The sequence below is a fragment of the Psychrobacter sp. GW64-MNA-CIBAN-0177 genome, assembly GCF_040309585.1.
Lineage (GTDB): Bacteria > Pseudomonadota > Gammaproteobacteria > Pseudomonadales > Moraxellaceae > Psychrobacter > Psychrobacter okhotskensis.
Genome location: NZ_JBEOOY010000001.1, coordinates 1 through 57,671, shown reverse-complemented (window position 1 = coordinate 57,671; position 57,671 = coordinate 1). Strand labels below are relative to the sequence as shown.

Here is a 57,671-nt window from a genome sequence, read left to right as displayed (position 1 = left end):
CCGAGCAGTGGTAACTTGCGCCGAGTTGGTACGTTAGTGACAGGCCTGCTGTTTGGAACAATAGCAATGTCCGCTAATGCGGACAATCTCATTAGCAGTACCGATTATCTTGATTATGAGCTGCCCAAAAGTGTGCAAGAGATATGTGCCGAACGACAGCATTGTCCAGAGATTGAGGTTAGGTATCTCAAAACCAATCAGGATTGGATAAACGATATCACCAACGCCCGTATCAATCATCTTGTCGTCAATAGTAAACAGACTGAATCCGCACCTATCAATACTAAGGCGACGCCGACTATGGTTAAGGCGGCTATTGATGACTTCGCAAGCTCACAATTTATAGATATGCCAGACGACAGTTCATGGTCGTATAATCTGACAGTGAAGCCTGAATATTTGGGTCATGTGAATGATTTTGAATTGTTTGAAATAAGCTCCTATGTGTTTACGGGCGGCGCGCATGGCATGCCTTATAGTGAATATTTAATATTCGATACAAGCAGTAAAAAACAACTGCAACTGACAGACATATTACAGACGGGCAAAAAACCCCGTTTTGAGGCGTTGGCTTATGAGGCATATAAACAGTGGGTAAAAACGGTCGATAACGACTTAAGCAGCTATGAGAAAAACTGGCCATTTACCCTCAGCGATAACGTCACATTGACTGGTAAAGGCGTTGATATTCGCTACCAGCACTATTCTATTGGCCCTTATGCTTATGGTATGCCTGTCCTAAGCATCCCTTATAGTAAGCTTGGCGGTGTGATCAAGCCGCGTTTTATTCCCAAATAATCGTTTTATCCTAAGAGAATAGTTGTAATAAATTTCAGAGAATGATTGAACATTTAATAATAAATTAAGGAGTGATGTTATGACGAGCAATATAGACAACACAGCAGCGACAACCCAAGCAACAGTCGCAGATACTTGGCGTCTCAATGCCTTAACCGCGGCGCTGGGTGATCTGACTTTGACTGTCAGCGACAGCCTATCTGTGGGACGTGGCAGTGATAATGACGTGGTACTTGGCAGTAAGGAGGTATCACGCAATCACGCGGTACTGAGCGTACTGAATGGCAAGCTGTACGTGAAAGATTTGGACTCCTCTAACGGTACGTTTATTAATGAGCAACGTATTGACGGTAATAAGTCTAAGCATCTTGAAGCCAATGATACGCTTGGCTTTGCCAGTTTTGCCTTCACTGTAACGCCGGTGACTGTTGCAGTGGATGAAGCTGTAGTGGATGAAGCTGTAGAGCAGCCAGTCGTCGCTGAAGAGCCGATGGTTGAGCGCGAATCTACGGTTGATACGGATGCTGACAAACCCGAAATGGTGATTGATGCACCAGACGTAAATTCTGAGCCAGCTGCAGAGGTTAAGCCAGTTGTCAAAGAAACGATGGTTACAGACGTGTTGCCGTCAGCTAATGACTCAGATACCACTCCTGTTCAACAAGCTGATATTACTGAAAGCAAGATTGATAAGACTAATGAGGCTGATGCTCCAGTTGTTAAAGAAACGATCATCGAAGAGGTATTGGCGGCCAAAGATACCGTGGATACCACATCTGTGCAAGCGGCTCCAGTTGCCGCAGCTGCCTTAGACGAGCAGACACCGACTACTGAACAGGAAAATGTCGTGCATAAAGAGGTCGTGCCTAAAGAAACAATAACTGAGACGCCTGTTACTGAAGAGCCAGTAGCTACTGAAAATGAAAAAGCATTAGTTGAACAGCCCGCTGTCGAGCAACAGTCCTTAGACAATGCAGACCACGACAAAACCACTAAAACCGAACTACAGGAAGAAGCTGATCCAGATGTGTTGCGTGCCAAACAAGCAGCAACTGCTCAGTTTTCGGGTACGGCCAATTTAGGGCAGGCTCACGACCTTGGTACCGAAGGCAACAATGCCATGGACCAAGCTGTCGATAACCCCGCAAATGCTGGATACGTAGAGAAAAAGCCTAGTGGTGGTTGGTTCATATGGGTATTTGCCGTCATCCTTATCATTGGCCTTGCGCTATGGCTGTTCAATATGGGCGGTATATAAAAGGTGTACGACCCTAGCTTTGTTATATCGATAAGATAAATTAATGAGTTAAGGTTAGTTCCATTATTCTTAAAAATAGCGTCAGCGTTCGTTGGAGTGTTGACGCTATCTTTGTATTGTATTTTTATCATTGTTTTGAGATTGCTTCTAAGTTTAAGGCGCTTTGCCAACCCTGTGTTAAGAGAAAGCTACTATGATGACCTTTGAAGAGTATGACGCCTTTAAAAATCGTGGCTTTAGTCATGCGCCACTGGTAAAGAAACGCTTGATGGATGCGCAGACTCCAGTCTCGGTATTCTCTAAAGTACGTGACTTAAATGGCTCAGCGTATTTGTTTGAGTCCGTCGTAGGCGGCGAGCGTTGGGCGCGCTATTCGATGATTGGTCTAGGTAGTGATCTGATTTTGCAATATGTAGACGGTAATATGACGGTCAAAAAAAATGATCAGACCACCGTGGATGCAGTTGATGATCCCTTTGACTATATTCGTCAGTTGATGGCGCAGTATAAGATGCCAACTGCCGAAGATATTATTACCTTGCCGAGCTTTAGCGGTGGTCTCGTCGGTTATTTTGGTTATGATATGGTGCGAGTTATTGAACCCAGTGTGGGACTGTCTGACGCCCCCGATCCGATGTCACTGCCGGATATGTGGCTGATGCTGTCGATGAGTGTCATTGTTTTTGATAATTTAGAGAATACGTTGTCCATTATTGTTTATGCGGACTGCACCGCTGAAGACGGTTATGGTCATGCCATTCGTGAGCTAGAGCAAATTGAGGGTAAGTTGGCAGAAATGGCAGATTTAAGCGCGCCGATTATGCCAACCCCAAAGTTTGAATCACAAACAGGGATGGAGAAATACTGTCGCGACGTTAAGAACATTAAAGACTATATCTCAGCAGGAGAGGTGATGCAGGTGGTGCCTGCCCAGCGTTTGACCGCTGACTATACTGGCGACTCGCTTGCTGTCTATCGCGCCTTACGGTTTTTAAACCCATCGCCTTATTTATTCTTGGTTCATGGTTACACGCTTGATGATCATAAGCGTTTCGACATTATCGGTGCTTCTCCAGAAACCTTATCACGTATCGAAAATGGCAGAGTCACCGTGCGTCCACTGGCGGGCACCCGTAAACGTGGTCAAAACGCAGCGGAAGATTTGGTGCTTGAGCAGGAGCTGCTGAGTGACGAAAAAGAGATTGCTAAGCATTTAATGCTGATTGAGTCGGGTCGCAACGACATTGGCCGTGTTTGTGAATGTGATAGTGTCAATGTCACCGAAAAGATGTTTATCGAGCGCTATTCGCAAGTCATGCATATTGCCTCTAACGTTGAGGGCGATATATTGCCTGATAAAGATGCGCTTGATGTCTTTTGTGCGACTTTCCCCGCAGGCACGTTAACAGGCGCGCCTAAGATTCGTGCGATGCAAATTATTGATGAGCTGGAGCCGTTACGCCGCACTGTATTTGGTGGCGCCATTGGGTATCTGGGTTGGCACGGTAATATGGATAGCGCCATTGCTATTCGTACCGCTGTGATGCGGCGCGGCAAAATCCATATCCAAGCCGGTGCTGGGGTAATCGCTGATTCTATTCCAGAAGCAGAGTGGGACGAGACCAATAAAAAAGCGTTGGCGCTCATTAAAGCGGTCAAAATGGCCTGTAATGGCTTGCGTATTCGCTAGATGTTTGATGGAAGTGCTTGGCAAAAGTGTCATTAAAGTTGCTAGTCCTCACCATGCAAGTTGTCGTTTTCATAAGCATGTTAATAACTATTCGAACAATCCGGATAAAAAGCGCTATTTTGTCTGATAAAAAATATCAATATAATCAGTTGCTTGACGTTTATTATTAAAATAAGTGTAAAAAAACTCAAAAAGAGCTTGCGTCTGTCTAAATATTTGATAGAATAGCCACCACTTTGAGAGAACAAGCCGACTTAGCTCAGTTGGTAGAGCAACTGACTTGTAATCAGTAGGTCGCCAGTTCGATCCCGGCAGTCGGCACCATCTCTTTCAAAGTCGCTTTTTATGAATTTGTCTTAGATTAAGTCATCTTTGTTCAAAGCAAGCTAAGGTGGGATTGGGGAGCGGTCAAACCCAACAGACTGTAAATCTGTCGCGAAAGCTTCGAAGGTTCGAATCCTTCTCCCACCACCATATTTTCTAAGTTTGTTATAGCGCCAAGCATACTCAATATATAACCACTCTTTATAAGAGTGAGCTTACAGAAGAGTAAATGCGGGTGTGGTATAATGGTAACACCTTAGCCTTCCAAGCTAATGACGCGGGTTCGATTCCCGCCACCCGCTCCATATAGTCACAATCGCAAAGACTACCAATAATTCATCACGACAGTCAGTATATTATTGCTGTATCGTGATATTTTTTTTAGTGCAACCCACTGGTTGGCTACTGTAGTTGTTAAAAGCATGCTCATATAGCTCAGCGGTAGAGCACTCCCTTGGTAAGGGAGAGGTCTCGAGTTCAATTCTCGATATGAGCTCCATTTATTATTCCAGCTTTTTGCGTTTGCTTTGCTATTTTAATACACAGCTTTATATCGATATCGAAACTATAGAATATTGAAAACGATAAAAAATCAGTATAGCAAATAAAAATTTAAGGGTGACACTGAGGTGTTGCCTTTTAGTGCTGTCAATTTCTCAATCAATTATATTGATGAAGCAATGCAGTACGAACACGCTCACATAATACAGTTTAATATTCGAGAGCTAAAAAAGTTAAAGATTGAAAAGCAAGTATAATGCCTACATATAAAAGTATGGCGTTTATATTGCACTAAAGCAGTTAAGAGTAAGACAATAAAGCAGTTTTTAGTAGATAAACCATAGCGTCAACGGTTTGATGGTTTTGTATGTATCATGAGCCGTCAAACAGCTATTTACCGATCTTTGATTATAAAGATTCACCAAAAAAAGAGGAAATACCCATGGCAAAGGCCAAGTTTGAACGCAGCAAGCCACACGTCAACGTCGGTACCATCGGACACGTTGACCACGGTAAAACCACACTAACCGCCGCTATCGCAACCGTAGCAGCAATCACCTCAGGTGGCGAAGCCAAAGACTACGCGTCTATTGACTCAGCCCCAGAAGAAAAAGCACGTGGCATCACCATCAACACCTCACACGTAGAATATGACACCCCATCACGTCACTACGCCCACGTCGATTGCCCAGGTCACGCCGATTATGTTAAAAACATGATCACCGGTGCAGCCCAAATGGACGGCGCAATCCTAGTCGTATCAGCCACTGACGGCCCTATGCCACAAACCCGTGAGCACATCCTGCTATCACGTCAGGTTGGCGTACCATACATTGTCGTATTCATGAACAAGTGCGACGTTGTTGACGACGAAGAACTGCTTGAACTCGTAGAAATGGAAGTTCGTGAATTACTAAGCGACTATGACTTCCCAGGTGATGACACCCCAATCATCCATGGTTCTGCTACTGAAGCCCTAAAAGGCTCACAAGAAAAATACGGCCAACCAGCCGTCGTAGAACTACTAAACGTACTAGACACCTACATCCCAGAGCCAGAGCGTGACATCGACAAAGCATTCCTAATGCCAATCGAAGACGTATTCTCAATCTCAGGTCGTGGTACCGTTGTGACCGGCCGTGTTGAATCTGGTATCGTTAAAGTTGGTGACGAAATTGAAATCGTTGGTATCCGTGACACTCAAAAAACCACCTGTACTGGTGTAGAGATGTTCCGTAAACTGCTTGACGAAGGTCGTGCAGGCGAAAACTGTGGCGTACTACTACGTGGTACTAAGCGTGAAGACGTCCAACGTGGCCAAGTACTTGCTAAGCCAGGTTCAATCACTCCTCACACCAAGTTTGACGCTGAAGTTTATGTATTGTCAAAAGAAGAGGGTGGTCGTCACACACCATTCCTAAACGGCTATCGTCCACAGTTCTACTTCCGTACCACTGACGTAACTGGCGCAATCCAATTACAAGACGGAACAGAGATGGTTATGCCTGGTGATAACGTTGAGATGGGCGTAGAGCTTATCCACCCAATCGCTATGGACAAAGGTCTTCGCTTCGCAATTCGTGAAGGCGGCCGTACGGTAGGCGCTGGTGTTGTTGCTAACGTATTGAACTAAGCGTTAACCTACTCAGAGTCATCTGAGAAAGTTGATCAGTTCGTGAAAAGCCATTCTCTTTATTGAGGGTGGCTTTTTTTATTGACGCCTAAATACTTATCCTAAAGTAATCGACTTTAAATTTCTGGTTTCCTTCTATATATTGTAGTATGAAAGTTAATAACTTTATATTGTCTAACTTATTAGTTAAGGAGTAATGAATGAGTGGTCTAAAAAAATTAAATAAAGAATGGAAAGAGTGGGTGAAAGTATGCATCCTCAAGGGCGTGCCAACAAATGAAATTGCTTCAGAATTATTTTCACGTGGATGGGATGATGCTGCTTATGAACTAATGAAAAAAAAGTGGAAGTATTAATAGACCATATATAGATTTAACTGACAATAAAATATCCCTAAGTGATAAAGAAGTTTCTATATCATATACCTGTCATAAACCGCATATTGTTGTAATTGATGATTTTTTGAGTTTAGAAGAATGCGCATCTCTAATTGAAGATTCTCATGACAAATTTAAGATCTCTAGAGTTGTAAACGATGAGGATGGTAGTCGCGTTCAGTCTACCTCGAGAATAAGTCAGAGTGTAAGTTATCGTCAAAGTTCGAATAAAGTTGTTAAAACCATTGAGGCACGTATAGCAGAGTTCTTAACTTGGCCTGCTAATCATGGTGAAGGTTTATTAGTGTTAAGATATGAAGACGGGGGAGAGTATAAACCGCATTATGACTATTTTAATCCCGATAAAGAGGGTAGTAGTAATATTATGGAAGAAAGTGGGCAGCGTGTGGGTACTTTTTTAATGTTCTTATCAGAAGTCGAGTCTGGAGGTGCTACCCGTTTTCCTAAATTAAATTTTGAGGTTCGTCCCAAAACTGGTAGAGCTATATACTTCTCTAACGTTGATCTAGCAGGTAAGGTTGACGAGTTGACCTTGCATGCTGGTATTCCTGTTACTAAGGGTGTCAAGTATCTTGCAACTATTTGGCTTCGCGAAAAACCCTATTTATAGAATAATCCTCAATGAATAATAAAAAATATTGAGGTTATGCTTTTGACTTACTCCAATATTTTCTTATTACCTAAATTCTTACAGGTAGTTAAAAAATCACTCTTTTAATAGAGGGTGACTTTTTTATTGGGATAAGATTCTAGAGTAAGGTTTATTTATATATAGAATCATATAACAAGTTATAAATCCTAAGCTATGCTGGCTGTAAGTCAGGCACAGCAAAGCTAAATAAAGAGAAAAAGGATGATTATTATAGAAGCACTGCCCACGGAATTAGCCAAACGCACCACAATAATCCAAGCCGTTGCCAATATCGAAACTATTATTCAACCGCAAGATGCTTGGGGTTATCAGACAATAATAGAATTACTTGAGCAAGATAGTATTGATTTATTGGTCGTTTATCAAAGCGATAAAGTCGTTGGTTACTGTCTCTATCAAGTTATCTTTGAGCAAGCAGAGATCCTGCGCATCGGCACGCATCCTGATTACCAACGCCAAGGTATCGCCTCGCAACTTTTTGCAAAATTGAATACTGAGTTGATGAACAATAAGGTGGAACATTTACTGTTAGAGGTACGCGCAGATAATGTAGCGGCTATTACTTTATATGAGCAGCAAGGGTTGGCAGTGATTCATCGGCGGAAAGGCTATTACCAGATTCCTCATCACCCAGCCATTGACGCCTTGATTATGCAGCGTGTGTATCTTTAATAGTCATTAGCAGCACACATACTATTGGATTAATAAGTATTATAAATGAGAACACGCCCTAGATTACTCGGGTATTGTCTTTTTGCACACTTCAATATCGAGCTCATAGTCACTATCTGCTTTCATTCGCTCAAGCACTTCAATACGTTCGCTTAACAGCTCTATCATGACATTGATATTGGCTTGTTGTTTTTTGACTTGTGCCAGTTTTTGCTGTGTGAGCGTCAGTTGTAAATCGATATCTAGCTGCCCATCATAATAGTCATTAAGACTGTCTCTGATTTCAGTAAGGGTAAAGCCAATGGCTTGTGCGCTTTTAATCAACTCAATACGCTCAATGCATTCGGGATGAAACTCAGTATATAAGCGTGAGCCGGCCTGACGTTTGCGAGACTTGAGTAGCCCTAGCTCATCATAATGACGTACGGTGTCTTTGGTTGTATTGGCTTTGATGGCCAGTTTTCCAATTAACAAAAATGATGTATCAGGAGCCATAATAACCTCGTAAGTAAGATGTTCGATTCGATTATTATCTACAATCCAGTTTGAGTCTGCACTTATAACTGTGGCTGCCAAGGCTCTGCGGTATCTAGTAACGATACGGCTAAAGGTTTATGAGAGTCTTTGTGCCATTTGACTGAACGGCTGGCTATCAGTGTGTCTAATTGGTTAAGAAATTCAGCACGTGGTAGGGTCGTTGCCCCCAAGCTCATCAAATGCTCATTGGGTAGTTGGCAGTCCACAAGCGCGACATTGCTTTGCGCGCATAAGCGCATCAAGCCCCAAAACGCCAATTTAGACGCATTAGAAGCACGGTGAAACATCGATTCACCAAAATAGATGTTGCCTATTTTTAGCCCATATAAGCCGCCGATTAGTTGGCTGTTATTGTCCCAAACTTCAATACTATGCGCAAAGCCTTGCGCATGTAGCTTAGTATAAGCTGCAATCATCTCATCATGAATCCACGTGTGCTCGCCCTCAGGCAAGCCATCGCTGCGCGGCATACTACAAGAGTGAATCACTGCATCAAAGTCTTGGTTGAGAGTGAGTTGCCAACGTTCGCGGTGGGCTTGTTTGCGTAGGGATTTACTCGGTTGATAGTCAGTTGGCAGCATCACACAGCGCGGCTCAGGACACCACCAAGCGATAGGTTCGTCTTCATTAAACCAAGGAAATAAGCCCTGCGCATAAGCAGAAATCAGCGTTTCAGATGCTAGATCTCCGCCCACAGCGACCAAGCCAACCCCTTCAGGATCGACGGAAATAGGATTGGGGAAATCATAAAGCCCAAGACTTTTTAGAGTCTCAGGCTTTATATGAGCGTCAGTATCGATATGATTATCGACACTGACGCTTGGGTTAGCAGTTTTAGCAGAGTGGCTCATTTAGACTTCTTTATCAGCAGTGAGCGTTGATGCATAAGTATGATCGGTCGCCACGGTTTCGCCTAGCGAGTCTAGATATTTTTCTGCATCGAGGGCTGCCATACAGCCAGTGCCCGCAGAAGTAATCGCTTGACGGTAGACATGATCTGCCACATCACCAGCGGCAAAAACCCCTTCAACACTGGTCTGTGTCGCATTACCATTGAGGCCACTGTTGACCACAATATAGCCGTCTTTCATATCCATCTGGCCTTTGAATAGCTCGGTATTTGGCTTGTGTCCAATAGCAATGAATACCCCAAACACGTCTAGTTGCTTGGTGCTGCCATCGATAGTAGACTCCAAAACCACGCCATTGACGCCCATATCGTCGCCTACCACTTCTTTGACGCTATGGTTCCACTCGATTTTGATATTACCGTTTTTGGCTTTTTCAAACAATTTGTCTTGTAATATTTTCTCAGAACGTAGACCATCACGGCGATGCACCAGCGTGACTTCAGCTGCGATATTTGATAAGTATAAGGCTTCTTCAACGGCGGTATTACCACCACCAATAACCGCTACTTTTTGGTCTTTATAAAAGAAACCATCGCAAGTTGCGCAAGCTGATACGCCCAAACCTTTGAATTTTTCTTCTGATGCCAAGCCCAAGTATTGCGCTGAGGCACCGGTTGAGATAATCAAGGCATCACAAGTGTAGTTGCCGTTATTGCCCGTTAATTTAAAGGGACGCTCTGTTAAATCGACATCATTGATATGGTCATAGACCAATTCTGTACCGAAGCGCTCAGCGTGCGCTTTCATACGATCCATCAATGCAGGACCTGTTAAGTCATGCGCATCGCCCGGCCAGTTGTCGACTTCGGTGGTGGTGGTGAGCTGTCCGCCCACTTCTAAACCAGTGACCATAACAGGTTTTAGGTTGGCACGCGCTGCATAAACAGCAGCAGAGTAACCAGCAGGGCCTGAGCCTAGAATAATGAGTTTTTCGTGGCGTGGAGTAGGGTTGTCAGTTGCCATGTTTTTTCCTTGCTAAATATAAGAATGAAAAGAGCTAATAATCAATATGATAAGAAATAATCACCAAAAATATGCGTTAGTATAGTTTTTTTAATTGCTGTGTGATAATAACATAAGGGCAGACGGCAAAAAGTGCAAGTTTGCTAAAACAAACATGGGTATCATTAGAATTAAAGCATCTATAGGAATGCTTAACATGCGCAAACACAGCCTAAGAACGGCTGGGTATTTTAAAGCGTTTAGGTAAGAAGTTTAAGCGTTTTCTGTGAGTCATATCGGTTAAATGTGGCAGATTTTTGCCCAAATTGTCTATTAAGAGGTTTTCTTGCACGCTTTCTTTATAACACTGTCGCCACCGTCCCTATCTATTTGTTATTATAGGAGGTTATGCCCAGTGTCATGACGCTTGTCCGCGTCAATTATTCGATGGACAAACGATAGCAAATGACAAATAAGGGCAAGTGATAAAGCACATGTTTTATCTTATCAATGAGGCTAAACTCCTTTTTACACAAGGTTTAGCCTGATGCGCTTCATCATAAACACTGCACTAGGTAAATGCATATCAGCACTTTATATTGGTGCGTTATATCAGAATTTTATGTCAGCATGGTTAGGCTTAGTCATGCATTGGCGACCAATTAGTATTAATAACAAGGCAGATCTTACGTGATATCAGCACCGCTTATTGAGTATTTGAAAAAAGGAATATTTACCCTCCTTGGGTTGATACTGGCAGTTTATCTGTTTGTTATTTTACTGACCTATACCGGTAATGATCCAAGCTGGTCGCATATCAGTAGTGATATGACGACCATCAATAATATGGGTGGTGAGACAGGTGCTTGGTTATCTGACCTGCTTTATAGCTTTTTTGGCTTTGGCGCATGGTGGTTGCTGGCGTTTGTGGTCTATGAATCTATTCTTATTTGGTGGGACAATAAGCCGACGTTTTGGTTGCTGCGCTTGGTTGCTTATGTGTTTTTAATCCTAAGTGCGAGTGCTTTATTCGCGCAACTGGTCGCTTTAGTGCAGCAAGTAGCCGATCCGGTCGCCACAGGCCTCAAAGGGGTAGCGGGTGGTATTATCGGGCTTGAGCTGCAAGCACGTTTGGCTCAATTATTATCGCAGTGGGGGAGTGTGATTTTTTTAACGGTGTTCGTGATTATCACCGCGACCTTTGCCTTTAATATTCATTGGCTGGTGATATATCAAAAAATCATGACCCTATCATGGCTTGGTTCTGGTGTAAGAAAGCAAGATAACGAGCGTGATAGTGTGCAGGCAACTAAAGAACGTCATCAACAGCGTGATGATGACAGTCGAACTGACGAAGAAGCCGCGCAAGCGGTAGCAGAATATGAGCAGCTGCCCCTTGAGCTGCAAGCTACTGAGGACACTGCGCATAAGCAACAAGCAGATAATAGTGGTCGTTTCAGTCATGTACTGACTGATTTTTTAGCGACTTCTGGGTTAGGTGCTAGCGTCAAGGCTTCTATGGCAGCAGCGACGCCAGTATCCGCGAGGAATGATAGTCAGAGCGAGCATTTATCAAGCGCCGCCGTCACGCCTAGCAGCACCAGCGTAAATGCCTCTAGCACCTTTAGCGAGAACAAGGTATCTACTACCTCAAACCCTGTCACGACGCCTACCCGTAAAGTGGAGCCGAGCTTTGCTTGGAATGATGCCAATACCGTTGATGACCTATTGGCCAGCGACTTTGCTATTCACGATCAAAGTATTCAAGACAGTAATCAGTATTCTGACGCTGCTGCACCTACTTATATGAATCATACTGAGTCACCAACTGAGACCTCAGTAGCCACAGACGCGGTAACAGAAACGGCAATGCTAGAGACACCAACAGCAAGCTCTACTGTTAATTACCAACCAAACAACAGCGTCGAGCAGGCAGTTGTAGGGGCAGCAAGCAAGCAAATCGCGCCTCATCTTATGGATGAGCCTCAAGCTGCAACGTCAGATGACAGTCATACAACGCATGAAACGCATGAAACAGTTGATACATTGGCAGAGTCTTGGTTAGCAGAGCATGCGCCTGTTTCACCACCTTCTCAAGAAACAGAAGAAGATACTAATAAACCTGAACAGCCAGCACTAAAGCCAGCAGTAGAGAGTACTTATGACGCCTCTGCTGGGTCATCAGACAAGTTAGCAGACAAGTTATCAAATGAAGAGCAATGGAAAAGCCCATTGTCAATACAAAGTCCTGCTCCAGAAGAGGATGATGTAAGTATCGTCGCACCAGTCGCTGATATGACCCCGACCAATACGCCACCGGCTAATCCTAAACTGCCGCCTACAGTAGAAACTACCGTCACAGCGCCAGCTATTGAACCGATAGTTGCGTCTAAACCAACGGTAAGCTTTGCCGTGCCAGAGGGTGATAGCGGTAACCATATTGCTGATATGATGCCAGAAGATGACAGTCGAGCTGACGACACTGACCTGCCTGTGATGCCTCATATTAGTGATGATGCCGCCTTTAGCCAAAAATCTCGTTCGATGCAAACGGCTGCCTATCGCAGTAGTCTGACGCCTATCCCTGAGATCTCTATTTTAGATAAACCAGATCCTGATCGTAAGCCCAGTTATACTATTGCTGAGCTTGAGCAATTGTCTGAGTTATTAGAGATCAAATTGCAAGAGTTCAACGTCAAGGCTGCTGTGGTCAATGCTATTCCGGGTCCCGTTGTCACGCGCTTTGAAGTGGAGCTTGCCGCTGGCGTAAAGGCCAGTAAGGTCACCGGTATTTCACGCGATTTGGCGCGTTCGCTATCAATGGCATCTTTGCGTGTGGTCGAAGTCATACCGGGCAAGCCCTATATCGGTATCGAAGTGCCCAATAAAAAGCGCGAGATGGTGCGTTTGATTGAGCTATTAAATACCGAAAAGTTCAACGACCCGAAAGCCCAAATCAGTATGGCGATGGGTAAGGATATCGGTGGTAATGCCATCATTACTGACCTTGCCCGCGCGCCGCATATGTTGGTTGCGGGCACCACAGGCTCTGGTAAATCGGTATTGGTCAACTCAATGCTACTGTCGATGCTACTCAAATATACGCCAAATGAGCTGCGTCTGATTTTGATTGATCCAAAGCAATTAGAGCTTGCCAACTATAACGACATTCCGCATCTGCTAACGCCAGTCGTCACCGATATGACTGAAGCCGCTAGTGCCTTGTCATGGTGTGTGGCAGAGATGGAGCGCCGTTATCAGCTAATGAGCTTATTAAAGGTGCGTAAGCTTAACGAGTTCAATAAAAAGGTCATTGCTGCTGAGAAATCAGGCAATCCTATGCTTGACCCTTTATGGCGACCCAATGATAGTGTCAGCATCAGCCAAGCACCGAAGCTAAAAACTTTGCCGATGATTGTCATTGTCGCGGATGAGTTTGCCGATATGATTATGCAAGTCGGTAAACAAGCTGAAGAACTGATCACGCGCTTGGCGCAAAAATCACGCGCGGCAGGGATTCATTTGATGCTTGCCACCCAGCGTCCATCGGTCGATGTCATTACTGGTTTGATTAAAGCCAATATCCCCGTTCGTGCAGCGTTACGAGTGAACTCAAAAGTGGATTCGCGAACGATTCTAGACAGTGGCGGTGCCGAAGACATGCTTGGTAACGGCGATATGCTATTTTTAGGACCTGGTCAAATTGAGCCGGACCGTGTGCATGGTGCGTATGTCAGCGATGAAGAGGTCAACCGTGTTTGTGATGCGTGGCGTGAACGCGGTGCGCCGGATTATATTGATAATATGGCAGGCAACTTTGAACTGTCTAGTCCTAGTGGCGGTGGTAGTACGGCGAATGCCTCTGGTGAGGACGATGACCTTTATAACGATGCTGTGGCGTTTATTATGGAGACGCGAAAAGTCTCTGCCTCTAGTATTCAGCGCAAGTTTAGCATCGGTTATAACCGTGCTGCTCGTATCGTTGACTCAATGGAAGAGGCTGGCTTGGTCAGTTCGATGGGTAAAAGTGGTAAGCGTGAGCTATTAATGTAGATAAATATTGAGCTTAAAAGTAGTTATCGTTGGTTATCTATATTAGAATAAATATAAAGAGTAATAATTGCATCTGCTCAATATATAGGGAAGTTTTATGAAAAAGATAGTATTTACTATTATCGTTGCAACTTTAGGTATTTCCAACATTACGCTTGCTGATACGTTTCAAAAGCATATGTACTGTTCTAAGCCTAGTAAACCCTATAACTTTACATCTGAGGCTCAGTACAATCGATTTGTGGATGATGTTAATAAGTATCAAAGTTGTATTAACGACTTTGTTGAGGAACAGAACCGTGGAATTAAAAACCATCAAAAATCAATAAATAATGCGATTGAAGAATGGAATAGGTTTGTTCAGTTTGAACTAAAATAAAGCTTTCAAAAACAGAAAAGTCAAACATAACTGTTTGGCTTTTTTTATGAGTAGACATTACTAAGAAAACAACACTATATTAGTTTAACTTAACTCAATACTTATAAACCAAGGAAGGTCAGTTATGTTTAAAGAATATACCCAATATGATGCCATAGCATTGGCGGCATTGGTCAATGCAGGTGAAGTCAGCGCTAAAGAGGTGTTAGATGCTGCCGTCTATCAAGCCAATACACTCAATCCAAAATTAAACGCTATTATCCATCGTTTTGATGAGCGTGCTTATGATGCCGCGCAAGCAGAATTGCCAGCAGGTGCATTTAATGGTGTGCCGTACTTACTCAAAGACCTATCATTTTATTTTGCTGACGAACCCATCACGATGGGCAGTCGTAGCGTGAATGTCGTGCCAGAAAACGACAGCGAAATCGTTAAACGTATGAAAGCGACGGGTGTCAATACCTTTGGTAAGACCAATACGCCAGAGTTTGGTTTAATCATCACCACTGAACCCAAAGCGCACGGTGCCACCCACAATCCATTCAAAAAGGGCTATAGCTCTGGTGGCTCATCGGGTGGTAGCGCGGCGGCGGTGGCGAGCGGTATCGTACCGATGGCAGGTGCTGGCGATGGTGGCGGCTCAATACGTTTTCCGGCAGCATGGTGCGGAGCGTTTGGATTCAAACCCAGTCGTGGACGTAACCCCATAGGCCCCTCATTCGGGGAAGGTTGGGAAGGGGCAGTTGCCGATCATGTGATTACTCGTAGCGTACGTGACAGTGCCGCTATGCTCGACGCTACCAGTGGCGCTGAGATTGGCGCGCCTTATGTGATTGCGCCACCTGATGGGACATTTTTACAAGCAGCGATGCGCGCCCCTCGGCAATTAACGATAGCTTTGCACCAGCAGCCACTAGTCGCCAATACCGTAGTAGACAAAGAAGTTTTGAACGTTCTGGAGCAGACGGCAAAGCAATTAGAAGCTATGGGACATCGAGTGGTACCTGCCGAGCCAAATATTAATATCGAGCAATTTTGGCATGATTTTTTAGTGGTGGTTTGCACCCATACCGCCTTTACCATTGATAATATTGAACGCACATTTGGCTCGGAACATATAAAGAATCTAGAGCCGCAAACCTATAACATGGCGATGTTGGGACGCTCGCTCTCTGCCGTTGACTTGGCGCATGCTAAGCAGGGCTGGCATGACAGTCAATATCAAACGGGTCTATTACTCGACATCTACGATATGATTCTGTGTCCGACCGTACCGACGCCTGCGGTTAAGCATGGCGTGCTACCACCAAGTCGTATGGATGAGATGCTCATGCGCAGCGCAGGCTTACTCAACAAAGGCATCGATATGGGTAAATATGCCTTTAGCTCAGGGATGATTGAAAAACTTAGTCAGCCTGTACTGGGCAAAATGGCCTTTACTTTGCTGGGCAACGTCACTGGACTGCCTGCCATGTCGTTGCCAGTAGGTATGAGCAAAAAGGGTTTGCCGATTGGGGTGCAGTTGATTGGGCGTATGAATGATGAGACGACGCTATTTAGTATTGCTGGCGAAATGGAGCGCGCTGGGTTGTTTACCAAAGCTGCTTTTGAAAAGTAATTGTATTTTTGCTATCGCTATGGCTTGAAAGTTGCTTAATCAAAGCGAAAGATATCCATTCCTAAGCTGTGGTGCGCCATACTTTGATGCACCACCGAGACGCGTTGACCAGCTCCTAGGGCAAAAAATAGTGGTAATAGATGCTCATCGCTCGGATGTATGCTTCGATAATTAGGATATTGCTGCCAGTCTAATGCTGCTGGGATGTCTGTTTTGAGCTGCTGGAGTAACCATAGCTTAAAGTCTTGTGCCGTCTCATCTATGCTATCAGCTTGCCAGCGTAGGGCTTGCAGATTATGAGTGATATTGCCTGAACCAATGACGAGGATTTGCTCACGACGCAGCTGCGCCAGTTGCGCGCCTAGCTGATAACAGGCAACACTGTCATAGTGCCGTGGCAATGATATCTGGACGACAGGCACATCGGCCAGCGGATAGAGGTGTATAAGCGGTGCCCAAACGCCATGATCGCAGACGCGCATCGGATTGACGCTACAGGCGATACCACGTGCCGTTAACTGCTGCGCTAACGATTCAGCGAGCGCTGGGTGACCAGCAGCAGGGTATTGTAGCTCGTATAGCTCAGGCGCAAAGCCCGAAAAGTCATGCCATGTCTTTGGTCTTGGGTTACTACTGATTTCCAACTTTGCCGACTGCCAATGCGCCGACATAATGACGACGGCACGTGGCTTAGGTAAGTTTTGCCCGATACGAGCCAAGGCGCTGGTTGTGGCCGATTGTTCAATCGCCAGCGTTGGGGCACCATGCGAGATAAATACTGCTGGTAGCTTGGCTAAATTGGGCGCAGTTAACTGCCCAGCCTGGACCTCTGCCAAAGCTGCTGTGGTGGTAATAGGCTTATGCAGCTCTTGGTGATGTGACTCACGTTGCTGATGCGCATAAGGGGCGTTCGATGTCGCTCGTTTTGGGTATTTCATGTTCCGTTTATTAGGGCGCGCGCCCATTTTTCAATCGCTTTGATGAGGTATCTTTTTTAAGCAAACCGTTATCCATTAATATAGCATTCATGCTATTTTTGATGGCTATAATTTTCAGTAGCTAAGATTTTTGATATTAAAGCTTTCAATTGCTTAAGTTTTCAATTGTTAAGGTTTTTAGTTGCCACGATGATAAGGGTGGTTGTGATTGATGCTCATCGCCCGATATAGTTGCTCCATCAACATCACCCGTACTAATGGGTGCGGCAAGGTCAGCGCGGATAACGACCATTTCACATCAGCTTTTGCCAATACGTCCGGCGATACGCCATCAGCGCCACCTATGACTAGGGCGATATCATCGCCTTGCTGCATGGCACCGGCCAATTTATCGGCCAATCCTTCTGTCGAGAGCATCTTTCCTTTGACATCCAATACCCATAACTGCTCACGTCCCGCTGCATTATGAGCGGCTAATATCGCCTGACCTTCTTGCTCGCGGTACTGGGCGAGATTGGCATTCGAAGGGTTTTTGGCACGTTTGGCGGCGGCAAGCTCAACAATTTCTGTGCTGAGCATTGGCTGGATACGTTTAAAATATTCATCAAAACCCGTCTGCACCCAGCTCGGCATCTTGTTACCAACCGTCAAAATTCTTACTTTCATAATACATACCATGTCAATAATTGAGAAAATGTAACAAAAAATTTTTAAGGTTAAGTTGCCGTAACAAACAACCCTTTTACAAAGCTTTTTTTATGCTTTACTAGCATTCGACAAACAGTTGTTCTTTACTTCATTGTTATCTTGAGAAGTAAGGAGTTATTGTATAATGTCTTTATGCTATTTTTTTAATGCATCATAAGTTCAATTGAAAATTTTTTTAACGAAAGGAGTCGTTTATGAATCGTACTATATCGAGTTTACTTACCTTTACCGCTGGTGCTCTGCTATCTACCTCTGTTTTTGCTGCCTCTTTAAATGGCTCGCAATGGCAAACCATTGATGACAAAACGGGTGAAAAAAAGGCCATCATTCAGCTGAGTGAGAGCAATGGCAAGGTGTCAGGAAAAATAATCAAAGTACTCAACAAAGAAAATGCTAAAGCCGTTTGTACTAAGTGCCCTGGCAGCCTTAAAAATCAACCTGTTGAAGGTTTGCAAATTTTATCAGGCCTAAAAGCCGATGGTAATAATAAATGGAGCGATGGCAAGTTAGTAGATCCTGAATCTGGCAAAACGTATTCTGGCAAACTTACGTTAAGTGACAACGGTCAAAGTCTAGACCTGCGAGGCTATGTTGGCTCGCCACTCTTTGGTCGTTCGCAGACATGGAAACGCATCAAGTAAAGGTTAGGCTATCGATCAGCTAAACCATTTAGCAAGACTATAATTCAGAAAGCTGTAATTTCAGAAAGCTGTAATTTCAGAAATAGTCTCGTTGAGTATAAATTTAACAACAAAGGATGGCCGATCAAATTGGCTATCCTTTTTTATGTCTGTATCTTTAACAAGTTGCTATTACTATTCACGACATTTACTACTGCACGACATTTACGGCTAACGACATCACATAAGTGGCGCGATGGTTTGCGAGACTTTGTCTTCTGTATGTTGGCTATTATCACTATCGCTTGGTCTAGGAATAATCGTCAGCTTAGCGTCAGATTCAAAAACGATGGCCTCTACATCATCGAAATTATTAATGCCTTCAGAACGCATAGCACACTCGATTTCTTGACGCGTCAGGCGCTCAGCATTCATAGCATCTGGCAAAAACTGCCCTTGATAAAAAACGATGCGCGGCTCTGACAAAATAAAACTGCTAAATTGCGGTGAAATAGAGGCATATTTGGTGACCAAAAACTGTAATAGGTATAGAACCAAAATAGAAGCCATGCCTTCGATAAGGGGGATTTCTTTGAGCAATATGGTACTGGCACCCAATGAGCCAATCATCACGGTAACGACCCAATCAAAGTTATTGAGCTGAGAAGTGGAGCGCTTACCAGAGATTTTGGTGGTCAGCACGATTAGGATGTACACCATCACAGTGGTCAAAACGATGCGTCCAAGCTTGTCTATGTTGTCAAAAAATAGCATGTCCATAGTGTCAACTCCTATCAATAATACAAAGTAGTTCAATGTTAAAGGCTAGGGCGTGTCTTCAATCTGAAGGTTACGCTAGCTAAAACTAGCGTAACGGAATTCACACCCTAATAGTGAAAAAACTTTGTAGTACGTTGTAGAGAGTCAGGCGTGTTCAAATTCAAAGGGTTTTGCGTTTGGGATCAAGCAGACGATTCAGCGCCCAAATACTGATACGCGCACTGATAAAAGTCAGTACCAGTATCATGACTAAAGCAGAAACTAGCGGTAGAGGTTGCTGCATAGCCATCTCGACCAAGACTTCACGGTTCACCGCGTCGAATAAAAAGAACCATATGCCTAAGAAATAAATAGCAGTCAATAACCAGACCACCGCAACCCCGCTTAACGTCAAGCGATTGATTTCACTTTTATTCAGGGCGCGCTGTTGATGTTTAATAAATTTACTGACCGCAATATAAGCGCCAATAATGATAGAGAGTACGGTGACCAATTGCGAGTTTAGGGCAAGTTTGGTCTGAATCATCATAAATATCGCACTGGTAAGAATATAACCTACCGTAAAAAAACCAACATATTGTGTCAGTTTAGGCGACGTTAATTTGCTGCTTTGTGGCGACCCAGTGTGTGCAGATTGAGTAGTAGACTTGCTGAGTGGCGTGGTCTTACGTGACATAAGCTGACCTTTATAAAGGTAAAACACTGACTATCGATAACAGTGCAAAATAAGGCAATAAAAATGTGCGATAAATCAATAGAGAAGGTTGAGCGCTATTTGTTAGAGCTATTTATTCATATTACTTGATAAAGACCAATCATTGCTGAGCGGTCCAGTCGAGCATTGCATCCAATACCGGTCTGGCGGTAGTAGCATTTAACGCCTGTTCGGTATTGATAAGGCCAACGACGACATAATCCTGCCCAGACAAGCCTTTGACATATCCTGCCATCGATGTGACGTTATTTAAAGTGCCAGTTTTTATCCACGCGCGACCGATAGCGTCCGACTCAGGCAAGCGCTCGCCATGAGCGGCAATGGTGCCACTGACCCCAGCGACGCCTAACGAATTGACATAAGCATCGAAACTAGGATGGCTATAAGCATAGGTTAACAACTCGCTTAAATTAGCGGCCGTGATGGTACAGTCGCGGCAGAGTCCTGAGCCATTGGTCAGATAGGGTGGCGGGGTGTTCAGATGACTCTCCCACCACTGATTTATCGTTTGTAATGCCGCAGGATAGTCCGTAGCAGCAGGTTTGCCAAACTGATATAAGCTGCTTGTCTGCTTGCTCATGGTTTTATTATCTACGGCGTTAGCATTGCTCGATGTATTATTATTTCCGCTAGTTATATTGGATTCTATATTACTTTTAATATTAACGGCTTTAACGCTATCTGCTTTGGTTGTACTGTTACCTATAGCAGATTGACCATAAGCACCAATCGATAGTGCGACTTGCTCGGTCATGACATTGTTAGAAAAATGATTAATATCATAAATCTGCTGGGTTAAGGTTAACGAGGGGTAACTGACCAGCGGCAAGGGTGCCATCGATAACGCTGCCAGACCCTGCGTCGACTTGCTATTTTTTGCGGTCTGATAAGGCGTTTCTTGTGAGATGACCTTGCCACTTAGGGTGTTTCCCAGTGCTTGCCATTTGGCCGCGATGACCCGTGCCGCAAAGTCTTTGGCGTCAGGATAGGCGACATAAAAAACATGCTCGCCGCAGCTGTCTGGTAGGTTATTATTTAACGCCAGCTGTTCTGATTGCCACTGCGGTGCTAGGCTATAACGGGCTTGGCCACAGGAGGCTGTGCGCGTGTTGATCGTAGTTGGCAGCTGATAATCGGCCAATTTTGGTGTGTAGTCGAGGCTTGCTTGCCCATTATCTAACGGGTAGCTCTTGATACCTATCGTACTAAAATTCACCAAAAAACCATCAGGGCTGGCGTTATAAGGACGTAGGGGCGCGTTATCAAAGGCTGCCGGATCCTTACTCACATGATTAAAGACCGCACTATCAATAATAATATCACCGTCGATATGGCGAATACCCGCTGCTTGTACGCGATAGAGTAGCTGCTGTAAGCGCTCATGGGTCATCTTTGGGTCGCCACTTCCTTGAATGATTAAGTCCCCATGCAAACGGTCGCCGATGATAATGCCGCTATGATACACGCGTGTATGCCAGACAAAATCAGCACCAAGTGTGTCCAAGGCAATAAAACTGGGAACGAGCTTCATTGTGCTGGCAGGTGTGCGAGGAATGTCGGCTTGATGGTTGATCAACGGTGAAAATGAAATCTTGATAGAGGTGTTTTTTGTAGACCCAGTATTTGTAGGCGCAGCGTTTATGGCAACGTCGCTACCTTCATTGCTACTACCATTATTGAGAGATGTTGAGGTATCATCCGGCAGTATCGATGGCGCACTCTCTAAACTTTGATAAGTATAAGGATCATCGGTATAAGCGTGTAGCTGTTGCTCATGCTTTTGGATCGTCTGCTTCTCGATCGTTAGCAATGGACTCTGATAGACGGTTGTGTTTTGCTTGTTAATATGATCATCACTATGCTTGTCACTATTAGTGATTTTGCTGCTATTGATAACCTGAATGGGCACGGGTAAGCGACTGGCATTTTTATCACCCACTGGGGTGATGACCATACTGATATCCGCTGAGGTTAAATCGGCTCGCGCTAGCGCGGCTTGAATGGCTGCTGGTAGAGCCGCTTGTGCATAGAGCGGCGATGCCATAATCGCTGCAAACAAAGCAAGCGTTGATAAGCGTTTGCTAGATGGCATAAACGGTCGTGGATATGTATTAGTAGATTGATGTTTGGTGCTAATAGTAGGGTCATTAGAGGGTTTGGAAGTGAGTGGCATGAGCAGTCTGTCATCAGGTGAAAAATCAGACTATGGTAACATGAGTTGCTGTTTTCGCGTAGCTGTAGCGAGCCCCTCTCAACATCAACAGGCTCTAACGTACATGTAAAAATGCCATTGCTGTCATGATAGCATCGTTATACGCATCGTGGCTTCCCAATTTGGGAATCTGATAATGCGCTAAGATATTGCCCAGCTGTTGTGACTGATTGGGGATACCCTGCGTGCGATCGCCCATACGCCGACTGTATAAATGCCGCACATCAATGACTTCGTTCGGTAATGTCGTGCCCATATAGCGTTTCACCAAGGGATTCAAAAACCCCGTATCTATTTGTGGGCAGAACCCCACTATCGGTCGATTATTAATAAAGGGTAGCAGTAATGCCAACATCTCATCATAGCTCATGCCATGCTCGACATCAGCGGTACGCAGACCATGAATCACGATAGTATCGCGGTCAGGCATCACTGGCGGTCTGCAAACCAGATGCATGCCATTACCAGTATCGATAGTATTGCCATTGATATGAATCGCAGCTATAGACAGTAAGTGGTGCTTTTTTGGATTGAGTCCAGTCATCTCACAATCAATCGCTACCCACTGCTCAGGTGCTGATGGAGCAAACATCGTTGCTAGCTCTGGACGCTGTAGATGCTTCTTTTGCCACTCGCATGATAACTGTCGAAACCAACCCATATTCGTCGATCGTCCATTCAAGAAATTTCTAGTTGATAGTGCTGTCTGAGCTGCGCCTTAAAGCTTTTGACCACCGCCAGACACTCTTTTAATAGATCGCGCTCGAGCGCTGATAACGTCGTCGGATTGACCTGCCGTGCATGTTTGTCATCGGTAGAGAGCGCCACGGATAAACGCTGCGCCATAAAAAACTCTAACGCCTCTAATAAAGTGTCGGCACGTTCTTGGGTTAAGGCATGACTGCTTACCAAGGCCTTTAGACGACCTTTAGTGCTAGGCACGTGTAAGACATCATTCTCTAATGCCAAAGTGCGAATACCATGAACCAGCGGAAAGATACCGGCTTTTTTTAAGTCAATATCTTGTGCATTGGGCTTACCGCCTAGCAGGGGCACGAACTTTTGCCACCACTGATTGACATCACCAAACTGTAAGGCGGCACGGGCGAACTGACGGACGAACATTGGATCAGATTGCCTATGCGCTGTTTTTAGATGGTCGCGTATTTCAGTGAGTAGCGACTCATCGCCGCAGACATATTCGCCGTCCAGTATGGCGGACAAATAAATACTGTGCATCGGATCGCTGTTTTTAAACCACAAACTGAGGTTTGCTTTGAACTGTTTTAACGGCTGGCGCCACATCGGATTGGTCATCATGATATTGCCATCACATAACGGATAACCAAGGTTTGCCAAGTGGTTGTTAAAGGTATCAGCGAACTGCGCCAAGTCAGGATGGGTAAAGCCATCACGGATAATTAAGGCATTATCTTGGTCAGTACGCATGATTTGCTCGCCGCGACCCTCTGACCCCATGACGATTAGGCAAGTATTTTCCACAATGTCTTCAGGAACGATAAGTCGCCAGAGTTTGGTGAAAACTTGGGCATTGAGCGTCTGTACCATGCGGCTAATATTGCCAATTTTGACACCGTTTTGATGTTGCGCACGGATATAGCGACCGATGAGCTCGACTGCCGTATCTAGGCTCGGCAAGTCTTTTGCTTGCCCGATTTGAATACTAATGAGCTGCGAATGATGCCCGATATGGGCGAGCATATCGCTTTGTCCCAGTACGCCTGCGACGTCTCCATTGCTGTCAATCACCGGAAGCCTATGAATGCGGTAGCGGGTCATGGTCAATAGCGCATCACCAATCTCGTCATCAGCCTTGATGGTACGCAGATTGAAGTTGGCATAACGCTGGCAAAGGGTAGTGGCAGGGTCTTGCTGTTCGCTCACGGCACGGCAAATATCGCTATCGGTCAAGATGCCGAGCAGATGACCGGTGCCATGTGATGTTTCTTTTATATTTTCTAAATGATTTAAGGGTCTTATCAGTACATGTTTTAGCCCCGCTTTGGTCATAGTATGAGCGGCTTCGTATAAGCTATTATTGGCATCGACAATGTGTACCGGCAATAGATTGACATCAATCACTGGCTGCAGCATGATTTGCTGTACTTCTTGCTGATCATTATAGCTATCAATATCTAAGCCTTGACTACTACGACGCTGTTGTAAGGCTTTTAACCGTTCAGGCAATTTGTCTGACAATAACTGGCGTACCAAATGGTTTTGCGCACTGATTTTGTCCACGGCCGTACCATCAACTTGTAGCAGTAGAGTGTCTTCAGCCGCACGGAACTGGTAGGGTGAGGGGTTGGTAGTATTTATGTCTGAGTCTGCTACCGATGTTTTCTCTGTTAGCGATTTGGGCAGACGCCGACTATCGAACCAGTCGTTGCTATTCAAGTGGTCAGAGTGATTGCTACCCAAGTAGGAAGCGACAAATTCACCATCAAGCAGTTGCTCAATTTGCCCTTTGATGACCACATAAAGATACTGCATGTCTTCAGTAGCCAAGCTTTCATTTTTGGCAAGATAGCGAATTTGGGTGTGCTTTCTGATACTTTGCCGTTCAGATAAACGAAAAACATCAAACGGTGGCTGGGTAAAATCAAGATGGGGCATGGCATCATCCTTGATGGCATATTCAATAGTAGACGCTTTACTATAGCACTATTAAAGCAAAAAACCTCCAATAACCATATTATTATTGTGGTTATTGGAGGTTGCTATGTAGAGGTGGATATATTTTTTAGAACTTACTGCTTTAAGGACTACTGCCGTTAAAGGTGAATGCTGTTAAAGCGACTGTTATGCGCCAAGCAACTGACGAATACGACTGATGGCCTCACGGCTCTCTTCGACACTGGCAACCAGTGCAATACGCACATAACCTTGACCGGGGTTGTTGCCATTGACCTCACGTGACAAATAGCGCCCAGCTAAGGCGTGGATATTGGTCTGCTCGTACAAGGCTTTCACAAATGCCTCGTCATCGCCCGCGAACTGCTCGGGGACTTTGACCCAAAAGTAAAATCCCGCTTCTGGCATCCGCAGTGCTAACAGTTCACCAAGCTCAGCCATCCACAGCGCGAATTTTTCTTGGTACAGCGCGCGATTGTGCTCGACATGTTTCTCATCTTGCCACGCTGCGATAGACGCCAGCTGATGAGGGATGGGCATCGCGCAGCCCTGATAGGTGCGATATTGCAAATAAGCCTGCAAAATCTCTGCATCACCAGCGACAAAGCCCGAACGCAGACCGGGTAAGTTGGAGCGTTTTGATAATGAATGAAACACCACACAGTTTTTAAAGTTATGACGACCCAAGGCTGCACAAGCTTGCAGGAGTCCAATCGGCGCGGTATCAAAATATAGCTCGCTATAACATTCGTCACTGGCAATGATAAAGTCATATTGGTCTGACAGGCGAATGAGATACTCCCAATCATCCATCGTCATGACCGAACCTGTTGGATTGTTCGGACTACACACGAATAACAGCTGTGTTTGCATCCATACTTCTTTCGGTACAGCGCGATAATTGCCTTTAAAATCATTGTCTAGCGTGCAAGGCACAAAGTAAGGCGTTGCTTGCGCCAGTATCGCAGCACCTTCGTATATCTGATAAAACGGATTGGGCATGACCACAGTAGGCGATGAGCCAGTCGATGAGCTAGGCAACTGGTGGTTTTCTATGCTATCTGTTGTCTTAGCCTTATGATCAACAACCGCTTGCACAAAACTAAAAATCGCCTCACGCGTGCCCATGACGGGCAATACTTGCGTTTTGGCATCGACGTGATTTAAAAAAAAGCGCCTCTCAAGCCAGTGAGCAATGGTTTGGCGTAGCTCAAAGAGGCCATTAGTGTTTGGATAACGGCTTATTTTGTCCAAGTTTTCACGTAGGACGTCCAGCACAAATTCAGGTGGCTCATGTTTCGGCTCACCAATACCGAGCTTGATTTCACTGTGGTTATGGGCTGGCGTACTATTAGCAAGTAAAGTTGCCATCTTAGCGAAGGGATAAGGATGCAGAGCGTTCAAGTTGTGATTCATAAGTAGGGTAACTATAATAGACAATTAATAATAAAGTTATAAAGAAAATTTACATTCGAGCAGTGTAGCACTTCCCTTATTTTTTGTCTTTTTCTTATCGCTGCTAATTTATCGTCTCTTAAATAAATGCTAATTAGAAATTATTCATTGATTGAAGCGACAGGCAAACCTAAGAGGATTGCAGGCATTATCATAAGCTTGGTGCTTTATAGCTGCTTGGTGCTTTACAGCTGATAGCATCTGCAAAAATTTGATGAGCAAGGAAGGCGAGTGCCAGTACTACACTTCATAAATTAAGCGAGCTCGATAACGCTAATCACATTTTTGGGATTGGCATGATAATAATATAAAAATAACTGTCAGTGTTAACGACAGATTATGCTGAGGATAATTTGATATGGCTAGTGTCTCAAAGACTGATGATCTCAATGCCAAAGATATCAATAATAAAAACTTTGATAATAGTACGCCGCGCGCAGAGTTGTATAGGCAATTAAAGCAGCGTGAGCATCATTGGTGGCAGGCGCGTCAGCATCTGATTCGCCTAAAAGAGCGCCAAATGTTTTGGTTCGGCGATAACAGCTTTATGATGTGGCTGCTATGGCAACTGGTCAGCTATGTGGTCGTAGCGATGGTACTGATGTCGCTCAGCAAGCTATTAAATATCTCGCTGCCGCTATGGCAGTATGTGGCTTTATTTGTGCTACAAACGCTGATTTTTATCGTTATGCTGGCTTTTAAAGGTCGATTGGCCAATAACTTGCAACGCCGAATCAATAAACAAGAGCTACTGCGCGAAGAGGCGCTGAATGAGATGACTATCTTAGCCGCTGACAGTCTGTATCTCGATGTGCATGCAAAAGCACCTATCTCTTTAAAAGCACTCTATGAGCATTACGATGCCCAGTTTCATCTCTCAAGCTTGCAATGCTTGCTCAAAAAGGAGGTTGATGCGGGACGATTACTCTTGGGGGAGCAGCAGCTAGAGGCAAATATATTGCCACCAGATTTGGCTGATGATGAGCTCAACGAGCATGCTAGCGAGATGATATATAAAAGCATCATATAATCAATTCTATAGTTGAATACTATCAAACCAATACCGTACTGCTGGGATAAATTTTGCGCAGCCTCTGTCAGCGTAGACACAGCACGCAAGTAAAATTTGCACCAGTAACACTGATAACATTAGCATATCGATTTTATGTCGAATTGACTATATATAAATTCGCTACATCGTTATCCTCGCTAAGCATGCTAATGCATCGCTTGCACTCGGTTTCCTTGTATCAAAGTTACTTGAATTCAATTATACAAAACCAAAAATGGATTAATGACTTGGTGCTAAAAAGTCTAAACTTATCCAGCACCAATCCACTTTTCACCTTAAAAAATTTTTCACCTCAGAACTTCAATCCCAATCAATCAACGACACTTGTCCAATTCATGGATCGTTCATATTTTTAACTCTCTATACCATCTTAATCTTCAGTACCGTTTAACTTTCAACATTGTCGCTACGTAAGCTAAGACTCGTTATCAGTGCCGTTTTTAAGGTTTCGAGCTTATCGGCTGATAAGGGTTCGTCATTTCGGTCACTTATATAAAACATATCCTCTGCACGTTCGCCCAAAGTGGTAATACGGGCTGCATGCACCTCAATTTGTTGCTGCAAAAATATCTGACCGACTCGTGCTAATAGTCCTGGCTGATCGAGGGTTTCTAAGCTCATAATGTGCTGATCTGAAGCTTCATTAAACTCAAAATTAATCGTCGTCGCCACTTCAAAGTGCTTGAGCTGGCGCGGGATACGTTTGTGCGTCAATTTTGGCACTGTCGGGTTTTTGAAGGCATCGATCAGTCGCTGTTTAAGCTCTTGTTGGCTGTCTTCATCAACCAGTAGCGTGCCACTACGATCCAGCAGCACATAGGAATCCAAGGCAAAGTCACGGGTGGCAGTAATGATTCTTGCATCCAATACGTCTAGATTCATCTGATCAAAGACTGCCATGGTAACTGCAAACAAGTTGACCTGATCTTGGGTATAGACAAAAACCTGTACCGCATCCAGTGCCAGTTCACGATGTTCACGCAAAACCACCATTGGCGGACTATCCGCATTAGAAGCAAGCCCAATCGGTGGATGGTTTAAGATGGCTTCGGTGTGCCACAAGATGTCTTCTGCAATCTCGCGCAAAAAGTATTCATCGCCCAAATCATCCCACAATCTAAGTACCTCATCGCGGTTCATATGTTGATTATCGACATTGTCTAACATGACCAATGCTTGCTTACGCGTGGCACTAATCATGTCTTGGCGATTGGTCGGTGCATCGATATCAGCACGCAAAATACGGCGCGTTTGCGAGTATAACTGTTTCATAAGGGTCGCCCGCCAGCTGTTCCATAACTGTGGATTGGTGGCATTCATATCGGCGACGGTCAGCACGTACAGATGATTGAGATGAGTGACGTTGCCCACTAAATCTGCAAAGAGTGTCACGACTTCTGGGTCTGAGATGTCTTTTTTCTGCGCAGTCATCGACATTAATAAGTGATAGCGGGTCAGCCAACCAACCAAATTGGCATCAGCGACACTCATGCCGTGTGCCAAGCAAAATTCAATCGATTCAGTCTCACCAAGCAAGCTATGATTGCCGCCGCGGCCTTTGGCAATGTCATGGAACATCGCTGCCAATACCAAAATCTCTTTGCGCTCAATACGCTGAAAGATAGCGCTGACCAGCGGGAAGTCTTCATAAAAACGCGAATCGGTGAAGCGGTGCAAGATACGAATTAAAAATAAGGTATGCGCATCAACGGTATAACGATGAAATAAATCGTATTGCATCAGGCCGGTGACTTGAGAAAAAGCAGGAATATAATTGCCCAAAACCCCATAACGATTCATGGTGCGCAGGCGATGAAACAAGTAATTCTGTTCTTTTAGATTGCCCAAAAACAGCGCTTGGTGGTTAGGGTTGTCACGGTAAGTCTGATCGATGCCACGCGCGGCGATTTTTAGCGCTCGCAAGGTATGGGTACGGACGTTTTTGATGCCATATTGACCCATGAGTAAAAACATCTCTAAAATCGACTCAGGATGTTGGGCAAAAACGCGATGATGCGCCATGGCAATTTGTTCGCCGACTTGGTTAAAGCGCGCGTTTATGGGTTGCTTTTTTGGACGCTCATCATCAGGCAGTTGCGGCTCGATGATGGTCTCATAATAGTGATTGGTCAGCATCTCAGACAGCGTCGATATCTGCATGGCACAGCGATAGTAATCGCGCATAAAACGCTCAACGGCGGCGTTAGGCTGATCGTCTGGCTGCGCTTCATAACCCATCAGTTGGGCGATATCACGCTGATAATCAAAAAGCAGCTTGTTTTCATTGCGCCCAGTCAATTCATGCAAATGATGACGTATTTGCCATAGATAGCCTTCGGCAAAGCTCAGCTCGTCAAACTCTTTTTCGGTCAAGAAGTTCTGCTGCACCAAGTCATAGAGCTTGCTCACTCGAAAGTAGCGCTTGGTCACCCAGCCGATGATATGAATATCACGTAGACCACCGGGGGCCGTTTTAATATTAGGCTCAAGGTTATATTCTGTGGCATTGTGCTGCAAATACCGCGCTTTGGCCTCTGCAATCTTTACCTCAAAAAATGCACGCGGCGACCACTGTTTGTTGACGATCTGAATAGGCACGTCTTGCAAAGCCTCATTACCAATGAGCAACCTTGCTTCGAGTAGTGCACTGGCAATGGTATGGTCAAGCGCTGCTTCCACGCCATCACTGACACTACGCACGGATAAGGCAGGCTCAAGTCCGATATCCCACAGTAACGCCACCAAGTTATCAATCTTGCTACTGGCATCAGGACCAATCTCATTGGGAGCCAATAATAGAATATCGATATCGGAATATAGGGACAGCTCGCCGCGCCCATAACCACCAGTGGCGAATAACGCCAAATCGGTCTTATCCAGCTCAAACCATTTAAACAGGGCGATAAGTAGACTGTCTATAGCACAGGCGCGTGCCGCCACCAGTTGACGAATATTGATACCACGCTCAAGCGCGCGGCTGATATCTTCATTTATTTGGGTTAACCATTCAGGAATGCCGAGTAGGCTTTTTTCCGGCGTTTTTGCAGGCGTCGTTGGCAACAGTGACGCCGTAGGTGAGGAAAAGGAAGGCAGCGGCGTCAGATCGATCGAGGCGGCATCACAAGTAAACATGAGTGTTATCCCGTTAACAATTTAAAAAGGTGGATCATTGAAGCCAATAACTTCTTGGAGTTATAAAACTGAAAAATCGATAAGCACAATACGACGGTATCGTTGTCGATTGAGTTAAGAACATGCTCTAATAATAGCGCAAAAAAAAGACCGCCTAGGCGATCTTTTTTTGTACTACTGAGTTAAAAAGCTTAAGTCTTCTTCGGGGCGCGTTGTAAACACCTCACAGCCGTTATCAGTCACGACCATGGTATGCTCCCATTGCGCCGACAGCTTGCGATCTTTGGTAATCGCTGTCCATTCGTCTGGCAAGATTTTGGTCTGCCACGTACCTTGGTTAATCATCGGCTCAATGGTAAAGGTCATGCCCGTTTTTAACTCAAAACCTGTGCCTTTTTTGCCGTAGTGCATGACTTGTGGCTCATGGTGGAATTCATCACTGATGCCATGACCGCAAAACTCACGGACGATACTAAAGCGCTCAGGCTCGACCACTGCTTGAATCGCTGCACCAACGTCGCCGAGACGCGCGCCGTTTTTGACCACACTCATGCCAGCATATAGCGCGTCTTGTGCGACTTTGCAGATACGCTGCGCCATGATAGAGCCGTTACCGACGATCCACATTTTTGAGGTGTCGCCGTAGTAGCCGTCTTTGATCACGGTCACATCAATATTGATGATATCACCATCTTTGAGTAGCTTGCTTTCGGTTGGGATGCCGTGACAGACCACGTGGTTTACTGAGGTACAAATCGATTTTGGAAAACCGTTGTAATTCAGCGGAGCAGGGATGGCTTTTTGCACATTAACGATATAGTCATGAGCGATTTGGTTGAGGGCTTCGGTACTGACGCCAACTTTGACATGCTCATCGAGCATGACAAGGACGTCGCTGGCAAGTTTGCCGGCCACACGCATTTTTTCTATGGCTTCTGGGGACTGGATAAGGGATTTTTTAGTCATCATTGTGGTACTTATAGTTATGGGTTTTATGTGGTCAATTATAGCATAAATCGACAACATGCTGTTTGAATGCAAGTCATTGACTATTTCAATCATAGTGATATTAAACGACTTTATATGCACATATATGACTATATAGTCATCAATATAGGACTATTAGCATAAAAATTCCATTGAATATTGCAAAACCGACTCTAGGTGCTCTGAGCACAGGTCTTCTGTTAATGACGATGCAAACTACTTCGGCGCAAGCGGCTGGACAGTATTATAACTGTGCCAATGCTACTGGATGTGAGCTAGTCAGTAGCAAACACTGGACGTCAAATCACACGGATACCAAGTACCCCGTTGTATTGGTGCATGGCGCTAATGGATTTAATAGGCTGTTTGGGGTACTCGACTACTTCTATGGTATTCCACAAGCTTTGATAAATGGTGGGTCGAATGTATTTGCAACTAAAACCTCTGCTATCCACAACAGTGAGTTTCGCGGTGAACAATTATTGCAACAAGTCAAAATTATCAGTGCCATCTCAGGCAGCCCTAAAGTCAATTTACTTGGTCACAGCCAAGGTGGTATCGACATTCGCTACGTTGCTGCAATGCCGACCAGCTATTGTGGTCAACCCGCTGATACTGAGGTTAATGGCATTAAGTATTACTCATTTAGTGGTGTTGGCCAGATAACCAATGGTCTTGATCCAAGTGATTATCTGTTAGCTACTACAGGACTTGCGTTTGCTGGCGAGCCAAATGATGGTTTAGTGTCTTCTTGTTCAAGTCGTCTTGGCTATGTCATCAGAGACAATTATAAAATGAATCATTTGGACTCTGTCAATCAAGTAGTAGGATTGACCGCTTGGGGGCAGCCTAATCCAAAGTCTCTTTATACTACTCAGGTTAATCGTCTCAAAAATGAAAGTCTGTAACACTATCAAAAGCTTGTTGGAATATAAAGCATTAACATGAATGACTATTAAAGCTATAAAAGCAATTATTTATTAATTAATGACTGAAAAGTCACTAAAAATCGCCCCGTATATTCTAAAAAACGATTGAATGTTACAGAAGATAGCAGTATAGTAATTTCACCTGCTAAAGGAATTAGCAGCAATCTTTACTGCTTTTTTGACGTAAAGATAACCAAAATTTAACGATAACAAGGACGTTGTTATGATTAAAAAATCCTCTCTTTCCTCAGCTATCACGCCCAGCGCATTCTTACCCTCACTTGGTGCTATCAGTGCCGGTTTGCTCTTAATGGCCCTCCAAACTACATCAGCCCAAGCTGCAGGACAATACTATAACTGTGCCAATGCTAATGGGTGCAAATTGGTTGATAGCAAGTATTTCACTTCTAGCTACACTAAAACTCAGTATCCGGTCGTCATGGCTCATGGGCTTGGCGGTTTCACTACGTTGTTTGGCGTCATTGATTACTTCAATGGTATTCCTGAAGATTTGATGAAAGGCGGCTCAGAGGTATATACCACCAAAACATCAGCGGTCAATAACAGTGAGATTCGTGGCGAGCAACTGTTACAACAAGTCAAAACCATCACCGCCATTTCAGGTAAACCTAAAGTCAATTTATTTGGGCATAGTCAAGGCGGTATCGACATTCGTTATGTTGCTGGCGTTGCGCCAAAGTATGTCGCTTCAGTAACGGCAGTTTCAAGCCCAGAGCAAGGATCAAAAACGGCAGATTTTATCAAAAACACCCTTGAGCCAAACAACAATACAGGCACTCCGTCAAACGTCACCACACAGTTAGTATCAGGAGTGTTCAATTTAATCGGTGGTTTTACAGATATCGGTTCAGGTATCAGCTTTAAAGAGATACAAGAGCAAGATGGCTGGAAAGCAGTTGTGGCTCTATCGACCGATGGTGCCGCTCGTTTCAATACCAAATTCCCTGCTGCCATGCCAACCAGTTATTGTGGCCAGCCGACCAGTACGGCTGTCAATGGCATCAAATATTACTCATTTAGTGGTGTTGGACAGATAACTAGCGTACTCGATCCTAGTGACTACCTATTAGCAGCAACGGGTGTGCCGTTTGCAGGAGATTCTAATGATGGCTTGGTATCTGCTTGCTCAAGTCGGCTTGGTTATGTGATTCGTGATAATTATCGAATGAATCATCTGGATTCAGCCAATCAATTGTTGGGCTTGACTGCATGGGGAGAGTCTGAGCCGAAATCTATTTATCGTACTCAGGTAAGTCGTTTGAAAAACGCTAATTTATAAATACATCGTAGGTATATTATTACTGTGAGTATGCATACCCTGTCATTAATTTTTATATAAAATCTTGCATAGATCAGCCCATATATAAACAGGGTCAACGCCGTTGGCCCTTCTGTCATATATTAGGGTCTGTTGAACATTCACAAGAAGGCACTGCTAATAACTAAAATGGTTCTAGTCTAGGTGAAAATCGCAGGTAATGCACATGCCTTGGCTAGATTTTTACAACGAATAGGGCGATTTTAGTATCAGCTCGTAGAGACAGGACTCTTTTTTGCCGCTTCTTTGCTAAAAATATCCGCTTAGAATGACTAAACTAGATATTTTTACCTTTGAATCGTCTAAAAAATAGTCTCTGTCAGTGCCACGGTCGAATGTTCAACAGACCCTAGTATGCTATACATATCTCAATTGATTTATTAACTAAGATATTTTTATTATGTCAAATAATCGTCGTTTACCTTATGTTCCCATCATTATTATCGCTGTCATCATCGCTATCACTGTAGCGGTTATCATGTGGTTTAAACCTGACCAAAACGCTGTTGCGTCTTCTGAGACCAACTCTGGACAAGTAAAAAATAATACCAATAACACAACGAGTGATAGTTCCGATTCCGATAGTGGCGCGGCGATTTTATCTGGTCAAAATAACACTCAGTTCACCACAGGGCTTGAGAACTTACCGCGTTCTTTACAAGGCACCGAAGTAGATGGTGAAATCATCATTGATGAAAATAAACAATTGATCGTTACCGAAGGTTTACGGCGCTTGTTTGATTATTTCTTGTCAGCGCTTGGTGAAGAAGAGGAAGCCGTTATCTATGCCCGCGTTGAGAGCTATATTCGCAGCCATACGCCAGAGCCTGCTGCCAGTCAAGCAGTCGCTATATTTGACCAATATATTGCCTATCTAAAAGCCATCCCTGAGATAGAAAAGCGTTATGGTAATCTGCAATTGCAGGCGACCAAAAGTGGCGAGTTGGATTTGAATGCGGTGACACAGCAAAAGCAAGACGTCAGTAAGCTACGTCAGCAGTATTTTTCCAAAGAAACCATCACCGCCTTCTTTGGTACAGAGGATGACTATGATGATTATAGTATGGAGATGGTCAGAATCAACCAAAATACCCAGTTGTCTGATGCGCAAAAAGAGGCGGCAAAACAAGACTATATTAGCCGCATGCCGGACAACACTACCAAGGCCAATATTGCACAACAAGCCAATCTAAATGAGCTAATGACTCGTACTGAGCAGATGAAAGCCAAAGGCGCAAGCCCCGAAGCACTATACAATATGCGTCGAGAGCTGGTCGGTGCGCCTGCAGCAGCGAGACTGGCACAAGTAGATCAAGAAGACGCCAATTTCGATCAGCGTTTTGATCAATACCAAACACAAAAGCAGCGCCTATTGAGCCGAAATGCGGACAAAGCGCAGGCACAAACCCAAATCAATCAGCTCGAGCAGCAGTTATTTAACGATACCGAGCGCAAGCGCTTGGCGGGTTATGCGGCGATGCAACAACAAAATGCTGCGGCTGCCCAATAATTCCTAATAATTAGATACGGGGCAAATGATTATTTGGCAGTGAGATGTTCGATAAATAACAGCTTGATCGATCATCGGTTGATAAGTCGATAAGTCGATAAGTCGATAAGTCGATAAGTCGATAAGTCGATAAGTTGATAAGTTGATAAGTTGATAAGTTGATAAGTTGATAAGCCAAAAGTAACAAGCAGACTCGCCATCACACAAAAGTGTTAGCAGCTTATGGCGCTGCTAACAAGACCTATTAGCAAATCACCTGTATAGTTGGCACAAACCACGTCTCAATCTATACCTAATCTATCATGACAGTCATATGGCAGTCATGCATAATAGCGCCCATGTGCTGCTCAATGAATAAAGTGCTGGTCAATGAATAAAATAATCAAACAGGCGCTATAAAGCTCCGCACATGTCTATAAAAATTTGCTTAAACCTTTTAGGAGATACTATGAAAAACATGACTAAAATAATGATGGCTGCGACACTTGCGGTAGGTACATTGGCTGCAGGTTGCCAAACTACCCCTAGTGTGACCGCGCCTGTGACTCAACCAATTACTGTTGATGCACTACAAGCATATAACTGGCAGCTTGTCGATGCCAAACGCAGCAATGGTGACAAAGTCAGCCAATTGTTTTTTGACCCAAGCAAACCATTAACGCTAAAATTCTTCAAAGACGGTACGAGCAACCGTGTCACCTTTGCTAATACTTGTAATAACATGGGCGCTAGTTATAGCGTCGTAAATGACAATGTGGTGTTAGGTAATGTAATGTCGACTATGATGGCATGCCCTGAGCCACAAGCAAGCTTCGATACAGCAACTATGGCGACGGTACAAGGCAAATACAGCATCAATAACAATGCGAATAACGTGCCTATCTTGACTATCCGTAATGCCAATCAAGTGGCGTACTTTAAAGCTGTCGCAAAATAATTTGCCAATTCAATGACGCAACTTAATCAGTAATTCCTGTCTTTGATATGCCTCACTATGTAGTGGGGCATTTTTTTATTCAAAATATGCTGCCGTTTGCGCTACACTAAGGTCATCAACTTTTGTAGTGATGGATTGTTGGGGTCGATTAATCCTCTTTGCTGTTATATAACCTTAGCTTTTACTCAAGCATATTTACCGCACCATTAAAACCCTATTGGACTTTATTTCATGTTAAAACCGATTGTTTTGAAACCGAATAGTAATGTACATTACCTAAATAAAATAATCGTCATAACGGCTATCACTTTTTTAACGGGGATGGTCCTAACAGGTTGTCAGACATTGCCGAACATGACCGCACCCAATGCTGCTGTTAATATAATGACGAACAATCCGCTGACAGCCCGCATGCCAGCAATAGATCGGCAAGGGTATATTGCTTATGTTGAGGAGCAAGGCTTTGGCGCTGCAAAGATATCGACACTCTATAGTATTCGCCCTGATGGTAGCGACCGCCAATTGATTGATCAGCTCAAGGGTTATATCTATGCGCCAGCATGGTCAGCAAATGGTCAAATGCTGGCCTATAGTAAACAAGCGCCGCGCCAGCATCCAAAGATTTATATCTATGACCGCAAAAGCAATACCCAAAATCTGGTGGTAAATGCTGAGGGCAGTAATTTGTCAGCATCATTTTCGCCTGATGGTCAAAAACTCCTCTACAGCTCAACCGTCGGCGGCAATGCCGATATCTATGAGATGCGCCTAAGCGACGGTAGTACCAAACAGCTAACCACCTTACCGAGTACGGAAGTGCAGCCAAGCTACGCCAGCGACGGGCAAAGCTTTGTTTATACCAGTGATAAGGTCCGCGCTGGTCGCCCCAGTATCTATCGCTATCGTTTTGCCACAGCCAATGCAAGCGTGATACCGACAGCGGGCTATGCAGCCAGTCCGCAACTGAGCTTAGATGGTCAACGCTTGGCCTACCTTAATGGTCGCAAGGCGGCGGTGATGACGCTGGCTACTGGGCAAGTTATCAATCTAGCCGAAACGGGTCTTGATGAACCCGCTCGTCTGTCACCTTCCGCGCAGTATGCCGTCTATCCCACCAAGCTTGCACAAGTGGGCAGTCAAAATGGCGGCAGCTTGGTCATTCATTCATTAACAGGTAATACAAGCTATGCCATTGGCAGTAAGACGGGAGGCGTCGTACGCTCACCCATTTGGGGACGGTAAGAGTAAAACCTATGTATTATGTAATGGAATGTATATATAATCACTGACAAAGAAACATAAGTTGATTGTATAGCCTGCATTTTAGAGGTGGCTTAGCCATCGCTTAAATTCATTAAAGCCAATGCGCTTATAGCCATATCGCCTGCCATTCAAAATAGAATAATCAAGCTATGGGTAAAAAATCTGGTATAAGCAAGCTGACAGAACGAATCTGAGTGGAGCAAAGTTGAGTAAATTGTAACCACATACTGCCAAATTGTATAACCGAGCCATTAATATGTTGGATTAAGCGAGTAATAGGAGAGAGCGGTTCATGCAAGAGTCTTTTTTAGTCTTTATCACTAAAATCAGTTTGTACCCCACGATTGTTTTTACGGGGCTTGTGATGTTCGTGACTCTATATTGGCTGGTGTCTTTACTTGGCATGGCGGATATGGATAGCGTGGATTTTGGTGAGGCAGATAGTGATGTCTCCCCCTTGTCATCGCCTGGCTTTTTTACCGGTCTCATGCTCAAATTTGGTCTTTATGGCGTGCCTTTAATTATCATACTAAGCTTGATTAGCTTAATCGGTTGGCTGCTAAGCTACCTATATACCAGCTTTTTACATCAATATTTTGACTCTGGTCTTTTGTATTACCTATTCGGTACAGGGGCGCTCATTTTTGTACTGGTCGTCTCCATGTGGTTGACGGGCATTATCATTTCACCCATTCGCAAAAATATCGCTAAAATTCCCAAACGGAATGCGTCTAGCAATATTGGCAAAATCGCCGTTGTGCGCACCCTGAGTGTGACCGACAAACATGGCGAAGCAGAATTAAACGATGGCGGCGCAGGATTGATACTTAAAATTCGCTCAGACACTAATGATGATTTGCTAAGACAAGGCGATAGAGTGGTATTGATAGAGTATTTAGACGAAGCCAATACCTATCGAGTCGCTTCTGTCAAAGATGAGTAACTGTCACCAATAATGTAATCGTGATGGCTATTAATAGTCGCTGTTAGCGTAGATTAGACGTGCAGAGTAAATAGACGGCAACGGTTAATGAATAATGATTCAGTAAGATAAAAATAAACTATTTTTAAGAATGGTCGTAACGGTTTTAAATTCGCTTGTGGTTGATTCAATATAATTGAGATACAAGAAAAGTGAGTGCAAGTCCTACGAATAGTAGGCTGAGCGCGTTTAATGCCGTATCTGATTTATGTAGGATTGACTATAGAATGTTTTAATTAAAGGAATGGATATGGACATACTCATTATCGTCGGCGTGGTTGTGGTGCTGGCGTTTGTTTTTATGATGGTAGCACTTTTGATGCTCAAAGCCTTTTACTTCAAGGTTGAGCAAGGCAAAGCACTGATTATCAATGGTGTGAGTAAAATCGCCGTACGTTTTGATGGTGGCTTTGTTTGGCCTATCATCAATAAAAAAGAATTGATGAGAATCTCACTCATCACCTTAGAGGTTGATAGACGAGGTAAAGAAGGACTGATTTGCGCGGATAATATGCGTGCGGACATTACTGTTGCATTTTATTTGCGAGTCAATGAAACCGAAGAAGACGTGTTAAAGGTTGCCAAATCGGTTGGGGTTGAGCGCGCCTCTGATAAAGTCGCTGTCAATGAGCTGTTTAACGCTAAGTTCTCAGAAGCACTAAAAACTGTGGGCAAGCAGATTGATTTCGTTAAGTTGTTTGAAAATCGCAGCGAGTTCCGTGACAGTATCGTCCAAGAAATCGGTAACGATCTGAATGGCTATGTCTTAGAAGATGTGGCGATTGATTATTTAGAGCAAACGCCGAAAGCCTCACTAGATTCAAGCAATATCTTGGATGCTGAAGGTATCAAAAAGATTACTCAGCTAACAGCCTTCCAAAACGTCATCACTAACGAGCTTGAGCGTGACGAAGAGTTGGCCGTTAAAAAGAAAAACGTTGAGACCAAAGAGGCAATGCTGGAGCTTGAGCGTCAACAAGCCGATGCCGAAGCCAAACAGCAACGTGAAATCTCTTCTGTCATTGCGCGTGAGACAGCTGAGACGCGCAAAATTGAAGAAGAAGAGCGCAAAAAGTCTGAAACCGCGATTATTTCAGTTGAGCAAGACTTAGCGATTCAGCGCGAAAACCAACAACGTGAAATTGAAGTGGCTGGTCAGAACCGCTTGCGTGCGGTTGTGATTGAAGAAGAGAAAGTCACGCGTGCTCGTGATTTAGAAATCGTCTCACGTGAGCGTGAAGTTGACTTACAACGTATCGAAGCTGAACGCGCAATTGAGCTTGAGAAAAAAGAAATCGCCAATGTCATTCGTGAGCGTATCGCGGTAGACAAAACGGTCGCGCAAGAAGAAGAGCGTATCAAAGAAGTCCGCGAAGTGAGCGAAGCCGAGCGTTCTAAACAGACGCGCGTATTGGCAGCCGAAGCAGACGCCGAAGAAATCAAAGTACGTCAGGTCAAAAAAGCCGAAGCCGAAGAGCTGTCGGCCAAGCACAAAGCCGTCGAGATTACCACGCTGGCTGCCGCTAATCTTGAAGCCTCAGCCAAAGACTCGGAAGCCAAAATTAAAATGGCGGAAGGTATCAAGGCTGAAGAGTCGGCACACGGCTTTGCCGAAGCGGCTATTCAAGAAGCCAAAGCGTCCTCGCTTGAAAAAGAAGGCATTGCCAAAGCCAACGTTATCAGAGCAACTGGTCAAGCCGAAGCGCAATCAGAGCGTGAAAAAGGCATGGCTGATGCTGAAGTTATCGCGGCGCGCGGCGAATCCAACGCCAAAGCTGAGCGTGATATCGGGCTGGCAAATGCTCAAGTTATCGCCGCTCAAGGCGAATCAAATGCCAAAGCGGAGCGTGAAGTGGGACTGGCAAAAGCGGAAGTCACCCGTGCGCATTTCCAAGCCGAAGCCGATGGTCTGGTCGAAAAATTCAATGCGATGGGCAGCATGAGCAAAGAAGCGCGCGAGCACGAAGAGTTCCGTATGGGTCTCGAGACTGCGCTGCAAGAAGCCATGGCGTCTATCGAAGCTGGTAAAGAGATTGCCAAAGAAAACGCTGAAGTCTTGGCGGTTGCGCTCCAAAAAGCCAAAATCGATATCGTGGGCGGTGAAGCGCACTTCTTCGATAACTTTGCCAAGTCACTGTCTATCGGTAAAGCCATCGATGGCCTAGCGGGTAAATCAGACACATTGAGCGGTATCATCAATACAATGATGGCCAATCAAGTGATGACTAAAGCGAATAAGCAGAATGATGATGAAACGGCTTAGTATCATCGTTATTCGACACGACTGATTTATTATCAGCAAGATTTGACCCATAACTTTTTCATTAATAAGCAGTCTGTCACTTATGTGGCGGATTGCTTTAACCAACTCAATCTAAACGCTTTAACAGAACAGTAGTTAATGACTACTATTAACCATGAGTTGGCTAATCTAAAAAAACAAGTAGTCAATGCTGGTTTTTTTAGATTAGCCAAGTGCTTATTTAATTCAAAACTTCCTTAGATTTATCTTATTGCCCAAAAATACAAATGGACGAGCAACGATGGCGGACACCCAAAACGCAACCAATCCAAATAATACCAATAGTCATAATCAATCCGAGCAAACGGATCAAGCGGTCGCCTCAGGCAATGCTTATGAGCTTATTAAAAAGCGTCTTACTGAGCAGGGCAGTCGTCTAGAGCAGCAAACGGCCAAGCTGAACAATGCGCGCTTGCAAGAGTTTGGCAGTACCCAAATGCAAGTCATCGCTCGCACCCGCATTCGCACCGAATATAACTGTGTGGCGCAAGACATGGTGCAAGTCGGTGATTATATGCTATTCGGCTACAACGTCTTTATGGGTCTCAAACGCGCGAGCAATATCAAAGATGTGTTGTCGCTATATCGATTGATAGATCCTCCTAACAAGAATGTTGGTGATAATAATAGTGAAAGTGCTGCCGATATTGATAATGGTGAAAGCACGGCAAATACTGAAAGCGCTACAGATAACAATGGGAGCCGCGAACACACTGAGCAAGAGTATCAGCTAGAAGAAGTGGATCTAAAAAACACCTTCTTAGATCAAGAGGCCTTTGTTCAAGACTTTAATGAGCTGTATCGATATTATAAGCAAACACGGCTGATTCAGCTGACAGTCAAAGACAGCAAGCTGCTATTGGCGTTTCAAATTGGCGAGCGTATCACCGATATTCGCGTCTTTCGTTTTGCGTTAGATTTTAGTCAAGGCACACCTGAATCGGCTCAAATTGCTTACGTAGACAATCGAGGCGAGCGTGATATCGAGTTGCCGCCTGCTTACGATTTTGATTGGATTGAGACCACTCGCGAGCAGATGATCAATGGCAAGTATCCGCATATGAATATCTTAGATACGGTGTTTGTAGAAACCGTCGGCGGCGATTTGACCATTAAAATTGAGGACAATACCCAGTCAGGGCAGGGTATCTATAGTGAGCCTGTAAATGATCGCACCCAGTCGCTGACCGATGCCGAGATTGCTTATGCCAAAGTTGGCAGTTTAATACTGCTCAAGATACTGCCGTATCGCGAAGACAGCTATCGCTATTTTGTTTATAACACCTTGACCGAAACGGTACTGCGTTTAGATGCAATTGGGCAGTCGTGTGTGCAGCTGCCTGAGGATCACGGCATTATATTTCCGGGTGGTTATTATTTACAAACGGGCGAGTATAAGCTGTTTGATGCCAATAATGTCGGTGCCAAAGACTTAAAGTTTAAACGTAAAATCGTATCGCCCAATGGCGAAGATGTGTTATTTTTATTCTATGATGTCGCTTTAGGTGTCACAGGTCTGTTTCCCTACAACCTTATCAAAAAGCAATTGGCAAACCCCATTTATTGTAATGGTATGGCGCTGGCAGAAAATGGGCGCTTGGTGCTGTTTAGTGACCAAAGTGAGCCGTCACGCATTCACCCGATGCAGATATGGCATACCCCTTATGCCTCTCCTGAGTATGTCAGTGAATTACCTGAAAGCACGAGCTTCTATGGCAAAATTGGCAATAAAGAATTGGTGCGCGGCATCTCAGATCTCTATAGCATCACCCGCCTCATTGACAATCAAAGCGTGTCACAAAAGCTCTATGAAGAATTAGCCGACAATACCAGCCGTCTCTTTGATAGCTATTACTGGCTGTCTGAGCCTGAGCTGAGTGAAGTCGCCAGTAGTATTAAGGAAGTGACGGCGACGGCTGAATTGGTCATTGATGAGTTCGCCAAAGTACAAAGCATCCAGAAGCAAACCCAAACGGCATTGGCCGATGCCGACACGCAGCAAAATGAGATTTTGCGGCAGATACGCGTCACCACCTTTGAGTCTGCCAGTGATTATGTCGATCAGCTGTCAGCATTAAGACGGCAAAAGGGCCGTTTGGTTAGCCTAGAGGATTTACGCTATTTAGATAGTGATAAATTAGAAGCGTTGCAGACTCAGCTAGCAACAGCAGAGAGCGAGCTTGCCGAAAAAACCGTGCTGTTTTTAAGCGGGGAAGAGGCACTCTCAAGTTACGAAGGTATATTGATCGATGTCAGTGAGCGTTTACATACCGCAGAAACCAATGCTGAATTAAAACCTGTGCTAGAAAAAATTGACGAGACAGCGCAAGGCTTAGATTTGTTGACTGAGCTATTAGGCACATTAGATGTTGCTGATGCTACGGTACGTACCCAAATTATCGATGATATATCGACCATTTATGCGAGTCTCAATCAGAGCAAAGCCAAGCTTAATCATAAGCGCAAAAATTTAGGATCGGCTGAAGCAGTCGCGCAGTTTGGCGCGCAGTTCAAGCTATTTGGTCAGTCGATTGCTAATGCCTTATCCATTGCCAATACGCCTGAGAAATCAGACGAGCAAATGGCAAAATTGCTGGTGCAGTTGGAAGAGTTAGAAAGCCAGTTCGCGGACCCAGAGAGCGGTAGTGGCGATCAATTTTTAGCCGACATCATCAGCAAGCGTGAAGAGATTTACGAGACTTTTGAGAATCATAAGCAGCAATTGCTCGATGCCCGCAACCGCAAAGCGCAGAACTTAGGCGATGGCGCGCTGCGGATGCTTGAGAGTATCAAAAAACGCACGCAAAGCACAGGCGTCACCGGCTTTAAGGAAGAGGAAGCGCTCAATACGTATTTTGCTGCCGACGGACTGGTACAAAAAGTACGTAATATCGCCAAAGAGCTGCAAGCGATGGGCTTTAGTGTCAAAGCTGATGACATCGATGCGCGCCTAAAAGCCATTCAAATCGAGAGCTATAAGAGCTTAAAAGACAAGTCAGACTTGTTTGAAGATGGTGGTCAGATTATCAAACTGGGTAAGCATCGTTTTTCGGTTAATACTCAGCCTCTTGATTTGACCTTATTGAGTCGTCAGCAGTCAGATGGCAAGCGCGTGCTGAACTTGCATCTAACGGGTACAGATTATTATGAAGTGCTTAATAATGCTGAGCTAAACGCCTTGCGCCCGTATTGGGACATGAATATCGCCTCCGAATCTGACAAGGTATACCGTGCGGAGTACTTGGCTTATAGCATTATCGAAAGTGCCAAAAATAGCCAAGACGGCCTGACTGAAACGCGCCTATATCAAGCATACGATGCGACCATCATTACCCTTGATATTAATGGTGATATTGATAATGACAGCCCATTGTCTAAATTGGTCAAAGCTTACGCCACCCCTCGCTATCAGCTCGGTTATGACAAGGGCATTCATGACCATGATGCCACGCTATTATTGATGCAAATACTACCGACATTGCGTGAAGCAGGGCTACTGATTTATACCCCGCAAGTACGTGCCTTGGCACAGTTGTTTTATTGGCAATTGAACCTCGTGCAAGCGCTTGGCTTAGACGCCTTACGTCAGTTTGGTTATGATAATTGGCTGAATGAATCAGTGCTGACGCGTGCGAGCAACTGGACAGATAGAGCCGCTACCGCTGAGCAACTGCGCCGTGCACTGGGTAGCGACACAGCCAAATCTCTGCTCGTTGAGGACATGAGTCAAATCATGCATCAGTTTGTCACCGCTCATAATGATGACAGTATTGGTGTTAATAAAGGCAGTAGCGTTGATAACGGCGCTAGTAAGCAGTCAAAATCAGGCTTGGATTCAAAGCTAGGTTCTGAAAATAGCGATATTCATAACGCTAACATCTTTAAACCAAGCTATGTCCAGCTTGCCAGTGAGTATCTGGTGAGCGTCATAGGGCAGGCGAGTATCTCTGATAGTGGCGTAGATGCCAAGATAGACTGGCAAACGAGTCAACAAGCGCAGCAGTTGTGTGAGCAGTTAAGCCAAACGTTGAATAGCGCTGCCGGCAGCACGCAAAATACGACCAGTTTTGAGCAGCTACAGTCTTCTATCAGTAAGCTGGGTTTTCAACCCAAGTCAGCCTATGAGCTACTAGCCACATGGTTTCATGCGTTACTTGATAAGACCTATGGTGATACTGAGTCGGCTAACGTATCAGCTGATGGCACGAATGAGGAAGGCGCGGCCCTCACTGAAGAGCAGCTTGCTGAGAGTCAAGAAAAAGAAGCACTACGCAAACAACAGCTAGAAAGTGGCCGTCATTATGTGCCCGAAGCGATTGCGGTCTTACTTACCCAGTTAAATGATACCCAGCGTGAAGCCTTGGTACAGCGCCTCATTGATTCAGGTATTAGTTTCGATAAGAGCGCCACTGGCACGCCATCTACGTTGTCATTCTCAGCCACAACCTCGCTGACCAGCCTCAACAATCCGCTCAATCAAGTGCAGAGCTTTGAGCGCAGCACAGGTAAAGTATCGCTTGAGATTCAAATTAATAACTTACTAGGTGAGCATACACGTATTCATCAGCAGACCTTGACCTTTGCGGTCGATGACTTCTTAAATCGTCTGCATCACCATGATACCCAAGTCATCCCTGCTTACAGACGCTATCTAGCCATGCGCTCAGAGATTTTGCATGATTCAAAAGAGACGTTGCGACTGGACGAGTTTATGCCGCGACCACTGTCCTCCTTTGTGCGTAACCGTCTGATTAATGAGAGCTATTTGCCGTTAATTGGTGACAACCTTGCCAAACAGATGGGCACGATCGGCGAGGATAAGCGTACCGATCTGATGGGTATCCTAATGATGATATCGCCACCAGGTTACGGTAAAACCACCTTGATGGAGTATGTGGCCAATCGTCTCGGCCTTATCTTTATGAAGATTAACTGTCCATCACTCGGTCATGATGTCACCTCATTAGATCCCGAAAAAGCACCTAATGCCACCGCCCGAGAAGAGCTGAATAAAATCAACTTAGCCTTTGAGATGGGCAATAACGTCATGCTCTATCTCGATGATATTCAGCATACGCATGCGGAATTTTTGCAGAAGTTTATCTCATTAGGTGATGGCACGCGCCGTATCGATGGCGTCTGGCAAGGCAAAACCAAAACCTATGACATGCGTGGCAAAAAGTTCTGTGTGGTCATGGCGGGTAACCCGTACACCGAAAGCGGTGAGGCCTTTAAAGTCCCTGATATGCTCGCCAACCGCGCCGATATCTATAACTTGGGCGATATTATGAGCGGCATGGAAGAGGTATTTGCGCTCAGTTATATTGAAAACTCACTGACCTCTAATACCGTTCTCGCACCACTGGCCAACCGTGACTTAGCGGATGTTCATCGTTTGATTAAAATGGCAAAAACGGACAATGCCAACCTCGCCCAAGCACAGAGCAGCGAGCTGACGTATCCGTATAGCACTTCAGAGGTTAACGAGATTATCGCTATCTTGCGCCATATGTTTAGGGTGCAAGAAGTCATTCTTGACGTTAATCAAGCCTATATTGCCTCAGCATCACAAGATGATAAATACCGTGTCGAGCCGATATTTAAGCTGCAAGGCAGTTATCGCAATATGAATAAGATGACCGAAAAGCTATCGGCGGTCATGAATGAAAACGAGCTGAACCAGCTGATAGACGATCACTATTTGGGTGAGTCGCAGCTATTGACCCAAGGCGCAGAGAGCAACCTTCTAAAGCTTGGCGAGATGCGCGGTGTGTTGACTGACGCAGAAAAAGAGCGTTGGGCACAAATCAAAGCCGACTTCTTACGTAATAAAGCCATGGGCGGTGAAGACGGTGATACTGGCGCGCGTATCGTTGCCCAGTTGGTCGACTTGGCTAGTGGCTTCAATACCATCAGTAGCCAGTTTGAGACATACTTAACGAAAAATGACCCAGAGCAAATCGCCCGCTTACGACAAGCAGGACAACAAGCACAACTCAATGCCCAGTTAGAAGCACAGAAAATCATTGCCGATAGCGTCATTAACAATGCCAAAGTCGTCAGCGACAGTATCGACCATAGCTTTGAGAAAAGCGTGAGTCAACTGGTACAAATATATAAGCACAATCACAATACTGAAAAGGCGGAAGGCGAGTATCTCAAACAAAATCAAGGCGCGCAAAAAGCGCTGATGATGCAGCTGGTGGATGCTGTTGAGCAACTGGCACAAAAAATGGCTGATAGCTTGTCTAATAGCTTAACAGAGAGCCTGCTTAAGAATGATGAGAACCAAACGGCAGACAGCGATACGCTTGATGTTCATCAACAGACCGCGCTGATGGCAACAGCTCTTAAAGAAGCGCTTACGCCACTGACGATGCGGATGGATGAGAAGCTGGCAATTGATAGCAGTACCGATCAATCCGGCAAGCTTATCGTCAATAGCCTCAACAGGCTAAACAAAATCTTTGATGACTATGATTGATACTGACGATTAACGCTTATAAGCAATAATGATAATTAGAACTTATAATTAATAGGCTATAGCGATAAGTTATTGATGTATAGTCGTGGCAGTTGATTCGACTATGTTAAACAAACCAATGAGAAACGTATGGCGCACAAAAAGAAAAACGTCCGCAAAAAACTCTGCCCTGTCTGCGAGCGCGAATTTAGTTGGGCGAAGAAGTTGGATAAAAACTGGGAGAGTATGGTCTATTGTTCCGACCAATGCCGCCGCGTAAAAAAGTATGAAGGGTTAGATCATCAAAAGTAAGAATTTAAATCTAAATTTCGCGTTGGTTGTAGGCTGGGTTTTTAACCCAGCCTTTTATACTATATTCAGTCCAATATGAAAAAGATACAGCGGGACTGGGATGCTTAGTTTTTAATATGATTTTTGCAGCCTCTGTCGGCATAGGCACAGCAAGCCAGAAAAATTTATACCAGTTTCGCGTTATTAAATAACGTATCCATTTTATTTAGTATTAACTATACAAAGTGACGCAGGGAAGCTCATGGCACACAAAAAAGCAAACCTACCGCAAAAAGTATGCCCAGTCTGTCAGCGCCCATTTACGTGGCGCAAGAAGTGGGAAAAGGATTGGGAGCAGGTGATTTATTGTTCTGAGCGCTGTCGGCGGAGTAAGGATAAAACAGAATGATTTTAAATGTCGATAATAGAAAACTGCCACGTCTTTAATCGAAGTATCTTTAAAAAGTAGAAGGTGCAGCTCATTTTTTGTTTTGCTAGGCTTTATCAATTCATAAAAAATCAATAATCAAAATCTCAGTCGTTGCTAGATATTAGCTAATGACTACAAAGAATGTTATTTGAATCATGGGCAAAACGTGAAATAGCGAATCGATTCTATCTCATTCAGCACTCCTGTCGCGATAACATCGCAAAAATATTTCAATCAACAAAATTCCATAAAATACTCGAAGTTACTAAGCTTATAATCTATAATGCTTTTTTTAAATTTTCTGTTTTTCAACAGACCCTAATATCTCAAAAATATACTCAATTTAACTCATATTCAACTAGGTCATGTTCTTATTTTTATTACTATTTTAAAATGCGGACACGCCCTAAACATTCACATCAAATTTTAAGGTTCTAAGGATAGGATGAAACAAATACAATTTAAAGGTGACGGATCAGAGTATTTTAAGATATGGATTGTGAATGTTTTATTGTGCATCGTCACCATAGGCATTTATTACCCTTGGGCAAAAGTACGTACGCGTCGATATTTTTATGCGAATACTGAATATGCAGATCGATATTTTGATTACCATGCCACCGGAAGACAGCTGTTTCTGGGCTACTTAATCGGTTTGCTGATATTGCTTGCCCTACAGGTGGTAGGCTCTGTTTTACCTACCGTCGGAGTCATTTTACCCATTATTTTATTTGCTTTTATTCCTTGGATCATCTGGCGCAGTCTCAAGTTCAATATGCGCATGACCAGCTTTAGCAACGTGCGCTTTAGCTTCATAGGCAATCTAAAGTCCGCCTATACTATTTATATGCTTATACCCATATTGGGTTATGCAGCAGTTGCGTTGCTGGTCTTTGGTAGCCTAGTCCCAATGACCAGTCTAGATGAAGGTTCTGATTTAAGTTTTGCCTTCATACTATTTGCCGTAGGTATCATTGCCGCGATAGCCATAGGCATTTTTGTCACAGGACTCTTTACAAAAAAAGCAGCAGAATACCAGATTGGTCAGACAAAATTTGGTCAAGGTCATTTCTTCATCAACATCAACACCGAAAAATTTATAAAAATTCAACTTAAAAAAATGCTAATCATTATTGGTTGTTTATTTGTTCTCTTAATACTCTCCGGCTTAATATTTGCGTCTACGTTGTCGGGCGGATTTAACCTTGGCAGTATTTCCAGTGACATCGAAAGCGCAGATGCAAATCCATTATTCGTTGTTGGGTTTTTGGTTATGTATTTTGGTTTTATTGCCACGTTCTTATTCGCTACAGCCTATTCATTTAGCCGTCAACGTCAGTATCTGTTCGAAAATACCACGTTGGATAGAGCCATCACTTTTAAGTCAACCGTCAGCGCTAAAGGTTATTTTTATGTGTTAGCGACCAATATGCTATTGGTTCTATTTACTGCGGGCTTAGCATTGCCTTGGGCAAAAGTCCGTGTGGCCCGTTATATCGCTGATAACTCTTGGATAGAAGCCTTAGATATAGATATCAATAGTTATCTGACCCAAAAGGAGCAAGAGCAGTCTGCTATTGGTGAAGAAATTGGTGATGTTTTAGATATCGATATAGATATTGCCATCTAAGCCAGATCCTATTAACCGACACCTTATTGATCGACACCTTATTTCAATCATGGCTTGGTTAATGGCACTTGATTGCTTCGTTTGGCTAGTGGATACAGTGAGAACAGTAATGATAAATTCAATATCAGGCAAATGGTATCCAAAGGATAGCTCGGTCCAATGCGCCGCGCAACTCACGGTAGCTAAAACGAGATATGAGGTAAAAATTGTATCTAGTGAGACTGGTAACGACAGCGAAAGACATCAAAATATCACGGGTCAGTGGTCGCAAGTGACGATCAATGATCGCTTAGGAAATACTGAACGCAAGCTTACACTTACTGATGGCTCACTCTTTACGACTCACAATAATGATGCTATCGATACTATAATCAATAGTAATAAAAACAGCGATACAGCCTCAAAGTGGCGTTTACGCTTACATCGTCATGAAACAAAAATGACCAGCGTCTTGACGATGTTGGTCATCACTGTTGTTTTTGTATTTAGTTTTATTAAATGGGGTATTCCTTGGACGAGTCAAACAGTCGCTCACGCGCTCCCTCAGCAGACAGGCGAGTTTATAGGTCATCAGTCATTAGATTTTATGGATCGTTACTTCTTAAAACCCACTCAAATAAGTGGTACTGAACAACAGCAAATCATATCTCGGTTTAAGACACGCCTTAAACCATTCGGTGGTGATGACAATATTCAGTATCGGCTACACTTTCGGGATATGAGCATAGGCGGCTCAAGTCTGCCAAACGCTTTTGCGTTACCGTCTGGCGATATTATTTTGACCGATAAGTTTGTAGAATTGAGCCAAAATGATGATGAGATAGATGCGGTACTGTTACATGAGATGGGTCATGTGGTCGAGCGTCATAGCTTAGAGATGCTCACTCAGAACTCATTAACCACGATGATTGTCATACTGGTATTAGGCAATCCGGACGGCATCAGTGAAATTGCCACGGGGCTAGGGACTGCACTGGTATCAAGTCACTACTCACGTCAATACGAAACTGAAGCAGATGAGTTTGCCTTTAACAAGATGCTTGAGATCGGTATAGATCCGCAAGCTTTTGTGGATATCCTTAGCCGGATGGAAGAGTATTCAACGACAGTAAGCGCTACAACAGACGTCGATGACGCTACGCATGAGCATGAGCATGACGATGATGAAAAAGCTGAAGAGGTTGAAGGAGAGAAGTTGTCCGACTTCCTATCGACCCATCCCAATACCCAGTTGCGGATTAAAATGGCAGAAAAATATAGTAAGTGCTTTGAGCAGGGGCTAAAGGTTTGTGAGTGAAGAAAGTAAAAAATCTGCCCCGTCTGCCAGCGCCCATTTACGTGGTGTAAGAAATGGGAGCAGATGATTTGTTGTTCGGAGCGATGTCGGCGGGGGAAGGGTGAGTAAATAGCCGTCTTTCCAATAGATAATAAAATTGATGTTCTATCAAATTAGGTTTCAATATGTCATCTCAAACCAACAAAAAACGCTTACCTAAAAAATGGCAGTCTTATAAAGATCAAGTGGCTATTCTCGAAAGCAGAGGAATGATATTTGAAAATAAAGTTAAAGCAGAGCATGTTTTATCGCAGATAAATTATTATCGACTGAGTGGCTATTGGTATCCTTTTCGCATGTTAGCCTCAGATATGTCACGTGATGATGATTTTATAAATGACACTAGGTTTGAAGATGTACTGAATATCTACCTGTTTGATAAGCAGTTACGTTTATTATGTTTACAAGCACTTGAAAGTATCGAGATGTCAGTCAGAACTAATATTGCTCATACATTAGGACGTATTAGTCCAATAGCTCATCTTAATAAAGATAACTTTGACCAACGATTTGTAAATTCGCAAAACGGGCAATGGAGCTATGATAAATGGTTAAGTAAATATAATGAGCAGATTAGAAGAGCAAGAAAGTCACCTTTTATCGAACATCATCTCAATCATTATCAGTATTTACCAGTTTGGGTTGGCGTTGAGGTGTTAGACTTCGGTTCTATTTCAGTACTATATACAGGTTTAAAAGGTAGACAGCAGCAACAAATTTCAAAACTATATGGCGTCAATAACGCCAAAGTCTTTGCAAGTTGGCTGAGGTCATTGAACTACATTAGAAATATTTGTGCTCATCATGGACGCTTATGGAATGTCAATATTGATGTTATCGCTCAAGTTGATAGGAATATACCTAGTTTGCAACGTTTAGATAATAAGCGCATATATTTTTATTTGATAATGATTCAACACTTACTCAAAATTATTAGCTCAGATTCAAATTGGGGTTTGAATATTGATGTGCTTTTATCAGACTTTCCAGTACCGCAAAATAAAGCGATCACCTTGGCAGGTTTAGGTTTTATCAAATAATAAGAACAGCAACCTATCAAAATTGAGACAATAGAAAACCGCCACGTTTTCTAACCCAATGTTACCAGAGGAGGAAGATAGAGGTGGCGGTGCTGTTGCGTATCATTATACTTACAGTATGAGTATCTTACAATGTATTTGACAAACTGGTTACAATTTTGTATCGCTACAAAAAATCTACCTAGTTTGTCAGCGATACTTCAGGTGGAGTAAGGATTGGGAGCAGGTAATTTATTGTTCAGAGAAGTGTCGGCGGGGAAAAGGTAATACTGACAATTGATTGATCTTTCATACGTAAGATACATTAATCTATATTTCTTGCACATAGCAATGGTCGTGAGGTTCCATATATTATATATAAGGTATTATCTTTCACAGTTTTCATGTTTTCAAAGCTATTTACTCTTATTGGACGACGATGAAAGTATGTTTCAAAATGAGAATTAAGAGACATCTTATGATTATCAAAATCTAGCTTATTATAGTTAGCTAAATTACAGAAGAGTATTTCACAAACTCTTTCAATAAAGCCATTAGTAGGCATAATTTTTTTTGAAATTATGATGTTTATTAAAATACCTAATTGCTTCAATATTAAGTCGAAATCATAATGTAGACTTATATGATTTATAAATTTATTAACAACTATGTTTAATGAATTATTGCCTTTTAATGCGAAATCTAGCAAATCATGAATTTTAAAATCAGCAGCATTTCGGTTGTCAATAAATTGATTAGTCTGGAAGTTTATGTATCTACTTTTATTTGTTGAAGTACTTAGTAATAAATAGTCGTGAAAATTTATCGTATCCACTCCAGCTTGATGGGCAAGCGCTCTTAATCTTGCATCAAGAGACAGAAGTGGTATGCTCTTTTCTTGACACAGTCTGATGATGGACTTATCTGCTTCAGGAAGAAAACTATTGAGCGCTTCTATAATTTTTGAGTTTGAATTGTTTCCATAAGCAGGAGTAACTTGCATATTGCTTTCGACATATTCAACTAAAAACTTCAAATCATTTGAACGCTTTTCAAGCAACTGTATGTCCATTTCATTCACAGTAAAATTGTTATCGTTTGAATGAATCGATAAGGGCTTGTCTCCTCCTTTATATTCATATATATGCCTATCACTTAGCGCTTTTAAATTTGTAAGCAGGATTTTGGGAATATATATAGACAGATTGGAAGTAATAAGGTCTAGAGTTTCTAAACGCTGTAACTCTAATAACGTAAATAAATCGATCACTACTGTAGATTGTTTTTCTAGTAAAGTTTCTAGATCATCAATGCTAATATCAACAGTATAGTGATCATCAATCGTTCTCAGAGTAAATCGAGAATCATTTAACCAGCTATAAGTAATTTCGGAGATATCCTTTCCAATATAATCAGCTAGACAGGTTATAGTCATCGGGCTTTCTTGATAGGCTTTTAACTGTCGCTCTAATTGTTCATTAGAACGTGAAGTCTGATTGATATCCTTAATAAACTTTGCTATGCCTTCTTCTGTATTAAAGTCTGCTGTGAAAGAAACCATATTAAAAGGGTTGTTGATGTCTGATGTCATCTCTATATTCTTTCTATATATCGCTAAAGGTATCGATAAAATTTCTTCAATTTTAATATTCCGTCTTACACCAAACTTTCCTATAATTTCAAACTCTTCACCAACAGCTTTACCTAAAAACTGCTGACCTAATTCATCGTTAGGTGAAATTATAATATCTAAATTCTTACCTGAAGACTTAGAATCGATATATTTCCCTTTAAGTTTGTCTTCTTCAAAATATGAAACAAAGCAGCCATCAACGACTTCGATAAAATTTAGATCAAACAAAGGATTTGAATTATTTGGAAGTTTGCGAGAAAGCATTGTATCAAGAAGTAAATCTTGAATGGCTGAGAGCACTTCTAAGTCAGTTGGGTTTGAGCGCCAAAGATTAATAACTCTTTCAATAGCTTTTTCTTGTTTTGAATATCGTAGTTCGTAAGAAGCTAGCCAGCATATATCTGCAGGATTATTGTCTAGATCTAATGGAATTAGTCTCGTATCTTTTTTCAACTGGCCTATATTATCATTGTGAATACTTAAAAAAAGCTTTAAACGCCAGTACCAAGATGAGTTGCTGTACTTATCAAGTCTGGGCAGTAGCATTTCAGCAGCACTAAAATCTTGAGTCTTATTACCTAACTTGCTAACTAAACTAGCAAAATCGCTAAGATATTTATCAAAATTGTGACTATTCTGATCTACGAAGTTTTTAGCCTTTTGATATTGAAAGCTTTCAATCAAAGAATGAATCTGGATGATTAACAGATATTCTTCATTAGATTGATTGATAAGAGTGTCTAATGTATCGCTACAAGCTCTGTACTGCTTAGTTTTAAAGTAATAGTCAGCTAGTAAAGTTTTTAGATCACTATCAGACGTATTAATAGAGGATATAGTTCTATTTAATTTATCAAATTTCTCATTGTTAGTACGATATAACCTTAAACCTAATAGAGCCAAGCCTCTAAGAGTGTTAGTACTAAATAAATCTACTTCATCTAAGAATGTTAAAAAAACGGTATTGTCAAGTTGGTTAACTGCAACGAAAGATCTTATTTCGTTGGTTAAAGGTTCTCCAATATCGCTATTTGAATCAATTAGATAATTTAGTTTATTCATTTCACCGAAATGATATAAGCCGTCAATCAAATATTTTATAATTTCTGAATTAGAATGATCTTTATAGACCTTTAGGAAAAACGCTTTATCTGAGTTTCTTTTAGTAAACGAAACGAGATTAATAATGGTTTCTGGAAGTATCCCACATTGGGTAGTTTTCGTTAGTCTGTAATAATGCTTAACTGATTCTTCGTTATTTATGACGCAATTTGCAGTAATAATGCTGTTTATTACATATTTTTTTAATGAAGGCACATCAATCTGGTTTATATTCAAGTTTGATTCTAAAGAATTTAACTCAGCTTCAATATAATGATGTTGACTCTTTATTGCCTCATACCTCAGGAGAGAAGATTCAAGAGATAGAATGATAAATGAAGGTTTTGAGCGTTCATCTTTACTAATTAGCTTGTCTATTTCATCGTATTTATCAAACTGATTGTAATTCGAATAATATCTCATATAGTTGAGTTTGATAGAGTATGCATTCCTTGGAGCTTCAGGTAAATCTTCGAAGTCTGTAATACTACCTTGATTCATTTCTACTAAATATTTTAAAATTTCATACTGAGTATTATCAGGCTCTTTAATAATGCAGGTCCCAATAATCTTTAAAGCATTATCAGTATCATCATTGATAATGTTGTCTATGATGATTAATACGTTATGCCTTTCATCACACCATCCAAAATCTTTAATTTTTGAGGCATAGTGAGTGAATTTATCGTTTTGCTCTATCAAGTGGTAACAGTTTGCCAATAGATAATAAACTTCATATTTCTCCACATGGTTCATTAATTTAATATTATCAACTGTCAATGAATCTATAACTTCTGAATACCGTTCTTTGTTAAACCTTTCTTTTGCCTGTTTTATTTTTTCTGAGTAATCACTGTTTGAATGATATCTTTCGCTCAAGTTGCTCGAGTTAAATATATGATTTTCAATATCATTCCAGAATTGAACTTCTACTGGAAACTTTCCTTCACTAACACGTTTTTCTGATAAAGCATTTACAGCATCAGTCAACTTTCTGTCAGATGGTAAGGATGTAGCTATTAAGAGTTGTGAAATTTGTTGTTGACCACTGTCAGCTTTCGCAATTTCTTTAACAATAGTTACGCTATCAGGGCCATCAAAAGGCAGTTTTGTGACATGTTTACATTGAACGCCTATTAAATTACTTGATTTATTTAGATTGTCTTTATAAACCAGAATATCTAAACCATATTGTTTTTGACCTCTACGTCCATATATTGTAGGTGTCTTACAATTAAAAACCTCTCCGTAAATATGAGCACAAAGAGTCTCAAAATCCTGTTCAGTACTAGGTTTTAGGACTTGAGGTTTATAAGACATTGTAAAATGTTCCTTAACTTAGAGCTCTCGTTACTGTATATATCGATATTTTTAACATAGTTTAGACTAAATCTTATATGCCACTATTTTTTTTTCAAAGGTATCCAAAGTTTATCTTTAATTTTAGGATTTCTATCAAGAGTAGGCATTGTCAAAGGGGTAGGTATTAGATATGCTGATTTGGTTATAAAACAAGTTTCATTATATTCGTCTTTACCTACTTTATATTGTGGTGGACATAAAATTGCATGCTCACTATCACGAAATATTACTTTTGCATACAAATAGATGTCTTCGTTGAGGCTATTGATAGCAGATGCTAAATAATAACCTTCTGTATCTTTTGATTGATTGTTAGGCGGTTGCTTAGAGCTATAAGAATCATCCCAAAAGGCTTTAATATTATTCTCTATATCTATAAAGTCATCAGGCGATATCTTATAGATGTGAGCCTCATTGTCTTTTATACCAACGAAATTTGCAATAGGTATTTTAATCGTATTAGTGCTCATTATAATTATTCCCAGCAATACCAGTATAGAGACAGCAATATCTATTAGATAATGTATAGGTTGTGCTTTAGTAATCCTAAATCCATAAGATGCTGATAATAAAACCCAAACAATGAATAAAATCAAATAAGATATCCAGCTTTCTACATTCAAGGAATCAATCGTCTCTATTACCTTTAAGAAGGGTGTGAAGGCTAAAAAGGTTAGCATTGAAAATAGAAAACCGTTATAAATGATTTTAAACTTATCTTCAGCTTTAGTTGAATTCCAAGATTTGAATAAAATAAAAAGGAATATTAGTCCAGAAGATAGGCCTGTTAATACATAGTATTCAAAAGATTTCTCAAGGAATACTAAGATTAAAATACCTAAAGGTAATAAAAAACAAAAAAAGAAAAACCAATCAATATATTTTGAATATTTATTATGTATTTCTTCAAACAACGGTTTAGTATCGTTATAAGTGAACCTTAAATACATTGGTACAAAGCTAAAAATGAAAATAATTGCTAGTAAAACTGTAAATATTGCTAAAGTTAATAATGCTGCAGTTTCATAATTTGTTAAAGCACTATATTCTAGAGTATTAAAGCCTATTGTCGTCATATAGGACTTAATAAATATACGGGAAATGACGTAGGAAATGACGGAACCACCCAGTAAGGTGGTTATTAATCCAATAATTATTTCTTTAGATGGAGCTTTTATAAAGTCTAAGACTTTATCGTTTTCGGTTGGTGAGTTATTGGACATTCTATTTCCTTGTGACGGATAATAGGACTAATTTAGCAAACAGTTGCTCTGATATATAGGTTAAAGACAAAGCGGACGTCACATAGTGTCGTGTTTATTTTTGAATATTGATATATAAGACCCCACTCTCAACTTCGAAAGTGATTGAAAAAAGAAGAGCATCTCACTAATCTATTGTTTTCGACCAAGAACACAATGGAGTCATGAGATGCCCATAGACGAATTTATCATCAATATCTATTTAATGGTAGAGCAATATTACAAAATAGTCGTCACCAAAC

42 protein-coding genes and 4 tRNA genes (1 of these 46 running past the window's edge) are annotated in these 57,671 nt (G+C 42.9%); 31 read left to right on the top strand and 15 right to left on the bottom strand.

Annotation, left to right across the window (positions count from 1 at the left end; all coding sequences use genetic code 11):
- From AAEY79_RS00230 to rimI, 11 genes are all read left to right on the top strand, one after another.
- Positions 1–798 carry the 3' portion of an RsiV family protein gene (locus AAEY79_RS00230; RefSeq protein WP_227523162.1) on the top strand. 48 nt of this gene lie to the left of the window's left edge, so 798 of the gene's 846 nt are visible here — the last part of the coding sequence; the start codon falls outside the window, past its left edge; it ends in the stop codon at positions 796–798.
- Between the two features lie 79 nt (positions 799–877).
- Positions 878–2,056 (top strand): FHA domain-containing protein, encoded by a 1,179-nt coding sequence (locus tag AAEY79_RS00225; RefSeq protein WP_352286733.1) that lies wholly within the window; start codon positions 878–880, stop codon positions 2,054–2,056.
- 193 nt (positions 2,057–2,249) lie between these two features.
- Positions 2,250–3,746 carry a chorismate-binding protein gene (locus AAEY79_RS00220; RefSeq protein WP_352286730.1) on the top strand — a complete coding sequence of 499 codons (1,497 nt, stop codon included), beginning with the start codon at positions 2,250–2,252 and terminating at the stop codon, positions 3,744–3,746.
- A 248-nt stretch (positions 3,747–3,994) separates the two neighbouring features.
- Positions 3,995–4,070 (top strand) — tRNA-Thr (locus tag AAEY79_RS00215).
- A 66-nt stretch (positions 4,071–4,136) separates the two neighbouring features.
- Positions 4,137–4,220 (top strand) — tRNA-Tyr (locus AAEY79_RS00210).
- 81 nt (positions 4,221–4,301) lie between these two features.
- Positions 4,302–4,375 (top strand) — tRNA-Gly (locus tag AAEY79_RS00205).
- A gap of 119 nt (positions 4,376–4,494) precedes the next feature.
- Positions 4,495–4,569, top strand: a tRNA-Thr gene (locus AAEY79_RS00200).
- A gap of 444 nt (positions 4,570–5,013) precedes the next feature.
- On the top strand, positions 5,014–6,204 hold the full coding sequence (gene tuf / locus AAEY79_RS00195; RefSeq protein WP_025652105.1) for an elongation factor Tu: 1,191 nt from the start codon (positions 5,014–5,016) through the stop codon (positions 6,202–6,204).
- A 200-nt stretch (positions 6,205–6,404) separates the two neighbouring features.
- The gene (locus tag AAEY79_RS00190; protein ID WP_352286726.1) at positions 6,405–6,560 is read left to right on the top strand and encodes a hypothetical protein; all 156 of its coding nucleotides are present in this window, start codon (positions 6,405–6,407) and stop codon (positions 6,558–6,560) included.
- Positions 6,561–6,666: 106 nt separating this feature from the next.
- Positions 6,667–7,212: a 2OG-Fe(II) oxygenase gene (locus AAEY79_RS00185; RefSeq protein WP_352286723.1), complete on the top strand. Its 546-nt coding sequence runs from the start codon at positions 6,667–6,669 to the stop codon at positions 7,210–7,212.
- A 243-nt stretch (positions 7,213–7,455) separates the two neighbouring features.
- Complete coding sequence (gene rimI / locus AAEY79_RS00180; protein WP_201565937.1) at positions 7,456–7,926, top strand: ribosomal protein S18-alanine N-acetyltransferase; 471 nt, start codon at positions 7,456–7,458, stop codon at positions 7,924–7,926.
- A gap of 63 nt (positions 7,927–7,989) precedes the next feature.
- Here the strand turns inward: rimI and AAEY79_RS00175 are convergent, their stop codons facing one another.
- The 3 genes from AAEY79_RS00175 to trxB form a co-directional block, all read right to left on the bottom strand.
- Positions 7,990–8,421: a MerR family transcriptional regulator gene (locus AAEY79_RS00175; RefSeq protein WP_025652108.1), complete on the bottom strand. Its 432-nt coding sequence runs from the start codon at positions 8,419–8,421 to the stop codon at positions 7,990–7,992.
- A 62-nt stretch (positions 8,422–8,483) separates the two neighbouring features.
- Positions 8,484–9,314 carry a leucyl/phenylalanyl-tRNA--protein transferase gene (aat, locus tag AAEY79_RS00170; RefSeq protein ID WP_025652109.1) on the bottom strand — a complete coding sequence of 277 codons (831 nt, stop codon included), beginning with the start codon at positions 9,312–9,314 and terminating at the stop codon, positions 8,484–8,486.
- Positions 9,315–10,337: a thioredoxin-disulfide reductase gene (trxB, locus tag AAEY79_RS00165; RefSeq protein ID WP_101210916.1), complete on the bottom strand. Its 1,023-nt coding sequence runs from the start codon at positions 10,335–10,337 to the stop codon at positions 9,315–9,317.
- Positions 10,338–11,006: 669 nt separating this feature from the next.
- On the opposite strand from trxB, the gene AAEY79_RS00160 reads away from it, so the two are divergent.
- The 3 genes from AAEY79_RS00160 to AAEY79_RS00150 all read left to right on the top strand — a co-directional run bounded on the left by AAEY79_RS00160 (position 11,007) and on the right by AAEY79_RS00150 (position 16,366).
- Positions 11,007–14,369 (top strand): DNA translocase FtsK, encoded by a 3,363-nt coding sequence (locus AAEY79_RS00160; RefSeq protein WP_201565944.1) that lies wholly within the window; start codon positions 11,007–11,009, stop codon positions 14,367–14,369.
- A 97-nt stretch (positions 14,370–14,466) separates the two neighbouring features.
- Entirely contained in the window at positions 14,467–14,748 is a 282-nt protein-coding gene (locus tag AAEY79_RS00155) for a hypothetical protein (RefSeq protein WP_201580932.1), read from the top strand.
- A 124-nt stretch (positions 14,749–14,872) separates the two neighbouring features.
- Positions 14,873–16,366, top strand: coding sequence for an amidase (locus AAEY79_RS00150; protein WP_201633281.1), 1,494 nt, complete (start codon positions 14,873–14,875; stop codon positions 16,364–16,366).
- A gap of 35 nt (positions 16,367–16,401) precedes the next feature.
- Here the strand turns inward: AAEY79_RS00150 and AAEY79_RS00145 are convergent, their stop codons facing one another.
- Positions 16,402–17,304: a class III extradiol ring-cleavage dioxygenase gene (locus tag AAEY79_RS00145; protein ID WP_025652117.1), complete on the bottom strand. Its 903-nt coding sequence runs from the start codon at positions 17,302–17,304 to the stop codon at positions 16,402–16,404.
- A 177-nt stretch (positions 17,305–17,481) separates the two neighbouring features.
- The gene (rlmH, locus tag AAEY79_RS00140) at positions 17,482–17,970 is read right to left on the bottom strand and encodes a 23S rRNA (pseudouridine(1915)-N(3))-methyltransferase RlmH (RefSeq protein WP_201575579.1); all 489 of its coding nucleotides are present in this window, start codon (positions 17,968–17,970) and stop codon (positions 17,482–17,484) included.
- Positions 17,971–18,206: 236 nt separating this feature from the next.
- On the opposite strand from rlmH, the gene AAEY79_RS00135 reads away from it, so the two are divergent.
- Positions 18,207–18,653: a DUF2147 domain-containing protein gene (locus AAEY79_RS00135; RefSeq protein ID WP_025652119.1), complete on the top strand. Its 447-nt coding sequence runs from the start codon at positions 18,207–18,209 to the stop codon at positions 18,651–18,653.
- A 219-nt stretch (positions 18,654–18,872) separates the two neighbouring features.
- Here the strand turns inward: AAEY79_RS00135 and AAEY79_RS00130 are convergent, their stop codons facing one another.
- The 6 genes from AAEY79_RS00130 to dapC form a co-directional block, all read right to left on the bottom strand.
- Positions 18,873–19,412: a DUF421 domain-containing protein gene (locus AAEY79_RS00130; protein ID WP_025652120.1), complete on the bottom strand. Its 540-nt coding sequence runs from the start codon at positions 19,410–19,412 to the stop codon at positions 18,873–18,875.
- 160 nt (positions 19,413–19,572) lie between these two features.
- A complete protein-coding gene (locus AAEY79_RS00125; protein ID WP_025652121.1) occupies positions 19,573–20,088 on the bottom strand; it encodes an ABZJ_00895 family protein in 516 nt (171 codons plus the stop codon).
- A 139-nt stretch (positions 20,089–20,227) separates the two neighbouring features.
- The gene (locus AAEY79_RS00120; protein WP_201582345.1) at positions 20,228–22,300 is read right to left on the bottom strand and encodes a D-alanyl-D-alanine carboxypeptidase/D-alanyl-D-alanine-endopeptidase; all 2,073 of its coding nucleotides are present in this window, start codon (positions 22,298–22,300) and stop codon (positions 20,228–20,230) included.
- 94 nt (positions 22,301–22,394) lie between these two features.
- On the bottom strand, positions 22,395–23,000 hold the full coding sequence (locus AAEY79_RS00115) for a 3'-5' exonuclease (RefSeq protein ID WP_352286715.1): 606 nt from the start codon (positions 22,998–23,000) through the stop codon (positions 22,395–22,397).
- A gap of 17 nt (positions 23,001–23,017) precedes the next feature.
- Positions 23,018–24,976: a DUF294 nucleotidyltransferase-like domain-containing protein gene (locus AAEY79_RS00110; protein WP_352286712.1), complete on the bottom strand. Its 1,959-nt coding sequence runs from the start codon at positions 24,974–24,976 to the stop codon at positions 23,018–23,020.
- A gap of 186 nt (positions 24,977–25,162) precedes the next feature.
- Complete coding sequence (dapC, locus tag AAEY79_RS00105; RefSeq protein WP_201633271.1) at positions 25,163–26,410, bottom strand: succinyldiaminopimelate transaminase; 1,248 nt, start codon at positions 26,408–26,410, stop codon at positions 25,163–25,165.
- A 397-nt stretch (positions 26,411–26,807) separates the two neighbouring features.
- On the opposite strand from dapC, the gene AAEY79_RS00100 reads away from it, so the two are divergent.
- Positions 26,808–27,479 carry a hypothetical protein gene (locus AAEY79_RS00100; protein ID WP_201633266.1) on the top strand — a complete coding sequence of 224 codons (672 nt, stop codon included), beginning with the start codon at positions 26,808–26,810 and terminating at the stop codon, positions 27,477–27,479.
- A 429-nt stretch (positions 27,480–27,908) separates the two neighbouring features.
- Here AAEY79_RS00100 and glnD read toward each other — a convergent pair whose 3' ends face one another.
- Together glnD and map are read right to left on the bottom strand one after the other, a co-directional pair.
- Positions 27,909–30,653: a [protein-PII] uridylyltransferase gene (glnD, locus tag AAEY79_RS00095; protein ID WP_352286707.1), complete on the bottom strand. Its 2,745-nt coding sequence runs from the start codon at positions 30,651–30,653 to the stop codon at positions 27,909–27,911.
- Between the two features lie 174 nt (positions 30,654–30,827).
- The gene (gene map, locus AAEY79_RS00090) at positions 30,828–31,619 is read right to left on the bottom strand and encodes a type I methionyl aminopeptidase (protein ID WP_392397124.1); all 792 of its coding nucleotides are present in this window, start codon (positions 31,617–31,619) and stop codon (positions 30,828–30,830) included.
- Positions 31,620–31,843: 224 nt separating this feature from the next.
- Between map and AAEY79_RS00085 the strand changes: the two genes are divergently transcribed.
- From AAEY79_RS00085 to AAEY79_RS00015, 15 genes are all read left to right on the top strand, one after another.
- Entirely contained in the window at positions 31,844–32,548 is a 705-nt protein-coding gene (locus tag AAEY79_RS00085) for a triacylglycerol lipase (protein WP_025652128.1), read from the top strand.
- 244 nt (positions 32,549–32,792) lie between these two features.
- Entirely contained in the window at positions 32,793–33,869 is a 1,077-nt protein-coding gene (locus AAEY79_RS00080) for a triacylglycerol lipase (RefSeq protein WP_352286704.1), read from the top strand.
- Positions 33,870–34,308: 439 nt separating this feature from the next.
- Positions 34,309–35,418, top strand: coding sequence for a lipase secretion chaperone (locus AAEY79_RS00075; protein ID WP_352286701.1), 1,110 nt, complete (start codon positions 34,309–34,311; stop codon positions 35,416–35,418).
- 448 nt (positions 35,419–35,866) lie between these two features.
- The gene (locus tag AAEY79_RS00070) at positions 35,867–36,355 is read left to right on the top strand and encodes an META domain-containing protein (RefSeq protein WP_101210903.1); all 489 of its coding nucleotides are present in this window, start codon (positions 35,867–35,869) and stop codon (positions 36,353–36,355) included.
- A 231-nt stretch (positions 36,356–36,586) separates the two neighbouring features.
- Positions 36,587–37,597, top strand: a complete 1,011-nt coding sequence (locus AAEY79_RS00065; protein ID WP_025652132.1) for a PD40 domain-containing protein — start codon at positions 36,587–36,589, stop codon at positions 37,595–37,597.
- 313 nt (positions 37,598–37,910) lie between these two features.
- Positions 37,911–38,561, top strand: a complete 651-nt coding sequence (locus tag AAEY79_RS00060; RefSeq protein ID WP_025652133.1) for an OB-fold-containig protein — start codon at positions 37,911–37,913, stop codon at positions 38,559–38,561.
- Positions 38,562–38,850: 289 nt separating this feature from the next.
- Positions 38,851–40,863 (top strand): flotillin family protein, encoded by a 2,013-nt coding sequence (locus AAEY79_RS00055; RefSeq protein WP_240990838.1) that lies wholly within the window; start codon positions 38,851–38,853, stop codon positions 40,861–40,863.
- A gap of 280 nt (positions 40,864–41,143) precedes the next feature.
- On the top strand, positions 41,144–47,386 hold the full coding sequence (locus AAEY79_RS00050) for a DNA repair ATPase (RefSeq protein ID WP_352286697.1): 6,243 nt from the start codon (positions 41,144–41,146) through the stop codon (positions 47,384–47,386).
- 129 nt (positions 47,387–47,515) lie between these two features.
- Positions 47,516–47,677, top strand: coding sequence for a DUF2256 domain-containing protein (locus AAEY79_RS00045; protein WP_084212304.1), 162 nt, complete (start codon positions 47,516–47,518; stop codon positions 47,675–47,677).
- A 241-nt stretch (positions 47,678–47,918) separates the two neighbouring features.
- The gene (locus AAEY79_RS00040; protein ID WP_101210898.1) at positions 47,919–48,065 is read left to right on the top strand and encodes a DUF2256 domain-containing protein; all 147 of its coding nucleotides are present in this window, start codon (positions 47,919–47,921) and stop codon (positions 48,063–48,065) included.
- Positions 48,066–48,531: 466 nt separating this feature from the next.
- Entirely contained in the window at positions 48,532–49,716 is a 1,185-nt protein-coding gene (locus AAEY79_RS00035; RefSeq protein ID WP_201566297.1) for a YjgN family protein, read from the top strand.
- A 109-nt stretch (positions 49,717–49,825) separates the two neighbouring features.
- A complete protein-coding gene (locus AAEY79_RS00030; protein ID WP_352286693.1) occupies positions 49,826–51,013 on the top strand; it encodes a M48 family metallopeptidase in 1,188 nt (395 codons plus the stop codon).
- Positions 51,014–51,025: 12 nt separating this feature from the next.
- Complete coding sequence (locus tag AAEY79_RS00025; protein ID WP_173240201.1) at positions 51,026–51,121, top strand: DUF2256 domain-containing protein; 96 nt, start codon at positions 51,026–51,028, stop codon at positions 51,119–51,121.
- 56 nt (positions 51,122–51,177) lie between these two features.
- A complete protein-coding gene (locus AAEY79_RS00020; RefSeq protein ID WP_352286690.1) occupies positions 51,178–52,092 on the top strand; it encodes an Abi family protein in 915 nt (304 codons plus the stop codon).
- Positions 52,093–52,267: 175 nt separating this feature from the next.
- Positions 52,268–52,372 carry a DUF2256 domain-containing protein gene (locus AAEY79_RS00015; RefSeq protein ID WP_352286967.1) on the top strand — a complete coding sequence of 35 codons (105 nt, stop codon included), beginning with the start codon at positions 52,268–52,270 and terminating at the stop codon, positions 52,370–52,372.
- A gap of 24 nt (positions 52,373–52,396) precedes the next feature.
- On the opposite strand, the gene AAEY79_RS00010 is transcribed toward AAEY79_RS00015, so the two are convergent.
- Complete coding sequence (locus AAEY79_RS00010) at positions 52,397–56,125, bottom strand: PIN domain-containing protein (RefSeq protein ID WP_352286687.1); 3,729 nt, start codon at positions 56,123–56,125, stop codon at positions 52,397–52,399.
- Between the two features lie 83 nt (positions 56,126–56,208).
- Positions 56,209–57,390: a hypothetical protein gene (locus tag AAEY79_RS00005; protein WP_352286684.1), complete on the bottom strand. Its 1,182-nt coding sequence runs from the start codon at positions 57,388–57,390 to the stop codon at positions 56,209–56,211.
- Between the last annotated feature and the right edge of the window lie 281 nt (positions 57,391–57,671).

Coding starts and splice junctions, on each gene's coding strand:
- AAEY79_RS00225 (WP_352286733.1), top strand. CDS start 878: ATGACGAGCAATATAGACAACACAGCAGCGACAACCCAAGCAACAGTC.
- AAEY79_RS00220 (WP_352286730.1), top strand. CDS start 2,250: ATGATGACCTTTGAAGAGTATGACGCCTTTAAAAATCGTGGCTTTAGT.
- tuf (WP_025652105.1), top strand. CDS start 5,014: ATGGCAAAGGCCAAGTTTGAACGCAGCAAGCCACACGTCAACGTCGGT.
- AAEY79_RS00190 (WP_352286726.1), top strand. CDS start 6,405: ATGAGTGGTCTAAAAAAATTAAATAAAGAATGGAAAGAGTGGGTGAAA.
- rimI (WP_201565937.1), top strand. CDS start 7,456: ATGATTATTATAGAAGCACTGCCCACGGAATTAGCCAAACGCACCACA.
- AAEY79_RS00175 (WP_025652108.1), bottom strand. CDS start 8,421: ATGGCTCCTGATACATCATTTTTGTTAATTGGAAAACTGGCCATCAAA.
- aat (WP_025652109.1), bottom strand. CDS start 9,314: ATGAGCCACTCTGCTAAAACTGCTAACCCAAGCGTCAGTGTCGATAAT.
- trxB (WP_101210916.1), bottom strand. CDS start 10,337: ATGGCAACTGACAACCCTACTCCACGCCACGAAAAACTCATTATTCTA.
- AAEY79_RS00155 (WP_201580932.1), top strand. CDS start 14,467: ATGAAAAAGATAGTATTTACTATTATCGTTGCAACTTTAGGTATTTCC.
- AAEY79_RS00150 (WP_201633281.1), top strand. CDS start 14,873: ATGTTTAAAGAATATACCCAATATGATGCCATAGCATTGGCGGCATTG.
- AAEY79_RS00145 (WP_025652117.1), bottom strand. CDS start 17,304: ATGAAATACCCAAAACGAGCGACATCGAACGCCCCTTATGCGCATCAG.
- rlmH (WP_201575579.1), bottom strand. CDS start 17,970: ATGAAAGTAAGAATTTTGACGGTTGGTAACAAGATGCCGAGCTGGGTG.
- AAEY79_RS00135 (WP_025652119.1), top strand. CDS start 18,207: ATGAATCGTACTATATCGAGTTTACTTACCTTTACCGCTGGTGCTCTG.
- AAEY79_RS00130 (WP_025652120.1), bottom strand. CDS start 19,412: ATGGACATGCTATTTTTTGACAACATAGACAAGCTTGGACGCATCGTT.
- AAEY79_RS00125 (WP_025652121.1), bottom strand. CDS start 20,088: ATGTCACGTAAGACCACGCCACTCAGCAAGTCTACTACTCAATCTGCA.
- AAEY79_RS00120 (WP_201582345.1), bottom strand. CDS start 22,300: ATGCCACTCACTTCCAAACCCTCTAATGACCCTACTATTAGCACCAAA.
- AAEY79_RS00115 (WP_352286715.1), bottom strand. CDS start 23,000: ATGGGTTGGTTTCGACAGTTATCATGCGAGTGGCAAAAGAAGCATCTA.
- AAEY79_RS00110 (WP_352286712.1), bottom strand. CDS start 24,976: ATGCCCCATCTTGATTTTACCCAGCCACCGTTTGATGTTTTTCGTTTA.
- dapC (WP_201633271.1), bottom strand. CDS start 26,410: ATGAATCACAACTTGAACGCTCTGCATCCTTATCCCTTCGCTAAGATG.
- AAEY79_RS00100 (WP_201633266.1), top strand. CDS start 26,808: ATGGCTAGTGTCTCAAAGACTGATGATCTCAATGCCAAAGATATCAAT.
- glnD (WP_352286707.1), bottom strand. CDS start 30,653: ATGTTTACTTGTGATGCCGCCTCGATCGATCTGACGCCGCTGCCTTCC.
- map (WP_392397124.1), bottom strand. CDS start 31,619: ATGACTAAAAAATCCCTTATCCAGTCCCCAGAAGCCATAGAAAAAATG.
- AAEY79_RS00085 (WP_025652128.1), top strand. CDS start 31,844: ATGACGATGCAAACTACTTCGGCGCAAGCGGCTGGACAGTATTATAAC.
- AAEY79_RS00080 (WP_352286704.1), top strand. CDS start 32,793: ATGATTAAAAAATCCTCTCTTTCCTCAGCTATCACGCCCAGCGCATTC.
- AAEY79_RS00075 (WP_352286701.1), top strand. CDS start 34,309: ATGTCAAATAATCGTCGTTTACCTTATGTTCCCATCATTATTATCGCT.
- AAEY79_RS00070 (WP_101210903.1), top strand. CDS start 35,867: ATGAAAAACATGACTAAAATAATGATGGCTGCGACACTTGCGGTAGGT.
- AAEY79_RS00065 (WP_025652132.1), top strand. CDS start 36,587: ATGTTAAAACCGATTGTTTTGAAACCGAATAGTAATGTACATTACCTA.
- AAEY79_RS00060 (WP_025652133.1), top strand. CDS start 37,911: ATGCAAGAGTCTTTTTTAGTCTTTATCACTAAAATCAGTTTGTACCCC.
- AAEY79_RS00055 (WP_240990838.1), top strand. CDS start 38,851: ATGGACATACTCATTATCGTCGGCGTGGTTGTGGTGCTGGCGTTTGTT.
- AAEY79_RS00050 (WP_352286697.1), top strand. CDS start 41,144: ATGGCGGACACCCAAAACGCAACCAATCCAAATAATACCAATAGTCAT.
- AAEY79_RS00045 (WP_084212304.1), top strand. CDS start 47,516: ATGGCGCACAAAAAGAAAAACGTCCGCAAAAAACTCTGCCCTGTCTGC.
- AAEY79_RS00040 (WP_101210898.1), top strand. CDS start 47,919: ATGGCACACAAAAAAGCAAACCTACCGCAAAAAGTATGCCCAGTCTGT.
- AAEY79_RS00035 (WP_201566297.1), top strand. CDS start 48,532: ATGAAACAAATACAATTTAAAGGTGACGGATCAGAGTATTTTAAGATA.
- AAEY79_RS00030 (WP_352286693.1), top strand. CDS start 49,826: ATGATAAATTCAATATCAGGCAAATGGTATCCAAAGGATAGCTCGGTC.
- AAEY79_RS00020 (WP_352286690.1), top strand. CDS start 51,178: ATGTCATCTCAAACCAACAAAAAACGCTTACCTAAAAAATGGCAGTCT.
- AAEY79_RS00010 (WP_352286687.1), bottom strand. CDS start 56,125: ATGTCTTATAAACCTCAAGTCCTAAAACCTAGTACTGAACAGGATTTT.
- AAEY79_RS00005 (WP_352286684.1), bottom strand. CDS start 57,390: ATGTCCAATAACTCACCAACCGAAAACGATAAAGTCTTAGACTTTATA.